Source organism: Kitasatospora sp. NPDC058162 (assembly GCF_042884005.1).
In the GTDB taxonomy this organism is placed as follows: domain Bacteria; phylum Actinomycetota; class Actinomycetes; order Streptomycetales; family Streptomycetaceae; genus Kitasatospora.
On the sequence record NZ_JBHVUS010000009.1, the window covers coordinates 114,924 to 172,594 of the forward strand.

Sequence of the window (57,671 nt, forward strand, 5' to 3'; positions counted from 1 at the left end):
GTACCGCCTCTTCGGCCACGGCCTGCGGCACACCTCGGCCCAGACCGCCACCACCCTGACCCTCGCCGAACCGGCCGTCGCCGCCGTCCTCGGTGTGGCCGCCCTGGACGAGCGCCTCCCGGCGGCATCCTGGTGCGGCCTCGCAGTCCTGGCCGCCGGCCTGGCGGTCCTCACCCTGCCCCGCAGGCGGTAGCCGCCCCGCTGCGCGGGAAGTCGGCCCGGCCGACTTCCCGTGCAGCGGGTGAACAGGGCCGCCGTCAGGGGATGAACACGCTGGAGCCGAACTCCTGGGTCGTGCGGCCACCGGGAGGAACGGTTGCGATGACGTCTCCGCTGCAGTTCGGGCCGGAGTACACGAGGGCGTACTCGTTGGTTCTGTTCTCCAGGATGAGCGGAAAGATCGGTGCGTTGTAGCAGCCGCTCGGGTTGGTGATGACCTTGCCAGGGGCGAAGATCAGCTCTCCACGGGCCGCGAAGGCGGTGTTGGGCAGGGCGAGGGCCATGACCCCTGCGGTGGCGAGGGTGCCGAGCACGGTCGCGAGACGTCGCACGATGACTCCTTGGGTGTCGGATGGTCGAGCAAGGGGCGGGGCCGCCCCGGGCTCAAGCTCTCCTCCCGCCGGAGCATCCGCAATCCCCGCGTGCCGAGCGGGTGACTCGTATACGTACGAAGGAGCCGGAAGTCGGCCCGGCCGACTTCTGGTGCGCCAGGGGTGGGTAGGGTGGGGTGATCGAGTGATCCGGCGGGGGCCAAGTGGATTGCCGTGCAAGGGTCTTGGCTTCCCGCCCGTTGACGAAGGGGCCTGAAGCCATGCCGGAACCCACCACGCCCGGTCCGTCGGAGCTGCTCGTCCGGTACCGGCGGGCGATGCTCGATCTGGACGCGGACGCGCTGGCCGGGCTGTACGCCGAGGACGGGGTGCACGCGTTCCCGTTCCTGTTCCCGGGGATGCCCGAGTGCTACCGGGGGCGGGAGGAGGTCCGGGCCGGGTACCGGGCCGCGTGGGGCGCGAGCGAGGCCCGGCCACGGGAGATCCGGGAGGTGGAGGGACAGGGCTGAGGCTCGATCAGATTCGGCAGAAGGTGATGTCGAGGAATTGGACGACGATCGGCCAGGCGCCTGTGTGGATCGGAGAATTTGATCAGGAAAATCCGCCGCGGCGGCGCTCCTTGCGATTCCGCGGGAGGTTTCTCCTTCCTGGGCCGCCGAAGCGCCACCCATTGGGGTCCAGGCGAGCGAGATCGTCGAGCATCCGTGCAGCTTGTGCGGTTTCGAAGTGGTTTGGACCGAGTGTTCGGCGGCGTGCCGTAAGGACCTTTCGCATCTCAGATCGAGCCACGTCTGGAAGTCCTCGGGTTGCCCAGCTGATTGCCCAGTTGTAGTGGGTTCTGAGTGTCGAGGGGTGGTCTGCCCCCAAGCGATCTTGTTCTACCTTGAGGATATTCAGCCAATCTTGGTGGGCTTCCGCATGCTGACCTCGTTGAGCCTTGATATGGACGATTTCATGTCGCGTTGAAAGGACGTCGGACGAGCGCTCCTGAAGGCCTTGGGCACGATATCCTTCATCGACTTCACGAAGAATAGCCTCGGCTTGATCGAGTTCCCCCATCTCTACCAGAATCTGGCCTACCTGATGTCGAGTTTGCAAGGTATTGTGGTGACCCTTGGATAGCAAGTCGACCTCGGTGAGGTAAATGTCCATGAAGTCGATGAGTGCGCGCATCAGTTTTCCTTGAATCCCAAGGATTGATGCGATGTCGTAGCGTGTGACCAGAACCGACGGGTGCCATGGGGGCAAAATTGATCGCTGCAGTCGCAGGACGTCACTGAGGAGATGAATAGCCTGATCCAAGTGTCCCCGATGCCATAGGATGACTCCGAGTTCATGGCGGATGATGGCCAGCGTAAAGGGAGGAATGTGTGATTCTTCGGCAAGTCGGATGGCTTTGCGAGAATTCTCTTCAGCTTCGGCGAGGCGGCCGGATTCTCTCAGGATGGTCGCCAAGTGGTGGTGCGCTTGCAGGCTTAGGTGTAGGAATTCTGGATCTTCAACTAGCTCGCGGCACAGCGCTCGTGCCATCTGCTCACCGGACTCCAAGAAGCCGAGTTCGGAATGAATTGCGATGGCCAGCTCGCGAGCCATCAGAGCCTGGAACCTGGCTGGTTCCCCCATGTTCTCTGCCAGGCGGCAGGCCTCTGTCGCCAGGGCGTGCGCCTCTTCGAGGTGTGACATGTGCCAGGCCCATTCTGCACAGTCGTACTCGATGAGGAAGCGAACCTTTTCATCGGGCTGGAATGCATCCATTCTGGCACGCAGGTGCAGGGCCGATGTGTACCCTGTTTCATACTGCCCTGACATTCTCAGATATCTGCTCAAATATCCTCGAATTTGGACGATTGTCTCGAACAAATCGATACAGGAGGCGGGGAGGCGATCTGCCAGGGATGTCAGGTGAGGAATTGCCAGCTGCCAGCGGGCTGCACCGCCCGTGTCCCACTGGCCTCGAAGCGCTCCGAGACATCGAGTCGCTGCTGCCCATGCTTTAGCCCGCTCGGGTGAGCGGTCCAAGTTTGCCGCATTGACTTCGGCGACAAGTGGATGCACAAGGACGCACCGCTGTTTCGGGCCACCGCTCGCCCAGTGATAGAACGTGTTCCCCTCGATCGGGGTGGTAGCGGCCCTATCGTCATTGATGTCGATCAGTCCAACGGAGTGGAGTGCTCCAAGTGCTCGCTCCACGGTGAGATCGTTCCAGGCTGCCTCCTCGCATCCGAAGGTCCGGCCAAGGATCTTTGGTGATAGAAGCACCGTGGGTACAGAACGGGCAGCCCAACACGAAAGAACCCGCATGATTGACCTCACATGTGGGATTCCTTGCTGTTCTAGGGAATCCAGCGAAACTTCCCAGGTCCGCATAACAAGTTCTCGGGCATCGGCCTCCGTGCATGGGCGAATCGAAGTGCTGGTAGCACGGTCGACCACATTTCCAAAATCCTGGTCCAAGGCTTCGTGGAATGATTTGAAGCTTCGCAAAGGGGAGGCTGGGTGAGAAATGGTGCGTCCGGCCAGGTATAAGGCGAGTGGAATGCCGCCCAGCCGCTGGGAGAGGACGTTGGCGGCGTCACGGTCGGCTGGCTGAGGATCCCGGATCCCGCTCAGATCGAGTAGCATCTCCGTGCCGGCCGTAGGGGTCAATGGGTTGATCTTCACTGTCTTAGCGGCGGGTGGCCACAGATCAGCACTCCCGTGACGAGTGGTGATCAGAACGGCTCCTGAATCCGATGCCTCCAGCCAGCCCGCTCCGAGTTCCTGCTCGATTTTGCTTGGATCATCGGCGCTATCGAAGACCAGAAGCCACGGTTTCTCGCTTGCGTGGAGCGCCTCCCAGGCGAGATCCACAACGTTCAGATGGCCTGCTCTCGCCTCGTGCGCCTGGGATTCGAGACAGCCAAGCTGTACGGCGATCTGATGCATGGCCGAGCGGATGCTGTCAGCCGCAGCTGCCTGGACCCAAAAGACACGCACTCCATTTCGGCGGACCGCCGAGGCAACGGTCAGGGCCAACGCAGTCTTTCCGATGCCGCCCATTCCATGCAGGATAGTGATTTCTCCCATGAGGTGCTGAATATTTTCAGCACCCGCCTCCTGCAATTCTGTGCTGCGGCCGTGAAGGAGGCGCGGGCGTAGGTTCGGTGGCGAGACTGAGACGGGGGAAAATCCGTGAGGCGGTTCCGCGCTTGTGTAGATATTGGCGACGCCGACCTCAACTACTACCTGATCTCCCACTGCCTGGTAGACGCGGCTGGAATCCGTGGCTTTCGCCCGCAGTCTGACGTGGTGGATGATGTCACTGTTGCGGGGCAGCAAATTGTGCTCCGATCTGCCATGGAGAGACCTGTCTGGGCCTGATGTATGAACGTCCAGTGCTGAATCGTGCTTCCGTGGCGTCGGCCTGTAATTCAGCCGTCGACGATGTGCTGATCCCGACCAGCCTGGAAAATGCGAGCATGACCTTGGCCCCGGGCCCGTAGTTGGATACGTCCGATCCGTGGAGCATCCTGACTGATCGGGTGGGAAGCCCCGTGGGCTAGGGCCTTGCGGAGCGTCTCGGCTGTGCTTGGGTCGGCGTCGAACAGCAAGGACAGGCGTTCCTGCCACCAGTTCGAGAGTTCCTGCGCACGGTCTTCGTTGCCATCCGTCTGCGCGTGCAGCAAGGCGGCTCGCGTCGCATCCATCTGCTCGCCGACCGCTTCGCTCTCACCGGGGCGAACACGGCGCCACATCCCGAGCACGCCATCTTTGGTGCGCTGGAAGGCATCGGTGGCCATTAGAGCGACTAGGGTGGTCCCCGCGGTCTGGACGAACAGGGCCAACTCATCTTCCATGCGGTCTCCTTGGCGGTGACGTCGGCGGGATGCTCACGCCCATTCTGCCCGCAGACGTTGGGGGGAACGAGCACTTCGGAGCACTCTAGACCTGAGGTCATCTCAGGAGGGGTGAGCGCGCGATCCTGACAGGCACCTCGTTGGTCGGTCCACGGCCGGAGGGGCCTTCAGTTGAGGAACGCCGCCAGAGGAGACCGCCAACTGGCTGCTGCGCAGTCTCAGATGCCGAAGTGGGTGGCGATGCCGTCGAGGACGCAGTCGAGGCCGGTTTCGAAGTGCCAGGCGGGGTCGTCCTTGCGGGTGGCCTGCCGGAGGTACTGCTGGTAGGCGGGGTAGCGGCCGGTGCCCATCAGGTAGGTCATCCGGGGGGCCAGGCCGGCGCGGGTCTCGTCGCCGTCGGACCAGTCGCGGTCGCGGCGCAGGACGGTCAGGGCGACCTCGGTGGCGACCGAGCCGTGGACGTAGCCGGCGATGGTGCGGAAGATCGCCATGGTGGTGTCGGCGTCCAGGCCATGTTCGGCGAGGGCGGCGAAGGACCGTTCCGGGACGGCGAGTTGGTTGGGGGTGAGGGCGAACGGGGTGGCCGCCCGGACCATCCAGGGGTGGGCGAGGTTCATCGCGCGCAGGTGGACGGCGAGTGAGCGCATGGCCGCGCGCCAGCCGTCGGCGGGGGCGTCCAGGGGGAGCTGGCCGTAGACGAAGTCGGCCATCAGTTCGATGAGTTCGTCCTTGCCGGAGACGTACCGGTAGGCGGCCATCGGGGCCACGCCGAGGGCGGTGGCGAGGCGGCGCATGGTGACGGCGTCCAGGCCCTCGGTGTCGGCGATGGCGACCGCGGCCTCGGCGATCCGGTGCGGGGTGAGGGTGGTGCGCGGTGCGGGGGCCGGGCGGTCGAGTCGCTCCCAGAGTGAGGCCTGGGGGCGGTCGCGGTCCTCGTCCCCGCAGGGTGCCTGCTGAGTGGACATGTGGGCGGGCTCCTTCCGGCTAGGAGGTCCCACCGTATCACTCGTGTGTACGACGTATCCGAGCAGTGGACGACGTACGCGCCAGTGTGTACGTTGTATCTAGTCGATACGGCGTACACAGCGCCGTCCCGTCCCGAAGGGGGACCCCCATGTCCACGAAGCAGGAGCTGCAGGTCGCCGTCGTCATCGGCAGCACCCGTACCGGCCGTTTCGGCCCGGTCGTGGCCGACTGGCTGCTCGGCCACCTCGACGCCCGCGACGACATGGTCGCCGACCTCGTCGACCTGGCCGCCACCCCGCTGCCCACCGTCATGCCCGGCTTCGGCGGCGAACTCCCGGCGGAGGAGATCGAGTTGCTCTCCGCCGTGACGCCCCGGCTGGCGGCCGCCGACGCCTTCCTGTTCGTCACGCCCGAGTACAACCACAGCTTCCCGGCCTCGCTGAAGAACGCCATCGACTGGCACAACCAGCAGTGGCACGGCAAGCCGATCGGCTTCGTCTCCTACGGCGGCCTCTCCGGCGGCCTCCGGGCCGTCGAGCAACTGCGCGTGGTGATGGCCGAGTTGAACACGGTCACGATCCGCAACACGGTCAGCTTCCACGGCGCCGCGGCGGCCTTCGACGCCGACGGCAAGCCGCGCGACCCGGCCGCGGACGCCGCCGCCAAGACCATGCTCGACCAACTGGTCTGGTGGGCCCAGGCGTTGCGGGACGCCCGGCAGGCGCGCCCGTTCACGGCCTGAGCCCGAACGGAACGGAAAAACGGAACGGAAAGGAGAACGGCCATGACCACCGCGCTGGTCGACGACCGCCCCAAGCCGCCGCTGCTCGGCGTGCTCGGACTGATGCTCGGCATCTTCCTCTCGGCCCTGGACGGGCAGATCATCGGCACTGCGCTGCCGACCATCGTCGGCGACCTCGGCGGACTGGAGCACCTCTCCTGGGCGGTCACCGCCTACCTGCTCACCTCCGCCGCCGCCACCCCGCTCTGGGGCCGGCTGGGTGACCTGTACGGGCGCAAGGGCGCCTACCAGTGGTCGGTGGCGGTCTTCCTGCTCGGCTCGGTGCTGTCCGGACTGGCCCAGGACATGAGCCAGTTGATCGCCTTCCGGGCGGTCCAGGGGGTCGGCGCGGGCGGGCTGATGGTCGGCGCGCTCTCGGTGATCGGGGTGCTGGTGCCCGCCTCCGACCGGGGCCGGGTGCAGTCGGTGATCGGCATCCTGATGCCGATCGCCTTCGTCGGCGGGCCGCTGCTCGGCGGCTTCCTCACCGACCGGCTCAGCTGGCGCTGGGCCTTCTACATCAACCTGCCGATCGGACTGTTCGCCCTGGCCGCGGTCGCGGTGGCGGTGCGGCTCCCCAAGGCCGAGCGGGTCCGCGCCCCCTTCGACTGGGCCGGGGTCGCCCTGCTGACCACCGGCATCCTCGGGCTCACGCTGGTCAGCAGCTGGGGCGGGACGATGTACTCCTGGACCTCGCCGCTGATCCTCGGCACGGGCGTGGTCTCGGTGGTCGCGCTGGCCGCCTTCGTCCTCACCGAACTGCGCGTCCCGGGGCCGTTGATCCCGCCCACGCTGTTCCGCAGCCGCAACTTCTCGGTGGCCCAGGTGCTGGGCTTCCTCACCGGCGCGGTCATGCTCGCCCTGATCGGCTACCTGCCGCAGTACCTGCAGTTCGTCCAGGGCGCGTCGCCCACCACCGGCGGGCTGCTCCTGCTGCCGCTGATGCTCGGCATGATGGGCACCCAGCTGATCACCGCCCGGCTGATGGGCCGGCCCGGCGGCGAACGCCGCTACCCGGTGCTCGGCGGGGTGCTGGCCCTGGCCGGGTCGGTGCTGCTGCTCTTCCTGGGGACGGACACGCCGGTGGCGCTGGCCTCCGGGCTCACGGCGGTCGCCGGGATCGGCATCGGGCTGCTGATGCAGAGCACCATGCTGACCTCGATGGGCGCGGTGCCGCGCGAGGACATGGGCGCGGCGATGGGCGTGGTGACCCTGCTGCGCAACTTCGGCGGCTCACTCGGGATGGCCGCCCTCGGCGCGGTCTACACGGCGCGGCTGACCGCCTCCCTGGAGGCGCGGCTGAGCCCGGCCGACGCCGCCCACCTGACCAGCGGCGGGGGGCTCACCCCGGCCTCGCTGGCCGGCCTGCCGCAGACCGTCCGGGACGCCGTCGGCACGGCGGTCAGCAGCGGGCTGCACGGCGCGGTGTTCGGCAGCATCGGCCTGGCGGCGGCGGCGACGGCGGTCGCCTTCCTGGCCCGGCCGAACCCCGCCCCGGCGCCCGGCCCCGCGCCGAGCGCGAGCAGCCCGGAGCCCCAGGCAGCAGCCAGCTCCTGAGGTCTCACGGGCACGAGCCCGCCAGGCAGAAGGTGGCGAGCTCCGAGCGCAGGAGATCGCCGAGCGGGCTCGGCCAGTCCTGGTCCGGGCCCGCCACCAGGACGGCCCAGGCGTTGCCGTCCGGCCCGACCAGGATGTGGTCGACGGCGTGCCGGACACCGGCGCCGGCCAGGTCGTACGAGTACTCCAGCTCGGCGCCGCCGTCCGCGGTCCGCTCCAGCCGGATCCGCCGGTAGCCCGGGTTGTTGACCAGGGTTTCCTCGGTGGCGAGGGCCTGCTGGTAGGGCGGGTCGGTGCCCATCGCGTAGACCTCGATCAGGCTGAGGCGGTCGGGGGAGTCGTAGAACACCACGGTGTCCCTGGTGCGCCGCTGCCAGCCGTCCGGGACGAGCAGGGTGAACCCGCCCGGGTCCGCCACCGGGACCAGGAGCGGCCCGGCGGGGGTGGTCGGGACGGGCGTCACGACGGTGGGTGTGGGTGTGGGCGTGGGCGTCGGCCGGGGCACGGGGGTCGGGATGACGGTGTCGGTGCTCCGGCTCGGCGGGGCCGTGACGCCGACCCCGGCCGCCGACCGCCCGCCCCCGTCGAACCGGCTCACCAGGTACCAGCCGCCGCCCGCCAGCGCGCCCACCAGCGCCCCGACGAGCGCCGCGAGCAGCACCCGGTGGACCGGCCGGCCCGCCGGAGGCGGCGGCGGCCCGTACGGCGGCCGGGCCCCGAGCGGCGGCGGCGCTCCCGGGGGCGGCTGTCCAGGGGGCGGCCCGTACGGCTGCTCCGCCGGTGGTCGGTACGGCTCCGGTGGTTGGAACGACATCCGCCTCCCCCTCGGGCGTGGGCCGGACTCGCGGCGATTATGGCGCCGCGGGCCCTCCGTCGACCAGAGGGCGGACGGAGTCCGGCCGGGGAGCGGCCAGGGAGATTTTGAAACGCGAGCGGCCCCCGGGTGGATCCGATCCACCCGGGGGCCGCTCGTCAGCGCGCCGCGATCAGCACTCGATGACGTTCACGGCGAGGCCGCCGCGCGAGGTCTCCTTGTACTTGATCTTCATGTCGGCCCCGGTCTCCTTCATCGTCTTGATCGCCTTGTCCAGCGAGACGTGGTGGCGCCCGTCACCGCGCAGCGCCATCCGGGCCGCGGTGACGGCCTTGACCGACGCCATGCCGTTGCGCTCGATGCAGGGGATCTGGACCAGGCCGCCGACCGGGTCGCAGGTGAGGCCGAGGTTGTGCTCGATGCCGATCTCGGCGGCGTTCTCGACCTGCTCGGGGCTGCCGCCGAGGACCTCGGCGAGGCCGCCCGCGGCCATCGAGCAGGCGGAGCCGACCTCGCCCTGGCAGCCGACCTCGGCGCCGGAGATGGAGGCGTTCTCCTTGAAGAGCATGCCGATGGCGCCGGCCGCGAGCAGGAAGCGGACGATGCCGTCCTCGTCCGCACCCGGGATGAAGTTCAGGTAGTAGTGCAGGACGGCCGGGATGATGCCCGCCGCGCCGTTGGTCGGGGCGGTGACCACCCGGCGACCGGAGGCGTTCTCCTCGTTGACCGCCATCGCGTAGAGGGTCACCCACTCCATCGCGTTGGCCGGACCGATCCCCTCGGCGCGCAGCGCCCGGGCGCCCGAGGCGGCCCGGCGGCGGACCTTCAGCCCGCCCGGCAGGATGCCCTCGCGGCTCATGCCGGCCCGCACGCACTCCTGCATCACGGACCAGATCTCCAGCAGCCCGGTGCGGATCTCCTCCTCGCTGCGCCAGGCCTTCTCGTTCTCCAGCATCAGGCCGGAGATCGACAGCCCGGTCTCCCGGCTGAGCCGGAGCAGCTCGTCGCCGGTGCGGAAGGGGTACTTCAGCGCGGTGTCGTCGGGCTTGACCCGGTCCGCGCCGAGCGCGTCCTCGTCCACGACGAAGCCGCCGCCGACCGAGTAGTAGGTCTTCTCCAGCAGCGTCGAGCCGTCCGCCGCGAACGCCCACAGGGTCATGCCGTTGGCGTGGTACGGCAGCGAGCGGCGCCGGTGCAGGATCACCTGGCTGTCGGGGTCGAAGTCGATGGGGTGCTCGCCGAGCAGGTTGATCCGCTTCTCGGCGGCGATCCGCTCGACGTCCTTGTCCGCCTGGTCGACGTCGACGGTGCGGGGCGAGTTGTTCTCCAGGCCCAGCAGGACGGCCTTCGGGGTGCCGTGGCCGTGGCCGGTGGCGCCCAGCGAGCCGTACAGCTCGGCGCGCACGCCGGTCACCTGCTCCAGCAGGCCTTCGGAGCGCAGGCGGCGGGCGAACATCCGGGCGGCGCGCATCGGGCCGACGGTGTGGGAGCTCGACGGGCCGATGCCGATGGAGAAGAGGTCGAAGACGCTGAGGGCCACGGGGGACGTCCTTGTCTGGTCTCGTGGAAGGACAGGGCGGTGCACGGAACGGGGCACCGCGCGCACTGTCCAGTGTGCGCGGTGCCCCGGAGTGACAGGTGGCCGGCCGGAGTGAGGCCGGTCACCCGTGGCCGAACTAGAGGTTCGGGTAGAGCGGGTACTTCTCGGCCAGGGCGGTGACCCGGGCCTTGAGCGCGGCGGCGACGGTCTCGTCGAAGGCGGGCTTGAGCGCCTCGGCGATGACGTCGGCGACCTCGCGGAAGTCCTCGGCCTGGAAGCCGCGGGTGGCCAGGGCCGGGGTGCCGATCCGCAGGCCCGAGGTGACCATCGGCGGGCGGGGGTCGTTCGGGATCGCGTTGCGGTTCACCGTGATGCCGACCTCGTGCAGCCGGTCCTCGGCCTGCTGGCCGTCGAGCTGGCTGTTGCGCAGGTCGACCAGGACCAGGTGGACGTCGGTGCCGCCGGACAGCACCGAGGCGCCGGCCTCGGCGACGTCGGCCTGCAGCAGGCGGTCGGCGAGGATCTTGGCGCCCTCCAGGGTGCGCTGCTGGCGCTCCTTGAAGTCCTCCGAGGCCGCGACCTTGAAGGCGACGGCCTTGCCCGCGATCACGTGCTCCAGCGGACCGCCCTGCTGGCCCGGGAAGACCGCGGAGTTGATCTTCTTGGCCCACTCGGCCTTGGACAGGATGACGCCGCCGCGCGGGCCGCCCAGGGTCTTGTGGGTCGTGGTGGTGACCACGTCCGCGTACGGCACCGGGTTCGGGTGCAGGCCCGCGGCCACCAGGCCGGCGAAGTGCGCCATGTCCACCATGAGCAGCGCGCCGACCTCGTCGGCGACCCGGCGGAACGCGGCGAAGTCCAGCTGGCGCGGGTAGGCGGACCAGCCGGCGATGATCAGCTTCGGCTGGTGCTCCTTGGCGAGGCGCTCGACCTCGGCCATGTCGACCTGGCCGGTCTTCTCGTCGACGTGGTACGCGGCCACGTTGTAGAGCTTGCCGGAGAAGTTGATCTTCATGCCGTGGGTCAGGTGACCGCCGTGGGCCAGGCTCAGGCCCAGGATGGTGTCGCCCGGCTGGATCAGCGCGAACATCGCGGCGGCGTTGGCCTGCGCGCCCGAGTGCGGCTGGACGTTGGCGTGCTCGGCGCCGAACAGGGCCTTGACCCGGTCGATCGCGATCTGCTCCACCACGTCGACGTGCTCGCAGCCGCCGTAGTACCGGCGGCCGGGGTAACCCTCGGCGTACTTGTTGGTGAGCACCGAACCCTGGGCCTCCATGACCGCCACCGGGGCGAAGTTCTCGGAGGCGATCATCTCCAGCGTGGTCTGCTGGCGGTGCAGCTCGGCGTCGACCGCGGCGGCGATCTCCGGGTCGAGGGCGTGCAGGGACTGGTTGAGAACCGTCATGGTGTGGTCTTCCCGGGGAGGAGAGCGGAGGGACGGTGGGGGTGGGACGGACCGCGGTGCGGCGGTCCGCCCCGGGGGTGGCTCAGCCCTCGGCGTGGGTGAGCGCGTCGTACTCGGCGGCGCTGAGCAGCGTGTCGGTGGCCTCCACGCGGACCTTGAACAGCCAGCCGCCCTCGAACGGGGCGCTGTTGACCAGGCTGTTGTCGTCCAGGACGTCCTGGTTGACCTCGGTGACCTCGCCGGTCACCGGGGAGTACAGGTCGCTGACCGACTTGGTCGACTCCAGCTCGCCACAGGTCTCGCCGGCGGTCACCGTGTCGCCGACCTCGGGGAGCTGCACGTAGACGATGTCACCGAGCGCGTCGGCGGCGTGCTTGGTGATGCCGACCGTCGAGACACCGGCCTCGGCGGCGGTCAGCCACTCGTGCTCCTTGGTGTACTGCAGGTGCTGGGGGTTGCTCATGGCGTCATTCTCCAGGATGGGAAGCGGGTACGACGCAGCGGGCCGCCGCACGGACGGCTCCGACGTGCGCGGACGGGAAAACGAGGGGGCGTTACGGCCTCGGACGAGGGGGCCGCTACGGCCTCAGCGGGCGCGCTTGTAGAACGGCAGCGCGACGACCTGGACCGGCTCGTGCTTGCCGCGGACGTCCACCGCGACGGTGGAGCCGGGGGTGGCGTGGGCGGCGTCGACGTAGGCCATCGCGATCGGCTTGCCCAGCGTCGGGGACGGCGCGCCCGAGGTGATCCGGCCGATCGGGGCGCCCTCGGTGGAGACCACCGTGTACTCGGCGCGCGGCACCCGCTTGCCCTCGGACACCAGGCCGACCAGCACCTTCGGCGGGTTGGACTCGGCCGCGGCGGCGGCCTGCTCCAGCGCCTTGCGGCCGATGAACGCGCCCTCGTTGGTGGTCTTGTCGAAGCGCACGACCCGGCCCAGACCGGCGTCGAACGGGGTCAGGTCGGTGGACAGCTCGTGCCCGTACAGCGGCATGCCCGCCTCCAGGCGCAGCGTGTCACGGCAGGACAGGCCGCACGGGACCAGGCCGCGGCCCTCGCCGGCGGCGGTCAGCGCCTGCCAGACCGGCTCGGCGTCGGCCGGGGCGCAGAAGATCTCGAAGCCGTCCTCGCCGGTGTAGCCGGTGCGGGCCAGCAGGACGGACCTGCCGGCGACGGTGGCCGGGAGGATCGCGTAGTACTTGAGGCCGGGCAGGTCGGCGTCGGTGGTCCCGGCCAGGATGCCGGTGGCCTCCGGGCCCTGGACGGCGATCAGCGCGTAGGTGTCGCGGTCGTCGGTGACGACGGCGTCGAAGCCCTTGGCCCGGGCGATCAGCTCGTCCAGGACCAGCTGGGCGTTGGAGGCGTTGGCGACGACCAGGAAGGCGTCCTCGCGCAGCCGGTAGACGATCAGGTCGTCCAGGATGCCGCCGTCCTCGGCGCAGATCATGGTGTAGCGGGCGCGCAGCTTGCCGAGCGCGGAGACGAAGCCGACCAGCGCGTGGTCCAGCATCTTGCCGGCCTGCGGGCCGGTGACGGTGATCTCGCCCATGTGCGAGAGGTCGAACAGGCCGGCCTTGGTGCGGACGGCGAGGTGCTCCTCGCGCTCGCTGCCGTAGCGCAGCGGCATGTCCCAGCCGGCGAAGTCGGTCATGGTCGCGCCGAGGGCGCGGTGCAGCGCGTCGAGCGCGGTCAGGCGGAGGGACGACATGGCCAGGAACTCCTCGGTCGGGGCACTCAGGGGTGCGCGCGCCGGACCGGACCCGCTCGGGGACCGACCCCGCGCGCGGGCATGCGGCGGCGTGGGTCTCCCCATCTGTCGTCGAACCTGAGAGCTTCACCGCCCACCTGCCCGCAGCCGGCACCAGCGTCGGCTGGTTCCAGCATCGGGGACAGGACGGCGGCTTGCACCGTGGGTGGGCGCGCGACCGGGTCGTGCGCCGCTTTCCAGATGTGCCTAACCCGCGCGGTAGGGGGGCCTGAGAGATTCCGGGGAGGACTTGCTCCTTCGGCGCCGGCTGTGCCTCCTGAGGGGCACTCCGGGCTCTCCCGCGCGGGTTCGAGCGGCCGGTGTGGAGTTGTGGGGGCCCGCGGCGCATGCCGTCGGACGCGCACATCATGGCACGTCCGCGCGGAGGAGGGGAGAGGGGACCCGGTCACACCACGACCGGGCGAACACGAGCCCTAAACTCTCCCCGTCGGCGCAGCAGTGGGCGGCCGACCCGGCAGGAGGCCGGATCGGCGGCGCATGGAGTACCCGGTGGAGCAGCAGCAGGGGTGGGACGGGCCGCAGGCGGTGCCGTCGGGCGGCGCGTGGCCGGCGAACGAGCTGGAGCAGGTGCTGACGGCCGCGCTGGGCGACCCGGGGGCGACCCCGCGGGTGATCGAGGTGCTGGCCCGCAGCCAGGTGTGGATCCCGCTGCCCGCAGGGGGCGACCCGGCCGGGCAGTCGCTGGACCTGCCGACCGTGGAGCTGGCCGGGGCCCCGTACGTGCCGGTGTTCTCCTCGCAGGAGGTGTTCCTCCAGCAGGCGCCGGGGATGGCCTTCGCGGTCGCGCCGGCCTGGGAGTTCGCCCGCGGGCTGCCGCTGGGCGTGGGCATCGCGGTCAACCCCGAGGCGGCGGTGGGCATCCCGGTGCCGCCGCAGGGCGTGGCGGAGCTGCGCCGGGGCCCGCGCGAGGACCGCTGGGAGCAGCAGCCGGAGGCGCCGACGGGCGGCCGGGTGGCCCTGCGCGAGCCGGTGCCGGGCGAGGACCCGGAGCACTTCCTGGCCGCCTGCCGGGCGGAACTGTCGGCCCTGCCGGGGGTGTTGACCGCGCGCCGGGCGCTGGCCAGCATCGAGGGCGAGCCGACCGTGATGTTCGTGGGCGTGCAGCTGGACCCGGCGGCCCCGGCCGACCCGGGCGCGGTGAACGAGGCGCTCGGCCGGGCGCTGGGAACCGCGCCGCTGCCGGGCGGCGTCCACCTCGTGCTGCTCGACCTCGCCGACGACCCGGTGGTCGAGTGGCTGTTGACCCGGGTCATGCCCTTCTACTCGCGGGTGTGAGCGGGGATCCTTCACAGGCACGTCGCCGTGGCGGTGGCCGGTGCCGCGCCATAGGGTGCGTGCAGGCGGCTGACGGGCCGGCGGGTTCAGGAAAGAGGCGCGGCGAGGTGGGCGCATGAGTGCGGGAACAGGAGCGGGCGGGTTGGAGCAGGCCCTGCGCGAGGTCGCGCCGGAGCGCTTCGACGCGTACGAGCGGCTGCTGCACGCGCTGGCCGACGGCCAGGTCTGGATGCTGCTCTGGCACGGCACGCCGGGCAGCCCGGAGGCCCAGTACGGGAACATGGAGATCAGCGGCCACGGCTACGCGCCGGCCGTCACCTCGCCCGAGCAGCTGACCGCCTCCGGCTGGGCCCGGGCCCACGAGGTCATCTCGGGGCGGGAGATCGCCGCTTCGCTGTACCGCACCCGCTGGGGCCTGTGGCTGAACCCGCACGCCCCGGGCGGCGGGGTCGGGGTGCCGTGGGCGGACCTGCGGCGGGTCGCCGCGGGCCTGGACCGGCTGCCGGCCGGTCCGTTGAAGCTGAGCGAGCCGCAGGTGAACGCCCAGCAGTTCTTCGCGCTGCTGGAGCGGCAGGCCGGCGAGGTGCGCGCGGTACGGGCGCTGCGCCGGGCCTGGGTGCAGCCGGCGGTGGGGGAGCCGTACCTGGCGATCGGCCTGGACCTGTACGAGAGCTCGCCGCCGGCCGTGGAGGCGGTGCGGGCGCTGATGCAGCGGGCGATCGCGGTGGCCCCGGAGGGGCTCGCGGTGTCCACGGTGGCGATGTCGGACGAGTTCGACCCGGTGGCGCTGTGGATGCGCGCCAACGCGCGGCCGTTCTTCGACCGGGAGGCCGGGCGCCCGCCGACCGGCCCGTACCCGACGGCGGCGCCGCCGTACCCGGGGCAGTCGATGCCCGGCCGGCCGGTGCCGGGGCAGCCGATGCCCGGGCAGTCGATGCCGGGCTACGCGTACGGCACCCAGCCGCCCGCGCCGGGCTGGGGCCAGCAGCCCCAGCGGCAGTGGCCCGGCTACCCAGGGCGCTGATTGGCAAACGCAGGAATTGCCAAAATCTTTCCGACGAAGCCGACTTGATTCGCCATCAGGTCGGCTTCGGTCGTTTCCGGACGAATTTCCCCACACTCCGCAGACGTAGCTTGACATGCCTGTTACACCCGTGTGAAGAGGTATATGCCGAAGACCGGAGGGGTGCATGCAGGCAGATCACAGTTGGGCATCTCTCGGTTGTCAGGGCTGGCGCAAGCCAGTTCGGATAGCAGAGAGTTCTGCGCAACGCATCGCGCGTCTGGAAACCCCACGAAGGTGAACGCGCACGCCGACCGCTCGATCCACGCGACGCCCATCCCGCGTGGAGGCAGTGCCCGTGCACGACGCACTGCCGCGACCACCTGCTCCTAGCACCTCCGCACGTCCGCAGCCGTACCGCCGAAGCCGGCGCCCGGCACCCGTGGGCCGGCCACCGTCGGCGAGGGGACCAACTGACCATGACCGCACCCATCACTACCGCCGGGAACGAACCCGAGGCGCCCGCCTCCCCGAGCCCGGCCAAGACGATCGAGGGCCGCTCCCTCGGTCGGATCGCCTGGACCCGCTTCAAGCGGGACAAGGCCGCCGTCGCCGGCGGCGTCGTGGTGATCCTGCTGATCCTCCTGGCCGTGCTGTCCGGGCCGCTCGAGGCCCTGTTCGGGCTCGACCCCGACACGCCGAACCCGGACCTGCTGGACGCCAACCTCGGTGGACTCCCGCTCGGTGACTGGGGCGGGATGAGCGGCGACCACCTGCTCGGCATCGACCCGCTGCAGGGTCGCGACCTGCTCTCCCGCGTGGTCGACGGCTCCTGGGTCTCCCTGCTGGTCGCGTTCGGCGCGACCCTGCTGTCCAACACCATCGGCACCGTGCTCGGCGTGATGGCCGGCTACTACGGCGGCTGGGTGGACACCCTGATCAGCCGGCTGATGGACGTCTTCCTGGCGTTCCCGCTGCTGCTGTTCGCCATCGCGATCTCCGCCTCGCTCCAGGGAGGCGCGTTCGGCCTGCACGGCCTCCCGCTGCACATCCTGGTGCTGATCTTCGTGATCGGCTTCTTCAACTGGCCCTACATGGGCCGGATCGTGCGCGGGCAGACCCTCTCGCTGCGCGAGCGGGAGTTCGTCCACGCGGCCCGCAGCCTCGGTGCGCGCGGCCCGTTCATCCTGTTCAAGGAGCTCCTGCCCAACCTGGTCGGCCCGATCCTGGTCTACTCGACCCTGCTGATCCCGACCAACATCCTCTTCGAGGCCGGACTGAGCTTCCTCGGCGTCGGCATCCAGCCCCCGCAGTCCTCCTGGGGCGGCATGCTCGCCGACGCGAAGAACTACTACCAGGTCGACCCCCAGTACATGGTGGTCCCCGGTGTGGCGATCTTCATCACCGTGCTCGCGTTCAACCTGCTCGGCGACGGGCTGCGTGACGCCCTCGATCCCAAGAGCAACTGACCCTTCGTCAGGACCTTCCTCCTCCACATCCTCAAGGGGTTGATCTCACCCATGCGCAGGTCCCGTACCGTCGCCTTGACCGCCCTGGCCGCCTCAGCGGTCCTGGTCGTCACCGGCTGCACCTCCAGCACCAAGGGCAGCGGCAGCAGCTCCACCTCGGCCGACGCCGGCGGTGGCGCAGATGCCGCCACCAAGCAGATCGTCAACGTCTCGGACAAGAAGGGCGGGACGGTCACCTACGAGATGAAGGGCACCCCGGACTCCCTCGACCCGGGCAACACCTACTACGCGTACATCTACAACTTCTCGCGCCTGTACGCGCGTCCGCTGACCACCTTCAACCCGGCCGCCGGCGCGGACGGCAACAAGCTGGTCCCGGACCTCGCCGAGTCGATGGGCAAGCCCAGCGCGGACGGCCTGACCTGGACGTACAAGCTGCGCGCGGGCCTCAAGTACGACGACGGCACCCCGATCAGCTCCAAGGACGTCAAGTACGCCGTGGAGCGCTCGAACTTCGCGCCCGAGGTGAACTCCAACGGCCCGACGTACTTCCACGACCTGCTGGTCGACAACCCGACGCCGTACCAGGGTCCGTACAAGGACAAGACCGGCGACCTCAAGTCGATCGAGACGCCGGACGACACCACGATCGTCTTCCACCTGCAGCACCCCTTCGCGGACTTCGACTACCTGGTCAGCGCCCCGCAGACCGCGCCGGTCCCGCAGGCCAAGGACACCGGTGCCGACTACGTGAAGCACATCGCGTCCTCGGGCACCTACAAGTTCGAGAGCTACGAGGACGGCAAGCAGGCCGTCCTGGTCCCGAACACCAACTGGGACAAGAGCACCGACCCGATCCGGAAGCAGCTGCCGGACAAGATCGTGCTCAAGATGAACATCGACCAGGCCACCATCGACAAGGACCTGCTGGCCGGCAACGCCCAGGCCGACCTGGTGGGCGGCGGTGTCGACCCGCAGACCCAGGCGCAGATCCTGCGCGACCCGAAGCTCAAGGCGAAGACCGACAACGCCTACGGCGGCCGCCTGGTCTACATGGCGATCAACACCAAGGTCGCGCCGTTCGACAACATCGACTGCCGCAAGGCCGTCCAGTACGCGCTCGACAAGGTCGCGGTGCAGACCGCGCTCGGCGGCCCGATCCGCGGCCAGGTGGCCAGCACCGTCCTCCCGCCGGACATCCCGGGCCACCAGGACTTCAACCTGTACGAGACCAAGGACAACAAGGGTGACCAGGCCAAGGCCAAGGACTCCCTGAAGGCCTGTGGCAAGGACGGCGGCTTCAGCACCGTGCTGTCGGCCCGCACCGAGCGCGCGACCGAGGTCGCCGCGGCCACCTCGATCCAGGCGCAGCTGAAGAACATCGGCATCAACGTCGAGATCCAGCAGTTCCCGCAGGGCAAGTACCTGACCGACTCGGCCGGTGCGCCGCAGTACACCCAGGACCACAACATCGGTCTGATGATGATGCAGTGGGGCGCCGACTGGCCGACCGGCTACGGCTTCCTGCAGCAGATCGTCGACGGCCGCGCGATCAAGGCCTCCGGCAACAGCAACCTGGCCCAGCTGAACGACCCGGCCGTCAACAAGATGCTCGACGACGCCGCGATCAGCCCGGACCAGGCCGCCCGCGAGAAGATCTACGGCGACATCGACAAGAAGGTCATGGAGTCCGCGGTGTACGTCCCGCTGACCGACTTCAAGGTCTTCCTGTACCGCCCGGACAGCGCCACCAACGTCGCCTCCACCTCGGCCTTCTCGGGTGAGTACGACTACCTGAACATCGGCACCACCAAGTAAAGAGCCTGGCTCCGCAATCCCTGAAGGCAGGTGAAGGCAGCGGCGCCCGTCGCCGTCCGGCAGATCCCGGACGGCGGCGGGCCGCCGGAGCCGCCCAACTGTGTTTGCCTACATCATCCGCAGGATCCTCGCGGCTGCGGCGCTGCTGGTCGTCGTCAGCGCGGTCACCTTCGCGATCTTCTTCCTGCTCCCGCGCATCGCCGGCGAGACCACCGACCAGCTGGCCGCGCAGTACATCGGGAAGAACCCCTCGCCCGACGCGATCCAGGCGGTCAAACAGAACCTCGGCTTCGACCAGCCGCTGTACACCCAGTACTGGAACTTCCTCAAGGCACTGGTCAGCGGCGCCGAGTACAAGTTCGGCCCGGAACCGGCCACCTGCCACGTGCCCTGCTTCGGCTACTCCTTCAAGAACCACCTGGAGGTCTGGCCGGAGATGACCAGCCGGATCCCGGTCACCATCTCGCTCGCCATCGGCGCGGCGGTGCTCTGGCTGGTCTCCGGCGTCACCACCGGCGTGATCTCCGCCCTCAAGCCGCGCTCGATCTTCGACCGGCTCTCCATGGGCATCGCGCTGGCCGGCGTCTCGCTGCCGGTCTTCTTCACCGGCGCCCTGCTGCTGTCGCTGTTCAGCTACGAGTGGCCGATCCTGGACAACCTGGAGTACGTCGACTTCACCGCCGACCCGCTGATGTGGGCCCGCAACCTGATCCTCCCGTGGATCTCGCTGGCCTTCCTCTACTCCGCCCTCTACGCCCGGCTCACCCGCGCCGGGATGCTGGAGACGATGAGCGAGGACTACATCCGCACCGCCCGGGCCAAGGGCCTGGCCGAGCGCAAGGTCGTGGTCAGGCACGGGCTGCGCTCCGCGCTCACCCCGATCGTCACCATCTTCGGCATGGACCTCGGCCTGCTGCTCGGCGGTGCGCTGATCACCGAGCAGGTCTTCTCGCTCAAGGGCATCGGCCAGTTCGCCGTCCAGGCGATCTCCGACAACGACCTGCCCAAGATCCTCGGCGTCACCCTGCTCGCCGCCTTCTTCATCGTCGTCTGCAACCTCGTGGTCGACCTCCTGTACGCCCTTGTCGACCCCCGCGTGAGGCTCTCGTGACCGACCTCCAGAAGACCCAGGCGGACGCCGCGCCCACCTCCCCGGGCGACGACCCCTTCCTGTCCGTCCGCGACCTGCGGATCCACTTCGACACCGACGACGGCCTGGTCCGCTCGGTGGACGGGGTCAGCTTCGACCTGCACAAGGGCCGCACCCTCGGCATCGTCGGCGAGTCCGGCTCCGGGAAGTCCGTCACCTCGCTCGGCATCATGGGCCTGCACCGCTCCAAGCGGGCCCGGATCAGCGGCGAGATCCGGCTGGCCGGCGAGGACCTGATCGCGGCCGGAGCGGACCGGGTGCGCCAACTGCGCGGCCGCGAGATGGCGATGATCTTCCAGGACCCGCTGACCGCGATGCACCCCTACTACACCGTCGGCGCGCAGATCGTCGAGGCGTACCGGGTGCACCACCCGCAGGCCACCAAGAAGCAGGCCCGGGCCCGCGCGATCGAGATGCTCGACCGGGTCGGCATCCCGCAGCCGGACCGCCGGGTGGACGACTACCCGCACCAGTTCTCCGGCGGCATGCGCCAGCGCGCGATGATCGCCATGGCCCTGGTCAACGACCCCTCGCTGCTGATCGCCGACGAGCCCACCACCGCCCTGGACGTCACCGTCCAGGCGCAGATCCTGGACCTCATCCGGGACCTCCAGCAGGAGTTCGGCTCCGCCGTCATCATCATCACCCACGACCTCGGGGTGGTCGCCGAGCTGGCCGACGACATCCTGGTGATGTACGGCGGCAAGTGCGTCGAGCGCGGCCCCGCCGAGAGCCTCTTCGACGCGCCCGAACACCCCTACACCTGGGGCCTGCTGGGCTCGATGCCGCGCCTGGACCGGGAGCTGCAGGAGCGGCTCGTGCCGGTCAAGGGCACCCCGCCCAGCCTGATCAACGTGCCCTCCGGCTGCGCCTTCCACCCGCGCTGCCCGTACGCCGCCCTGACCGGCGGGCGCTCCGCGAGCGAGACCCCGGTGCTGGCCGAGGCCGCGCCCGGGCACTTCGCGGCCTGCCACCTGGCGGCCGACGAGCGGCACCGCATCTTCGCCGAAGAGATCGCGCCCCGGCTGTGAGCCCGGCCTCGTACCACCTTTCTGGAGACCACCGATGACGGACACTCAGGGAGCTGTGATCCCCTCTCCGGCGCCCGCCCCCGACCGCGAGCCGCTGCTGAAGGTGACCGGCCTGACCCGGCACTTCCCGATCCGCGGCGGACTGCTGCGGCGCCAGACCGGCGCGGTGCGGGCGGTCGACGGCATCGACTTCACCGTCAACGCCGGTGAGACGCTCGGCGTCGTCGGCGAGTCCGGCTGCGGCAAGTCCACCATGGGTCGGCTGGTCACCCGGCTCGACGAACCCACCGGCGGGACCATCGAGTTCGAGGGCACCGACATCAGCCACCTGGGCGCCGGGGCGATGCGGCCGCTGCGCCGCGACATCCAGATGATCTTCCAGGACCCGTACTCCTCGCTGAACCCCCGGCACACCGTCGGCACCATCGTCAGCGCGCCGTTCAAGCTGCAGGGCGTCCAGCCCGAGGGCGGCGTCAAGAAGGCCGTCCAGGACCTGCTGGAGCTGTGCGGGCTCAGCCCCGAGCACTACAACCGGTACCCGCACGAGTTCTCCGGCGGCCAGCGCCAGCGCATCGGCATCGCCCGGGCGCTCGCGCTCAAGCCGAAGATGATCATCGCGGACGAGCCGGTCTCGGCCCTGGACGTGTCGATCCAGGCGCAGGTGGTCAACCTGCTGGACGACCTCCAGCAGGAGCTCGGCCTGACCTACCTGATCATCGCGCACGACCTCTCGGTGGTCCGGCACGTCTCCGACCGGGTGGCGGTGATGTACCTCGGCAAGATCGTCGAGATCGCCGACCGCGACTCGCTCTACCGCAGCCCGATGCACCCGTACACCAACGCCCTGATGTCGGCCGTCCCGGTGCCCGACCCGCGCCGGCGCCAGCAGGGCGGGCGCGAGCGGATCCTGCTCAAGGGCGACGTGCCCTCGCCGATCAACCCGCCCAGCGGCTGCCGGTTCCGGACCCGCTGCTGGAAGGCGCAGGACGTGTGCGCGAGCCAGGAGCCGCCGCTGGCGGTCCTGAAGACCGGGCACCAGGTGGCGTGCCACTTCCCGGAGAACGCGCCGGAGGGTGCCGCCTCCTGAGGTCGTAGGCGGAGGGGAGGGTTCCGCGCAGGTCATAGTTGTTCCCGTGACCTCGCAGATCTTCCCCTCCGACGTGCAGCAGTCGCTGGACCTCGTCGGCATCTTCGTCTTCGCGCTCTCCGGGGCGCTGCTCGCCGTCCGCAAGAACATGGACATCTTCGGGATCTGTGTGCTGGCCGAGGTCACGGCCCTCGGCGGCGGGGTGATGCGCGACCTGGTGATCGGCGCGACCCCGGTGGCCGCCTTCACCAACCTCGGCTACTTCCTCACCCCGCTCGCCGCCGGCCTGGTGGTGTTCTTCCTGCACCCCGAGGTCGAGCGGATCAACCGCGCGGTGCAGACCCTGGACGCCCTCGGCCTCGGCCTGTTCTGCGTCACCGGCACCGCCAAGGCGCACGACTACGGGCTCGGCGCGGTCGCCGCCGTCGCGCTCGGCATGGTGACCGCGGCCGGCGGCGGGGTGATCCGCGACGTGCTGGCCGGGGAGATCCCCTCGCTGCTGCGCTGGGACCGCGAGATCTACGCCGTCCCGGCCCTGGTCGGCGCCGCCCTGGTGGCCGTGCTGATCGGCGCCGACCGGCTCACCGGCGCCACCGGCACCGCCGCCGCGCTCACCGCCTTCGGACTGCGGATGCTCGCCCTGAAGTACGGCTGGCGTGCCCCGCGGGCCTGGCACCGCAACGGTTCTCGCACCAGCGAGGAGTAGGCGAGCCGCCGCACGCGAGCGAGATCGCCTCGGCCGTGCAGAGCAGCTCCGGCAGCATCCGGGCCAGCTCGGCGGGCGGCACCTGGCCGGCCGGGGCGCTCAGCGCGCAGGCCGCGACCGTCCGTCCGCCGCTGCCCGCGACCGGCGCGGCCACGCAGGTCACCGGCTCCCGGTGCTCGGCCGACTCGGCCGCCCAGCCCCGGCGGCGCACCGCCGCCAGCTCGGCCGGCAGCTCCTCCTCGCGCACGCCGTCCTCCGGCAGCCCGGCGAGCAGCACCCGCCCGACGGCCGTCCCGGTCACCGGGGCGCGCCGCCCGATCCGCGGCGGGCGGGCCGCCGACGGTGCGGCCACCTCGTCCAGGTAGAGCACCTCGCCGTCGTGCAGCACGGCCAGCTGCACGGTGTAGCCGCAGCGGGCGTTGAGCGCGGCCAGGTAGGGCGCGGCGACCTGCCGGACGTCGAAGTCCTCCAGCGCCCGGTGGGCCAGCGACAGCACCCGGCCGCCGACCCGGTAGCGCAGGTCGGGCTGGCGCCGGACGAACCCGTGCTCCTCCAGGGTGCGCAGCAGCCGCAGCGCGGTGGACTTGTGCACCCCGAGGCTGCTCGCGGCCTGCTCCAGCGAGAGCGGCCCGTCGCCGAGCGAGCCGAGCAGCGTCAGCGCGCGGTCGACCGACTGCGACATGACGCCCCCTGGAACGCTGGAACCCGATGGAGAAGTGGTCGTCAGGCTAACCGCTGGGCGGCGCAGTGGTACAAACCAGTGCCGGACGCCGCCCTCCCGGGGACGCGGCCGGTGGCTTGATCGGTGCGCACCCAGGTCCTGTTCGGACAGGACCTGGTGGGGCCCCGGGGCATGCCCTCTACAATCGGATGGTTATGCCATACCTGGACCATGCGGCGACCACGCCGATGCTGCCCGAGGCGATCGCCGCGATGACGGCGCACCTGGGGGTGGTCGGCAACGCCTCGTCCCTGCACGCGGCCGGCCGCCGAGCCCGCCGGGTGGTCGAGGAGTCCCGCGAGTCGCTGGCCGAATCCCTCGGCGCCCGCCCGAGCGAGATCGTGCTCACCGGCGGCGGCACCGAGTCGGACAACCTGGCGGTCAAGGGCCTCTACTGGGCCCGCCGGGACGCCGATCCGGCCCGCGTCCGGGTGCTGTGCAGCCCGGTCGAGCACCACGCGGTGCTGGACGCGGTGCACTGGCTCTCCGAACACGAGGGCGCGACGGTCGAGTACCTGCCGGTGGACGAACTGGGCCGGGTGCACCCCGAGGCGCTGCGCGCCTCGATCGAGCGCGACCCCGGCTCCGTCGCCCTGGTCACCGTGATGTGGGCCAACAACGAGGTCGGCACCGTCCAGCCGGTGCGCGAACTCGCCGCCGTGGCAGCCGAGTACGGCATCCCGATGCACGCCGACGCGGTGCAGGCGCTCGGTCAGGTCCCGGTCTCCTTCGCCGAGTCGGGCCTCACCGCACTCACCGTCACCGGGCACAAGATCGGCGGCCCGTTCGGCATCGGCGCGCTGCTGCTCTCCCGCGGCGCCGCGCCCGTCCCGCTGCTGCACGGCGGCGGCCAGGAGCGCGACGTGCGCTCCGGCACCCTGGACGCCCCCGCCGCCGCCGGCTTCGCGGCCGCCGCCTCGCTGGCCGTCGACCGGCGGGCGGAGCACGCGGTGACGCTCGGCGCGCTGCGCGACGAACTGGTGGCCGGGGTGGCCGCGGCCGTCCCGGACGCGGTGCTCAACGGTGACCCGGCGGGGGAGGGCCGGCTGCCCGCCAACGCCCACTTCTCCTTCCCCGGCTGCGAGGGCGACGCGCTGCTGATGCTGCTGGACGCCCAGGGCATCGAGTGCTCCACCGGCTCGGCCTGCTCGGCCGGGGTGCCGCAGCCCAGCCACGTGCTGCTCGCGATGGGCGTCGACCCGCTGCTGGCCCGCGCCTCGCTGCGGTTCTCGCTCGGGCACACCTCGGTCCGCGAGGACGTCACGGCGCTGGTGGCGGCCATCGGCCCGGCGGTGCAGCGGGCCCGCAACGCGGGCCTGGCCTCCGTACGCAGGTAACGCCTAGGGGGCCCGGGGCATGTCCGGGCGCCCCGTAGGCTTGTACTCACCATGACTGACTTCCCGGGTGCCCCGACCACTCCGTCCACCGGCCGCCTGCGCGTGCTCGCGGCGATGTCCGGCGGGGTCGACTCCGCCGTCGCCGCCGCCCGTGCCGTCGAAGCGGGGCACGAGGTGACCGGCGTGCACCTGGCCCTGTCCGCCAACCCGCAGTCCTTCCGGACCGGCGCGCGCGGCTGCTGCACCATCGAGGACTCCCGGGACGCCTGGCGCGCCGCCGACGTGATCGGCATCCCCTTCTACGTCTGGGACCTTGCCGAGCGCTTCCGCGAGGACGTGATCGACGACTTCGTCGCCGAGTACGCGGCCGGGCGGACCCCGAACCCCTGCCTGCGCTGCAACGAGAAGATCAAGTTCGCCGCGCTGCTGGACAAGGCGATCGCGCTCGGCTTCGACGCCGTCTGCACCGGCCACTACGCCCGCATCGTCGACCTGCCCTCCGGGGAGCGCGAGCTGCACCGCGCCGTCGACGCGGCCAAGGACCAGTCCTACGTCCTCGGAGTGCTCGACGCCGACCAGCTCGCCCACTCGCTCTTCCCGCTCGGCGACACCACCAAGGACGCCATCCGGGCCGAGGCCGAGCAGCGCGGCCTGGCCGTCGCCAAGAAGCCCGACAGCCACGACATCTGCTTCATCGCCGACGGCGACACCCAGGGCTTCCTGGCGCAGTACCTCGGCACCGCCACCGGCGACATCCTCGACGTGGACGGCACCAAGCTCGGCGAGCACGACGGCGCCTACGGCTTCACCATCGGCCAGCGCAAGGGCCTGCGGATCGGCCGCCCGGCCGCCGACGGCAAGCCGCGCTACGTGCTCGACATCTCGCCGGTGAACAACACCGTCACGGTCGGCCCGGTCGAGGGCCTCGACGTCACCGCCCTGACCGCCATCCGCCCCCGCTGGTGCGGCACCGAGGCCCTGGTCGAGGGCCGCTACACCGCCCAGCTGCGCGCCCACGGCGAGGAGGTGCCGGTCACCGCCTCGGTCGTCGACGACACCCTCCACGTCCGCCTCGACACCCCGGCCCGCGGCATCGCCCCCGGCCAGGCCGTCGTCCTCTACGACGGCACCCGGGTCATCGGCTCCGCCACCATCGCCACCACCGAGCGCCCGGCGGTCCGGGCCTGAACGGGCCATGGCGCCGTCATCCGGAGGGATGACGGCGCTGGGTCGGGTGGATGACCGGGGCCGGAGAGGGCATCCGGGCGGCTGATTCGGGGGTCCGGGGCGCGAACCTAGCCTCTGGGACATGACCCGAATCCACCGCATCGCGGCCGTTGCAGCGCTCGTGCTCGCCCTTCCCCTCCCGCTGGCCGGGGCCGCGACGGCCTCGCCCGCGCCCGCGCCCGCCGTCGCCGCGCAGGCCCCCGCCGCCTTCCACGGCGAGCTGCCCCGTCCGACCGGGCGGTACGAGGCGGGCGAGGAGGTGCTGCGGCTGACCGACCACAGCCGCACCGACCCGTGGGTGCCCGCGGCGGGGCCCCGGCAGCTGGCGGTGTCGGTGTTCTACCCGGCCCGGCCGGGCAGCGGGGAGCCGGCGCCGTACATGACCCCCGGTGAGGCACAGGGCTTCCTGGCGACCCGGGTGCCGGCCGGCACCGGGCTCCAGCCGCAGGACCTCGTGAACCTGGACACCCACGCCTACACCGGCGCCAAGGCCGCGGGCGGGAAGTTCCCGCTGGTGGTCCTCTCGCCCGGCTTCGAGAACCCGCGCGCCACGCTGACCGGCCTGGCGACCGACCTGGCGAGCCACGGCTACGTGGTGGCCCTGGTCGGCCACACCTACGAGGACTCCGGCGAGACGCTCGCCGACGGCACCACCCCCGGCTGCGCGCTGTGCGACACCGGCGCACCGGACTCGCTCCCGGACAGCCGGGCGAAGGACGTGTCCTTCGTCCTGGACCAGCTGACCGGGCAGCACCCGGTCTGGCGGCTGTCCCACCTGATCGACCGCGACCGGATCGGGATGGCCGGGCACTCGATCGGCGGCGACGCGACGCTCAACGCGATGGCCGAGGACCGGCGGATCCAGGCCGGGGTGAACATGGACGGCACCTTCTGGGCGCCGATCCCGACCGACACGCTCCAGGGCCGCTCGTTCCTCCTGCTCGGGAAGGACAGCGACCACTCCGCGAACGGCGGGGACACCTCCTGGGCGAAGACCTGGGCGGGCTGGCAGGGCTACAAGCCCTGGCTGACCGTCGCGGGCACCAACCACGGCAGCTTCACCGACGTCCCCGTGCTGGCCGAGGAGGCCGGCATCCCCGCCCCCGCGGGGACGACCACCTCGGCGGAGCGCGGGATGCAGCTGACCCGGGAGTACGTCGGGGCCTTCTTCGACCGGACGCTCAAGGGCCGCCACGAGCCCCTGCTGGACGGCCCGTCGGCCGCCGACCCGGAGGTGGTCTTCCAGCACCCGTAGCGGCCCTCCAGGCCCGGCCGTGGCGCGCTCCACGGCAGGGCCCGGCGGCCCCGGGGGCGGCGCCCGTCGCGGCGCGGGGACTGCGGGTAAAGCCGGTGAGCGGCGGCGGGCGGGCGTGATAGACCAGACGGCATCATGAATATCTGCGTCTTCTGCTCCGCGTACTCGCTCGACGACCGCTACTCCGCCCCCGCCGCCGAATTCGCCCGGCTGCTCGGGGAGGGCGGGCACACCCTGGTCTGGGGCGGCTCCAACGCCGGCCTGATGGGCCTGCTCGCCGACGAGGTGAAGGCGGCCGGCGGCAAGCTCGTCGGCGTGCTGGTCGAGATGCTCAAGCACAAGGGCTACGTCGGGGCCGACGAGCTGGTGATGACCGCCGATCTGGCCGAGCGCAAGCGGGAGTTGGCCGCCCGGGCGGACGCCGTCGTGGTGCTGGTCGGCGGGCTGGGCACGATGGACGAGGTCACCGAGGTGCTGGAGCTCAAGAAGCACGGGATCTTCGACAAGCCGGTCATCCTCCTGGACACCGAGGGCTTCTACGCGGGCCTGCGCACCCAGCTGGAGCGGATGGACGCCGAGGGCTTCCTGCCGCGGCCGCTGGCCGAGCTGGTCGGCTTCGCCGACACCCCCGCCGAGGTCTTCGCCCAGCTCAAGGCCTGAGAGGATCGGGCCCATGGCTGCACATCTGATCACCGGCGCCGGCTCCGGCATCGGCGCCGTCCTGACCGAGAAGCTCGCCGAACGCGGGGACGAGCTCTGGCTGCTCGCCCGGGACGCCCGGCGGGCCGCCGAGCTGCGGGACCGCTTCCCCGGCGCCCGCACCCTGGTCGGCGACCTGGGCGACCCCGGCAAGCTCTCCTGGGCCTTCGGGCACCAGGCCCTGCCCGTCGAGCTGGACTCCGTCCTGCACGTGGCCGGCATGGTGGAGCTGGGCACCGTGGGCGACCTGCCGGTGAAGGCCTGGCAGGACACCCTGAACGTCAACCTGGTCGCCCCGGCCGAGCTGACCCGGCTGCTGCTGCCCTCGCTGCGCCTGGCCAAGGGACACGTGGTGTTCGTCAACTCCGGCGCCGGGCTCACCGCGCACGCCGAGTGGTCGGCGTACGCGGCCAGCAAGCACGGCCTGAAGGCGCTCGCCGACGCGCTGCGCCAGGAGGAGCACGCGAACGGCGTCCGGGTCACCTCGGTCTACCCGGGCCGCACCGCCACGGCGATGCAGGCCAAGGTGCACCAGCAGGAGGGCAAGGAGTACGACGCCGGGCGCTGGATCGACCCGGAGTCCGTCGCCAAGGCCGTCCTCGCCGCCCTGGACGCCTCCCGGGACGCCGAGATCACCGACCTCACCGTCCGCCCCGGCCGCTGACCGTCGGCGCCGACCCGGACACCGGCGAACGTCGGAGGCGCCGCGCACTAGGCTCGGACGGGTGAGCACACCCTTCCCCGACCTGCGCGGCGCCGCCACCGGCGTCGGTTCGCTTCCCGGCACCGACGCCCGGGAGGCCGCCAAGACCTCCACCGGGGCGCTGGAGCAGCTGCCGTTCCTGCCGGAGCTGCCCGCCCGCGGCCCGGGCGCCGACATGATCGGCCGCAGCGCCGGCCTGCTGGTCGAACTCTTCGCGCAGACCGAGCCCAGCGGCTGGCGCTTCGCCGACCGCCCCGGCCGGGACACCCGCCGCGCCCACTCCTGGCTCGGCGAGGACCTGGACGCCCTGGAGGAGTTCACCCAGGGGTACCAGGGCGCGCTCAAGGTCCAGGCCGTCGGCCCGTGGACGCTGGCCGCCGCCATCGAGCTCAGGCACGGCGAGAAGGCGCTCGCCGACCCCGGCGCCTGCCGGGACATCGCCGGCTCGCTCACCGAGGGCCTGCGCCGCCACCTGGCCGAGGTCCGCAAGCGGGTGCCGGGCGCCGAGCTGGTGCTCCAGCTGGACGAGCCCTCGCTGCCCGCCGTGCTGGCCGGGTCGGTGAAGACCGCCAGCGGCTTCCAGCGGCTGCGCGCCGTCGACCGGCAGGTCGCCGAGGAGGTGCTGCGCGAGCTGATCCGCGGCCTGGACGCTCCGGTCGTGGTGCACTCCTGCGCGCCGGACGTCCCGATCCCGCTGCTGCGCCGGGCCGGTGTCGCCGGGATCTCGCTGGACTTCTCCCTCCTCACCGACCGCCAGGACGACGACCTGGGCGAGGCGGTGGAGGGCGGCACGGCGATCCTCGCCGGTGTCGTCCCCGCCGTTGACCAGGCGGTGTCCGACCCGGCCGGTAGTGTCCAGGGGGTCAGGACCTTGTGGCGCAGGCTCGGGTTCGCTCCGGAGCTGCTGGGCCGTCGCGTGCTGGTGACGCCGACCTGCGGGCTCGCCGGGGCCTCCCCGGCGTACGCGCGCAAGGCGCTGTCGCTCGCGGCGCGGGCGGCGCAGAGCCTGGTGGACAACCCGGAATGAGAACGTAGGAGGGCTTGCGGTGACGGCTGTCGAGGGCTGGGAGGACGTCCCGGCGGAGGTGCGCAGGCGGCACGCCGAGCTGGCGGCGGAGATCACCGACCACCGCGCCCGGTACTACGAGCAGGACGCGCCGGTCGTCAGCGACGCCGAGTTCGACGCGCTGATGCGCGAGCTGGAGGCGATCGAGGCCGAGCACCCGGGCCTGGTCACCCCGGACTCGCCCAGCCAGCGGGTCGGCGGCGCCGCCACCGGGCTGTTCGCCGCGGTCGAGCACCGCGAGCGCCTGCTCAGCCTGGACAACGCGATGGACGACGAGGAGCTGGCCGCCTGGGCCGAGCGCGTCGCCACCGAGCTGCACGGCATCGAGTACCACTACCTGTGCGAGCTCAAGGTGGACGGCCTGGCCGTCAACCTCACCTACGAGAACGGCCAGTTGGTGCAGGCGGCGACCCGCGGCGACGGCCGGGTCGGCGAGGACATCACCGCCAACGTCCGCACCATCAAGGAGATCCCGCACCAGCTCAAGGGCGAGAACATCCCCGAGCTGGTGGAGATCCGCGGCGAGGTCTACTTCCCGACCGAGGAGTTCGACGCGCTCAACGCCTCCTTCGCGGAGGAGAACGAGCGCCGCCGGCAGGAGAACGAGGAGCGCGCCAAGGAGGGCAAGCGGCCCCGGGCGATGATCCGGCTGTTCATGAACCCCCGCAACGCCGCCGCCGGTTCGCTGCGCCAGAAGGACCCGCACGTCACCGCCTCCCGCCCGCTGCACATGGTGGTGCACGGCATCGGCGCCCGGGTCGGCTTCGACATCGACAACCAGTCGCACGCCTACCGGCTGCTGCATGACTGGGGCCTGCCCACGGCCCGGCACAACGAGGTGGTCGGCACGCTCGCCGAGGTCCGGGCGTTCATCAAGCACTTCGGCGAGCAGCGGCACTCGGTCGAGCACGAGATCGACGGCGTCGTGGTCAAGGTGGACGAGATCGCCCTCCAGGGCCGGCTCGGCGCCACCTCCAAGTCCCCGCGCTGGGCGATCGCCTGGAAGTACCCGCCGGAGGAGGTCACCGGCAAGCTGGCGGAGATCCGGGTCGGGGTCGGGCGCACCGGCCGGGCCACCCCGTTCGCGGTGCTGGCCGAGCCGGTGAAGGTGGCCGGCTCGATGGTGCAGTACGCGACGCTGCACAACCAGGACGTGGTCAAGGCCAAGGACGTCCTGCTCGGCGACACCGTCGTGCTGCGCAAGGCCGGTGACGTGATCCCGGAGATCCTCGGCCCGGTCTACGACCTGCGGGACGGCACCGAGCAGGCCTTCGTGATGCCCTCGCACTGCCCGGAGTGCGACACCGAGCTGCGCCCGATGTCCGAGGGGGACATCGACCTGCGCTGCCCCAACGCCCAGCACTGCCCGGCCCAGATCCGGGAGCGGATCGCCTTCCTCGGCGGGCGGCAGTGCCTGGACGTCGAGGGCCTGGGCTACGTCGCGGCCACCGCGCTGACCCAGCCGCTGGAGCCGGCCGAGGCCCCGGTGCGCAACGAGGGCGACGTCTTCGGGCTGACGGCGGAGCAGCTGCTGCCGATCAAGGTGCTGGTGCGCGACCAGAAGACCGGCATGCCCAAGCTGGACGACCGGACGGGCAAGGAGAAGGAGGTCTTCTTCTTCGCGACCACCAAGGGCGAGCCGAAGAAGTCGCTGCAGACCCTGCTGGACAACCTGGAGGGGGCCAAGGACCGTCCGCTCTGGCGCTTCCTCAACGGCCTGTCGATCCGGCACGTGGGCCCGGTGGCGGCGCAGGAGCTGGCGCGGGAGTTCCGGGACCTCGACCGGGTCTTCTCGGCCACCGAGGAGGAGTTGGCGGCGGTCGAGGGCGTGGGCCCCACCATCGCCCGCTCGATCCGGGAGTGGTTCGAGGAGGAGTGGCACCGGGAGATCCTGGAGAAGTGGCGCGCCGCCGGCGTCCGCTTCGTCGAGGAGTTCGCGGACGAGGAGGAGGCGGAGCGTCCGCTGGAGGGCCTGACCGTCGTGGTCACCGGGACGCTGGCCGGCCACACCCGGGACGGTGCCAAGGAGGCGCTGACCTCGCGCGGAGCGAAGGTGACCGGTTCGGTTTCGAAGAAGACCGATTTTGTGGTCGCCGGTGACAACCCCGGGTCCAAGTTCGACAAGGCGGTGCAGCTCGGCCTGCCGGTCCTGGACGACGCGGGCTTCGCCGTCCTGCTCGCCGACGGACCGTCTGCCGCCCACGCCCACCTGGGACTTCCGGAGCCGGAGGCGCCCGAGGAGCCCGCCGCCGCACCGGTCGAGGGCTGATCGGGAGCGGACCCGAGCGCCCGGCGGCCGGATCCGTGTTGTTATCGTCCTGATGCAACGTCACCGGGTGCCGTCCAGTGAAAGCGGGCATTGTGTCACTGTGCGACACCCGGGCGCGGTGGCGCGTTTCCGGTTGTCCGAAAGTCTGCCCACCGGGTGGACCCCGGCATACCCTGGAGCGCAACAGAGTGTCAGCAGGGGTGGGGGCACCGGCTCAGCCGGTGCTCCTCGGGGTCGCTCCATGCCCGGCAGCTGTCGGTACCGGATCGGTGCCTCACCGTAAGGCGGCCTGACGGGGCGGGCCCGACGGAGGACAGGGCTTATGGATCGTACGACCGGCGGCGCGCCCACACGCCCGCCGCAGGGGGTGGCAGGTGCGGTCCTGCTGCTCGGCGTGCTGCTGGCCGGAGCCGCGCCGCTCATCCCGCTGGCCGTCCTGGTCTACCGGTACGAACCCGAACTGCTGCCGCTGTTCGCGGTGCCGCTGGCCGTCCTGGTGGCGGCCTGGCGGATCGCCCGGGACCGGGCCCGCGACCAGCTGACCGACCCCCTGACGGATCTGCCCAACCGTCAGGCCCTGCTGCTGGCCGCCCAGGAGGCGATCGTCGAGCGCGAGGAAGGCTACAGCGTCGGTCTCATCCTGCTCGACCTCGACCGCTTCCGGTCACTCAACGACACACTTGGTCATACGGCCGGTGACCGGTTGCTGGTTCACATCGCCCGCCGGCTCCACCGGGCGCTGCGCTCCGGCGGCCCGGCCGGCAGCGAGACCCGGGAGTCCATCGACGACGTCTTCGCCGGCCTGCCCCGGAACTACCGGCGCGGCCGCCCCATGGTGGCCCGGATGGGCGGCGACGAGTTCGCCGTCCTGCTCCCCGGCATCAACTGCCCCGACAGCCTGGAACGGGTCGCCAAGGCGCTGATCGTCGAACTCGCCGCGCCGATCCGGCTGGACGGGCTCCTGCTGGTGCTGGAGGCCAGCGCCGGCGTCTGCGTCTACCCGCAGGGCGCCCAGGACGCCGAGTCGCTGCTGCGCCGCGCCGACGTGGCGATGGGCCACGCCCAGCGCGAGTGCAGCGGGGTCGCCCAGTACGACGAGACCCAGGACGCCGACACCCCGTACCGGATCGGCCTGCTCGGGGACCTGCGCCGGGCTCTGGAGACCGGCGAGGTGCAGCTGCACTACCAGCCGAAGGTGGCCTTCGACGGCCGGGTGGTCGGCCTGGAGGCCCTGCTGCGCTGGGAGCGGCCCGGGCAGGGGAAGGTCTCCCCGGACGAGTTCGTCGGGCTCGCCGAGTCCAGCGGCCTGATGCCCCGGCTCACCGACTACGTGCTGGAGGCGGCGGTCGGCCAGCTCGCCTACTGGCGCGACCAGGGCCTCCAGGTGCAGGTCGCGGTCAACGTCTCGCCGCGCGACGTGCTCAACCCCGGCTTCGCCCAGCGCGTCGCCGGGCACCTGGTCCGCCACCAGGTGCCGGCCCACGCGCTCCAGCTGGAGATCACCGAACGGCTGCTGCTGGACGACTCCCGGCGCGCCGCCGACACCCTGGCCGAGCTGCGCGGCTACGGCGTCGGGATGTCCCTGGACGACTTCGGCACCGGCCACTCCTCGCTGGTGCGGCTGCGCAGCCTGCCGGTCGGCGAGCTCAAGATCGACCGCTCCTTCGTCTCCCGGATGGTCGCCGACGACCACGACGCGGCGGTGGTCCGCTGCTCGGTCGAGCTGGCCCACTCGCTCGGCCTGACCGTGGTCGCCGAGGGCGTCGAGGACGACGAGACCTGGGAGCGGCTGCACTGCATGGGCGTGGACGCCGTCCAGGGCTGGCTGGTGTCCGCGGCGCTGCCCGCCGAACAGGCCACCGCCTGGCTGCGGGTGCACCGCACCACCGGGGCCCCGACGGTGGAGCGGCTCGGCGCGCCGCCGCAGCTCCCGTCGATCATCAAGCCGGTCGAGCGGCCCGCCGCGGTCAAGCCGGTCGACCGGTCGGGCGCGCTGCCCCCGGTGCTGCCGCCGACCCTCCCGCCGGTGCTGCCGCCCGCCCTCCAGGCCGGGCAGCGGGGCCAGGCGCTGCCCGCCGCGCAGATCGGCTTCCAGGCGCCGGGCGCGCAGGGTTGGGCCCGCACCGGGCCCCAGTAGCCGTAGGGGTGACGGGGCGGTAACGGGGCCGCCGGTCCACTCGTTGGCCGGTGGCCGGGCCGGGCCCCATAGGATGGGGTCCAAAGACCACGAGGACGGAGCGCCGAACCCGGCTGCTCCTGCCCGGGCCCGGCACCGCCGAAGGCGTCGCCGGGTCTCACCAGAACTCACCCTGAGGATCGCTGCATGCCTGGCATCACGCGCGAGGAGGTCGCCCACCTCGCCCGGCTGTCGCGTCTTGAGCTGAAGCCCGAAGAGCTGGACCACTTCGCCGAGCAGCTCGACGTGATCATCGGCGCGGTCGCCCGCGTTTCCGAGGTCGCCGGACAGGACGTACCGCCGACCTCCCACCCGCTGCCGCTGACCAACGTCATGCGCGCGGACGAGGTACGGCCGTCGCTCACCCCGGAGCAGGCGCTGTCCGGCGCCCCCGCCGCCGAGGAGCAGCGTTTCCGTGTGCCGCAGATCCTCGGGGAGGACTGACCGAGATGACCGAGCTGATCAAGTACACCGCGGCCGAGACCGCGGGCGCCATCGCCAAGGGTGAGGTCTCCGCCGTCGAGGTCGCCCAGGCGCACCTGGACCGCATCGGGGCCGTCGACAAGAAGGTCAACGCCTTCCTGCACGTCGACACCGAGGGCGCGCTGGCCGCCGCCAAGGCCGTCGACGACAAGCGCGCCAAGGGCGAGGAGCTGGGCCCGCTGGCCGGCGTCCCGCTCGCGCTGAAGGACGTCTTCACCACCAAGGGCATCCCGACCACCTGTGGGTCCAAGATGCTCGAGGGCTGGATCCCGCCCTACGACGCCACCCTGACCACCCGTCTCAAGGACGCGGGCGTGGTCATCCTCGGCAAGACCAACATGGACGAGTTCGCGATGGGCTCCTCCACCGAGAACTCCGCCTACGGCCCGACCGGCAACCCGTGGGACCTCACCCGCATCCCCGGCGGCTCCGGCGGCGGTTCGGCCGCCGCGCTGGCCGCCTTCGAGGCCCCGCTGGCGATCGGCACCGACACCGGCGGCTCGATCCGCCAGCCCGGCGCCGTCACCGGCACCGTCGGCGTCAAGCCGACCTACGGCTCGGTGTCCCGCTACGGCCTGGTCGCGTTCTCCAGCAGCCTGGACCAGGGCGGTCCCTGCGCCCGTACGGTGCTGGACGCGGCCCTGCTGCACGAGGCCATCGCCGGCCACGACCCGCTGGACTCCACCTCGATCGACGCGCCCGTCCCGGCCGTGGTCGCGGCCGCGAAGATGCGCGACGTCCGCGGCATGCGGATCGGCGTCGTCAAGGAGTTCGCCGGCGAGGGCTACCAGGACGGCGTGATGCAGCGCTTCCAGGAGTCGGTGGAGCTGCTGCGCGAGCTGGGCGCCGAGGTCGTCGAGGTGTCCTGCCCGTCCTTCACCCTGGCGCTGCCGGCGTACTACCTGATCGCGCCGTCGGAGTGCTCCTCCAACCTGGCCCGGTTCGACGCCATGCGCTACGGCCTGCGGGTCGGCGACGACGGCTCGCGCTCGGCGGAGGAGGTCACCGCGCTGACCCGCGAGGCCGGCTTCGGCGACGAGGTCAAGCGCCGCATCATCCTGGGCACCTACGCCCTCTCCTCCGGCTACTACGACGCCTACTACGGCTCGGCCCAGAAGGTGCGCACGCTCATCTCGCGCGACTTCGACGCCGCCTTCGCCGGTGTGGACGTGCTGGTCTCGCCGACCACGCCGACCACCGCCTTCCCGATCGGCGAGCGCGCCGACGACCCGATGGCGATGTACCTGGCCGACCTGTGCACGATCCCGTCCAACCTGGCGGGCAACGCGGCCATGTCGCTGCCGGTCGGCCTGGCGCCGGAGGACAATCTCCCGGTCGGCCTGCAGATCATCGCTCCCGCGATGGCGGACGACCGCCTGTACCGCGTGGGCGGCGCCGTCGAGGCCGCACTCAACGACAAGTGGGGGCACACCCTGCTGGAGGAGGTACCGGCACTGTGAGCAAGACCGAGAAGGCCCCGAGCTCCGTCAAGGCCCCGAGCTCCCTCAAGGCCCAGAGCTCCATCAAGGGGTGGAAGCACAGCAAGCCCGGCCTGTGGCTGTCCATCGGCACCAGCGCGTTCGGTGCGATCTCCGTGGTCAAGGACGTCCGCAAGGCCCGCGAGGAGAGCGACACCCTCAAGCTGGTCAACGCCCTGGTCGGTGCCGCCGCGCTGATCACCGGCACGGCGCTGCTGGTGCGCGAGCTGCGTCAGCTCGCCTCCGACGACGTACTGCTGGGCTGACGCCCCGGCCCGGCCCCGCGCGCCGCGGGGCCGGGCCCGTACCTCCCAAGCTTCAAGTGAGAAGGGACGCTGTGAGCGTCATGAACCTGGTCTCCTACGAGGACGCTCTCGCGTCGTACGACCCGGTGATGGGCCTTGAGGTCCACGTCGAGCTGGGTACCAAGACCAAGATGTTCTGCGGTTGCTCGACCGAGCTGGGCGCCGAGCCGAACAGCCAGACCTGCCCGACCTGCCTGGGCCTGCCGGGTTCGCTCCCGGTGGTCAACGCGGTCGGCGTGGAGTCGGCCGTCAAGATCGGCCTGGCGCTGAACTGCGAGATCGCCGAGTGGTGCCGGTTCGCGCGGAAGAACTACTTCTACCCGGACATGCCCAAGAACTTCCAGACCTCGCAGTACGACGAGCCGATCGCCTTCAACGGCTACCTCGACGTGCAGCTGGAGGACGGCTCGACCTTCCGCGTGGAGATCGAGCGCGCCCACATGGAGGAGGACACCGGCAAGTCCAGCCACGTCGGCGGCGCCACCGGTCGCATCCACGGGGCCACCCACTCGCTGCTCGACTACAACCGGGCCGGCATCCCGCTGATCGAGATCGTCACCAAGCCGATCGAGGGAGCGGGCGAGCGCGCCCCCGAGGTCGCCAAGGCGTACGTGCGCGAGCTGCGCGAGCTGATCCTGGCGCTGGGCGTCTCCGAGGCCCGGATGGACAAGGGCCAGATGCGCTGCGACGTCAACCTGTCGCTGCGCCCGAACGGCACCCAGACCTTCGGCACCCGCTCGGAGACCAAGAACGTCAACTCCCTGCGCAGCGTGGAGCGGGCCGCCCGGTTCGAGATCCAGCGGCACGCCACCGTGCTGACCGACGGCGGCACCATCGTCCAGGAGACCCGTCACTTCCACGAGGAGGACGGCAGCACCACCTCGGGCCGGATCAAGGACAACGCCGAGGACTACCGCTACTTCCCCGAGCCGGACCTGGTGCCGGTGGCCCCCGCCCGGGCGTGGGTCGAGGAGCTGCGGGCCGGGCTGCCGGAGCTGCCGCGGGTGCGTCGCGCCCGGCTGCAGGCCGAGTGGGGCCTGACCGACAAGGACATGCAGTCGGTGCTCAACGCCGGTGCGGTCGAGCCGATCCTGGAGACCATCGCGGCCGGCGCCCCCGCCGACCAGGCCCGCAAGTGGTGGATGGGCGAGCTGGCCCGCCGCGCCAACGAGACCGGCACCGAGCTGAGCGAGCAGCCGATCACCCCGGCGCAGGTCGCCCGGGTGACCGCGCTGGTCGCCGAGGGCAAGCTGAACGACAAGCTGGCCCGTCAGGTCATCGAGGCCGTGCTGGCCGGCGAGGGCGAGCCGGACGAGGTCGTCGAGAAGCGCGGCCTGGCCGTGGTCTCGGACGACTCCGCGCTGGGTGCCGCCGTGGACCAGGCCATCGCCGAGAACGAGGCGGTCGCCGCCAAGATCCGCGACGGCAAGGTCGCCGCCGTGGGCGCGCTGGTCGGCGCGGTCATGAAGGCCACCCGTGGCCAGGCGGACGCGGCCCGGGTCAAGGACCTCATCCTGGAGCGGCTTGCCGCGGAAGGCCAGTAAGCACAGCCTGGAGAAGCTCGGCGTCTCCGCCTGAGCCATCCATGGGTTCCTAGGCTGCCAGGCCCGCCTTCCTAAGGCGTCTAAGGCATCTAAGGCCCTCTAAGTAAGGCCTAAGGCCCCGTCTCACCTACGTATCTAGGTGAGGCGGGGCCTTAAACCTTTTTCTGCGCCGGATCTAAGGCACTCGGCCTTCGGAAGATGGGGCACGCGCCCGATGTAGCACCCCCCACTGGGGGAGGAAGCTCTTACATGTCAGGGAAACGCAGTGAAACCCAAAAGGGGAACCCGAAGTGATCGAGTACCAGCTCATCCAGCAGCACGCCCACGAGCTCGAAGCCCGCGCCGAGCACGAGCGACTGGTCCGCGAGGCCAAGCAGGCCGCCCGTCTGCGCCGCCGTCCGGTGGCCGCCCGCTTCCAGCGGCGCCCCGTGCGTCAGTCGGAGTGCTGATGACCCGGCACCAGGACGGTGCCGATGCAGTTCCGGAGGGGGAGGCGCCGCGAGTGAGCGCCTCCCCCTCCGGGCGTTCGCCCCGCGAGATAACCCCTCTCACCAGTGGCTCCGGCTATGGCATGCTCGCCTCCATGCAGCAGATATCGGTCAGTCCCGTCTTCGTCGGCCGCGGCAGCGAGATCACCGAACTGACCGACGCGCTGCGCCGGGCGGGCAGTGGCAGCCCGCAGGCCGTGCTGATCGGCGGCGAGGCCGGCATCGGCAAGACCCGGCTGCTGGAGGAGTTCCTGCAGCGCGCCGCCGACGGGGGAGCGGTCACCACGCTCGGCAGCTGTCTGGAGGTCGGCGCCGAGGGCCTGCCCTACGCACCGCTGGCCGCCGCGCTGCGCCGGCTGCACCGCTCGCTGGGGGCCGAGTTCGAGGCGGCGGCGGCCGGCAGCGAGAGCCATCTCGCCCGACTGCTCTCCGAGTTCGGTGAAGGGGACGGCGAACCCAACGACGAGTACGGCCGGGCCCGACTGTTCGAGCACACTGCGAGACTGTTCGAACGGTTCGGCGCGGAACGTACCCTCGTGCTCGCCGTCGAGGACCTGCACTGGTCCGACCGCTCCACCCGCGAACTGCTCGCCTTCCTGGTGCGCACCCTGCACCGCTCCCGGGTGCTGCTGGTCGCCACCTACCGCACCGACGACCTGCACCGCCGCCACCCGCTGCGCCCCTTCCTGGCCGAGCTGGAACGGCTGCGCACCGTGCAGCGCCTGGAGCTGGCCCGGTTCAGCCACCGCGAGGTCGCGGCCCAGCTGGCCGGCATCCTCGGCACCGGCGCCCCCGACCGCCAGCTGGTGGACCGGATCCTGCGCCGCTCGGAGGGCAACCCGTTCTTCGTCGAGGAGCTGGCCACCGCCTTCGAGGACGGCTGCGGCGCCGGGCTGACCGACTCGCTGCGGGACATCCTGCTGGTCCGGGTCGAGGGGCTGGACGAGGAGGCCCAGCGGGTGGTGCGGATCGCCGCCGAGGGCGGCTCGCACGTCGAACACGCCCTGTTGGCCGCCGTCCTGGCCGATGACGAGGAGGCGCTGATCGAGGCGCTGCGGGCGGCCGTCGGCGCCAACATCCTGCGCCCGGACAGCGAGGGCGAGGGCTACCGGTTCCGGCACGCGCTGGTCCGCGAGGCCGTCTCGGACGACCTGCTGCCCGGCGAACGGCACCGGATCAACCGCAAGTTCGCGCTCGCCGTGGAGGCCGCCCCGCAGCTCGTGCCCGCCGACGCGCTGCCCGCCCGGCTGGCGAACTACTGGTACCACGCCCACGACCCGGCGCGGGCCCTGCCGACCGCCCTGGACGCCGCCCGGGCGGCCCGCCGCCGTAATGCCTTCGCCGAGCAACTCGGCATGCTGGAACGGGCGTTGGAGCTGTGGGACCTGGTCTCCGAGGAGGTGCTGGCGCACACCCTGCGCCCGTACGACTGGGCCGAGACCTACCCGCCCGGCTCCTGCGACCACAGCCCGGCGGACGCGGACTGCGACCGGATCCAGCTGGTCGACGTGCTGGCCGAGGCGGTGGTCGCGGCCCGGCGCTGCGGTGACCGCGAGCGCGGCCTGAGCCTGGCCAAGCGCGGGATCCGGCTGGTCGACGAGGCGGAGCACCCGGTGCGCGCGGCCTGGTTCCGGATCAACCGGGCCCGGATGCTGGGCAACCTGCGCCGCTCCGGGGACGACGAGGAGATCACCCGCGCGCACCGGCTGGTGGAGCACCTGCCGCCGTCCGCGACCCAGGCCGAGGTGTTCGCGCTGGCCGCGGGCGTGGCGGTGGTCAGGGCGCCCCGCTTCGAGCACCTGGAGCTGGCCGAGCGGGCGATCCGGATCGCCCAGCAGGTCGGTGCCCACTCGGTCGAGGTGCACGCCCGGATGACCCTCGGCAGCCTGCGCTACGACCTGCTGGGCGACGCCGAGGGCGGCCTGGCCGAGCTGGCGGCCGCGGTCGAGCGGGCCCGGTCGCTCGGCATCCCCGACCTCCTGCTGCGCGGCATCAACAACCTGGCCAGCATGCAGCGCGGACTGGGCCGGGCCGAGGAGGCCGTCCGACTGGCCCGGGAGGGCCTGGAGTTCGCGGACGGCAACGGGCTGCAGCGCAACATCGGCAACATCCTGACCGGCAACCTGGTCGAGGCGCTCGCCGACCTCGGGCGGGTGGGGGAGGCCGCGGAGCTGCTCACCGCCAGCGAGCTGATCGGCCTGCCCGGCTCCCACGCCGAGTTCCTGGACCGGATGAGCGGCGAGCTCGCCGTGCTGCGCGGGGACGTCGCGACCGCGGCGACCATGCTGGCCCGGGCCCGGGCGGCCAACCGGGTCGGCCAGGCGCAGCACAGCGTGCCGATCAGCCGGCTGGCCGTGCGGATCGCCGGGTACAACGGGCGGCCGCTGGACGCCCGGGCCGAGCTGCTGGCGGTGCTCGCGGAGGGCGGGCGGCTGGGCTACGAGTCCGACGTCTACCCGCTGCTGGTGGAGGCCGCCGGGGTGGAGGCGGACAGCCTGGGCGTGCCGGAGACCGCCGCGGGCCGGCCCGCGGCGCTGGCCGCGATCGCCGCGGCCGCCGCCGAGCTGCGGCCGCACTCGCCGCTGCACCACGGCTGGGCGCGGCTGCTGGAGGCCGAGCTGGCCCGGGCCGCGGCCGCGGACACCCCCGCGCAGTGGGCGGAGGCGGTCACCGAGCTGCGGCCGACCGGCCTGCCGTACCCGCTGGCGCTCGCCCTGCTGCGGGGCGCCGAGGCGGAGGTCCGGGCGGGGCGGCGCGAGGCCGCGACCGAACTGCTGCGCGAGGCGGGCGAACTGGCGACCGCCCGGGCGGACCGGCCGCTCGGGGCGCAGGTCACCGCCCTGGCGGAGCGGGCCGGGCTGACCCTGGCCCCGGTCGAGCGCCCGGCCGCCACCGGAGTGCCGGCCCAGGCCGTCGGGGACTCCTTCGGGCTCACCCCCCGTGAGCGGGACGTGCTCCGGTTGCTCGCGCGGGGCTGGACCAACCGGCAGATCGCCGAGGAGCTGTACATCTCTCCGAAGACCGCAAGCGTGCACGTGTCCAACATCCTGGGCAAGTTGGAGGTCGGCGGCCGCGGCGAGGCCGCCGCGCTGGCCCATCGGCTGCGTCTGTTCCCCGACGACCCGGCCCCCTCGGGGCGGTGAACCCGCAGGTCGCCGACCGTGTCCGAACGGTCGGCGGCCGGTGCCGTCCGGGTGCGCGGGCGCCGTCGCGTGCTCCCGTGCGCGCCGCGTGAGCCCCTGCCCGCGCGCCGCCGCCAACCGGGCCGATCGGTCGGAACCGGCTACGTTTCCCCACCTCATCACCATTACTCTAAGTTGAGTGTGCGTGTCATTGAGTGACGGAATTGGTGTAGGGTCCCGAACGGGAGCATCGGTGCGGTGCGGCGGCCGGAAGGCCGCCCACCCCCTGGGCCACCGTCCTGACGGGGCACCAGGCCACCGCGTACGGCCGAGAGGTGCGCGGCCGGTGGTCCGTGGCCGGGGCGCCGGGCCCCGGGCCGGAGGGGGAGAGGCCGAGTGAGCTCCACCGATACGGTGCTGCCCGGGGCCGGACGACCGGGCGTACCGCCCACCGACACGTCCGCGCCCGAGCCGCCGGGGCCGGTCGGACGCGGCCCCCGGCGTCGGCTCCGGGACAGCCGCACCCTGCCCGGCCTGGTCCTCGGCGGACTCTGCCTGACCTACGCGCTGGGCGCCGCCACCGGCTGGGGGTCACACCAACTCGCCGTCTTCATGGGCGACTTCGGACTCGCCGCAGCGGCCCTCGCGGCCTCGCTGTCCTGCCTGGTGTACGGCTGCACGGTCGGTGGCCACGCCCGCCCGGCCTGGCTGCTGTTCGGCCTCTCCTCGTTCATGGTCGCCTTCGGCAACGGCACCTGGGGCTGGTACGAGCTGGTCGTGCGCACCAAGCTGCCGCAGGACTCGCTCGCCCAGTACGCCTTCCTGCTGTTCGCCCCGCTCGCCATCACCGGCGTGCTGGTGCTCGCCCAGCACCCCCGGTCGGCGGCCGGCTGGCTGTGCCTGCTGCTCGACGGCTGGCTGATCGCCGGCTCGCTGTTCACCCTCAGCTGGAGCCTGGCGCTCGGCCGGATCGCGGCCGGCGAGAGCGGCTCCCCGCTGCGGCTGGCGCTCAACCTGGCCTACCCGGTGCTGGACATCCTGCTGGTCAGCCTGGTGGTGGGGCTGCGCTTCGGCGGCCGGGACGGCAACCGGGCGGCGGTGCACACGGCGATGCTCGCGCTCGCCGTCACGGTCACCTGCGACGCCCTGTTCACCTCCCCGGAGCTGCGCAGCAGCTACCACTCCGGCGAACTGCTGGACGCCGGCTGGTTCGCCGGCAGCCTGCTGCTCGCCTGGGCGCCGTGGTCGCCGCGCTGGCGCCGTCCGCTGCGCGAGCACCCCTCGGCCGGCGGCCTGCCGCGCCGCCGGGTGGCCACCACCTTCAGCGCGCTCACCCCGTACGCGGCCGCCGCGGTGTGCACCGCCGGAATCCTCTACAACGCCGTCGGCGGACGCCAGTTGGACCGCGTGGTGGCCGCGGCCGCGTGCACCGTCGGGCTGGCACTGATCCTCAGGCAAGGCGTCATGCTGCTCGACAACCTCTCGCTGGCCCAGGAGCTCGCCCACAAGGAGTCGCACTTCCGCTCCCTGGTGCAGGGGTCCAGCGACGTCATCATGATCGCCGGGGCCAACGGCGTGCTCTCGTACGTCTCCCCGGCGGCGCTCGGCGTCTACGGGCGGGACCCGGAGGAGCTGGTCGGCGGCAACCTGCTGGACCTGGTCCACCCCGAGGACGTGGACCGGGTGCTCGCCGAGGTCCGCCGCTACCTCGCGCGGGTGCGGCTCGCCGCCCACCGCACCCCGGGCACCGTCGAGCCCTCGGCCCGGGTGGAGTGCCGGATCAGCTCCGGCGTCGGCGAGTGGCTGCACGTCGAGTCGACCGTCAGCCGGCACCGCGACGGGCTGCTGCTGAACAGCCGGGACGTCACCGAACGCGTCATGCTCCAGGCCCAGTTGCAGCACAACGCCTTCCACGACCCGCTCACCGACCTGCCCAACCGGGCGCTGTTCGCCCAGCGGCTGCGCGGCGCCCTCGGCACCCGCGGCCAGCAGGGCGGGACGGGCGCCGGCATCGCGGTGCTCTTCCTCGACCTGGACGGCTTCAAGGCGGTCAACGACACCGCCGGCCACCAGGTCGGCGACGAGCTGCTGGTGCAGGCCGCCCGCCGGCTGCAGGGCGCCGTCCGCTGCGGGGACACCGTCGCCCGGTTCGGCGGCGACGAGTTCGCCGCGCTGGTCTGCGGCCCGCTCGGCAAGCTGCAGGTCCAGGAGCTGGCCGAGCGGCTGCGGGTCGCGCTCTCCGAGCCGTACTGGATCGGCGGCGTCGAACTCGGCGTCGCCGCCAGCATCGGCATCGCCTTCGGCACCCCCGAACGCGGCCCGGCCGCCGACCCCAGAGCCGCCGCCGACGAGCTGATGCGCAACGCCGACCTGGCGATGTACCGGGCCAAGTCCGAGGGCAAGGGCCGGGTGGTGCTCTACGCCCCCGCGATGCGGGCCGACCTGGAGCGCCGCACCGAGCTGGAGGAACGGCTGCGGCTGGCCGTCCGGGAGGGCGGGTTCACCCTGCTCCACCAGCCCGTGGTGGACCTCTCCAGCGGCGCGGTGACCGCCGTCGAGGCCCAGGCCCGCTGGCGCTCGGCGGGCGGGCTGCTGCTCACCCCGGCCGAGTTCCTGCGCTCGGCCGAGCACGGCGACGCGGCGACCCGGTTCTCCCGCTGGCTGGTCCACGAGGCGGTCGCGGCCGCCGCCGACCGGCGCGACCTCTGCGGCCGGCGCCCCGGCGCCCCGGCGCCCGTCCCGGTGGCGGTCCGGCTCTCCGTCGAGCGGCTCTGCTCGCCCGGCCTGTACGAGACGGTGGCCGCGGCGCTGCGCGACAGCGGGCTGCCGGCCGGCGAGCTGGTGATCGAGGTGGCCCGGATGGGCCCGGACCGGCTCGCGGACGAACTCGGCCGCCGGCTGGCCGCGCTGCGCAGACTCGGCGTCTCCACCTGGCTGGCCGGCTACGGCGCGGGCAGCGGCTCGCTGGGGGCGCTCGCCCGACTGCCGCTGGACGGGCTCAAGCTGGACCGCACGCTGGTCCAGGACCTGGGCGAGTCGGCGCTCAGCCGCACCCTGGCCGGGCACGCGCTGCGGCTCGGCCGGGACCTCGGGATGGCCACCGCCGCCGAGGGGGTGGACCTGCCCCGGCAGGTCGCCGCCCTCCAGGAGCTGGGCTGTCGGCTGGCCCAGGGCTCGGCCTTCGCCCCGCCGCTGGACGAGACCCGGCTGCGCCGGGCGCTGGCCCGCCGCGGCTACCCGCTGCCCAAGCCGCTCGGCCCGCTCTCCGCCCGCCGTGCCCACCTGGCCGCGGACACCCGGACGAGTGGCCGCACGGACGCCCCGGCGGGGCGGGTGCCACCGCACCACGGGGCCTCCGACCTGCCCGAACACCGGGCCGTGGCCGGTCCGGGAGCCGGTCCGCATGGCGAGACGGTCATCCCACCTGCTTGACACGCCACCCCGGACGGGAGGAAGGTCGTTGCCATGCGCACCCGAATTCTCGTACTTGGCGGGCGCGTCGGCTGAGTGGGCTCGCACGCCCTGCTCGTGACAGACCGACGCGCCACCCCTCGCATGCCCTTGGGCACGAGGGGTTTTTTGTTGCACTGACGCTGTTCCACCCGCAAGACCCCTGGCCCCGAGCGGCCCGAAGAGTCCGACTTGTCGGAATCGGCGGGACGATTGAGGCAGAGCCGGCGATCGGCCCGGACCGGGACCCCACCCTCGCAGTACGGGGCCCGCAGCACCGGGCCGGCAAAACCCGAGAAGAGACAGGCAGATGACCGAGCACGCCGCATCCCCCCGCCGCGGGGACAACCCGGCCGCCCACGCTCCCCAGCACGTCGCCGAGACCATGACCGGCGCCCAGTCGCTCATCCGCTCGCTCGAGGCCGTGGGCGCGGACACCGTCTTCGGCATCCCGGGCGGGGCCATCCTTCCCGCGTACGACCCGCTGATGGACTCGGTCAAGGTGCGCCACATCCTGGTCCGGCACGAGCAGGGCGCGGGCCACGCCGCCACCGGGTACGCCCAGGCGACCGGCAAGGTCGGGGTCTGCATGGCCACCTCGGGCCCCGGTGCCACCAACCTGGTCACCCCGATCGCCGACGCGTACATGGACTCCGTGCCGATCGTGGCGATCACCGGCCAGGTCGCCTCCAAGGCGATCGGCACCGACGCCTTCCAGGAGGCGGACATCTGCGGCATCACGATGCCGATCACCAAGCACAACTACCTGGTCACCGACCCGGCCGAGATCCCCCGGGTGATCGCCGAGGCCTTCCACATCGCCGCCACCGGCCGCCCCGGCCCGGTCCTGGTCGACATCGCCAAGGACGCCCTCCAGGCCACCACCACCTTCCGCTGGCCGGTCGAGACCGCGCTGCCCGGCTACCGCCCGGTCACCAAGCCGCACGCCAAGCAGATCCGCGAGGCCGCGAAGCTGCTGGTCGGCAGCAAGCGCCCGGTGCTCTACGTCGGCGGCGGTGTGATCAAGGCGAACGCCACCACCGAGCTGCGGATCCTCGCCGAGCTGACCGGCGCCCCGGTCGTCACCACCCTGATGGCGCTCGGCGCCTTCCCGGACAGCCACCCGCAGCACCTGGGCATGCCCGGCATGCACGGCTCCGTCCCGGCCGTCACCGCGCTGCAGAAGTCGGACCTGCTGTTCACCCTCGGCGCCCGCTTCGACGACCGGGTCACCGGCAAGCTGGACAGCTTCGCCCCGTACGCCAAGATCGTGCACGCGGACATCGACCCGGCCGAGATCGGCAAGAACCGCCCGGCGGACGTGCCGATCGTCGGCGACGCCCGCGAGGTGCTGGCCGACCTGATCGTCGCCGTCCAGGCCGAGTTCGACGCCGGCCACAAGGGCGACTACGCCGAGTGGTGGGAGAAGCTCGACGAGTGGAAGAAGACCTACCCGCTGGGCTTCGAGCCGGCCCCGAACGGCCAGCTCTCCCCACAGCAGGTGATCGAGCGGATCGGTCAACTGGTCGGCCCGGAGGCGATCTACGCGGCGGGCGTCGGGCAGCACCAGATGTGGAGCTCGCAGTACATCCGCTTCGAGAAGCCCGGCACCTGGCTCAACTCCGGCGGCGCCGGAACCATGGGCTACGCCGTCCCGGCGGCGATGGGCGCCAAGGCGGGCCGCCCGGAGTCGGTGGTCTGGGCCATCGACGGTGACGGCTGCTTCCAGATGACCAACCAGGAGCTGGTCACCTGCGCCCTGAACGACATCCCGATCAAGGTCGCGGTCATCAACAACGGCTCGCTGGGCATGGTCCGGCAGTGGCAGACGCTGTTCTACAACCAGCGCTACTCCAACACCGTGCTGCACTCCGGCCCCGAGCACGACGGCATCGCGCCGCCGGCCCAGGGCACCCGGATCCCCGACTTCGTCCTGCTGTCCGAGGCGATGGGCTGCGTCGGCCTGCGCTGCGAGCGCCCCGAGGACCTGGACGCGGTCATCAAGCAGGCGATGGAGATCAACGACCGCCCGGTGGTCATCGACTTCATCGTCCACCAGGACGCGATGGTCTGGCCGATGGTCGCGGCCGGCACCAGCAACGACGAGATCCAGTTCGCCAAGGGCGTCCGGCCCGACTTCGGCGACGACCTCGACTGACTGTCCCTGACACCCCAGAACGACTGAGGAACCACATGTCCAAGCACACCCTCTCCGTCCTGGTCGAGAACAAGCCCGGCGTGCTCGCCCGCATCGCCGCGCTGTTCTCCCGTCGGGGCTTCAACATCGACTCCCTCGCCGTCGGCCCGACCGAGCACCCGGACGTGTCCCGGATGACGATCGTGGTCAACGTCGAGGACCTCCCGCTGGAACAGGTCACCAAGCAGCTCAACAAGCTCGTGAACGTGATAAAGATCGTCGAACTCGACCAGGCCGCTGCGATCCAGCGGGAACTGGTCCTGGTGAAGGTCCGCGCCGACAACGAGACCCGGTCGCAGATCGTCGAGATCGTCCAGCTGTTCCGTGCCAAGACCGTCGACGTGTCGCCGGAAGCGGTGACCATCGAGGCCACCGGCAGCTCGGACAAGCTGGAGGCCATGCTCCGGATGCTGGAGCCTTACGGCATCAAGGAGTTGGTCCAGTCCGGCCTGGTCGCCATCGGCCGCGGCGCGCGTTCCATCACGGACCGCTCGCTGCGCGCCCTCGACCGCAGCGCGTAACCGTCTCACCCCTCAAGCAACGATCCGCACTCCCGCCGGGCCGACCTAGGCTAGGAACCCCCGGCACCCATCACGCAAGGAGATGTGCCCCCGTGGCCGAGCTGTTCTACGAAGACGACGCCGACCTGTCCATCATCCAGGGCCGCAAGGTCGCGGTCATCGGCTACGGCAGCCAGGGCCACGCCCACGCGCTGTCCCTGCGCGACTCGGGCGCCGACGTCCGGGTCGGCCTGAAGCCGGAGTCCAAGTCCCGCGCCAAGGCCGAGGAGGCCGGCCTGCGCGTGGTCACCCCGGCAGAGGCCGCGGCCGAGGCCGACGTCATCATGATCCTGGTGCCGGACCCGATCCAGGCCGACGTCTACGAGGCCGACATCGCCCCGCACCTGAAGGCCGGCGACGCCCTGTTCTTCGGCCACGGCCTGAACATCCGCTTCGGCTTCATCAAGCCCCCGGCGGACGTCGACGTCTGCATGGTCGCCCCGAAGGGCCCGGGCCACCTGGTCCGCCGCCAGTACGAGGAGGGCCGCGGCGTCCCCGCGATCGTCGCGGTCGAGCAGGACGCCACCGGCAAGGCCTTCGACCTGGCGCTGTCCTACGCCAAGGGCCTGGGCGCCACCAAGGCCGGCGTCATCAAGACCACCTTCACCGAGGAGACCGAGACCGACCTGTTCGGTGAGCAGGCCGTCCTCTGCGGTGGCACCGCCGCCCTGGTGAAGGCCGGTTTCGAGACCCTGGTCGAGGCCGGCTACCAGCCGGAGATCGCCTACTTCGAGTGCCTGCACGAGCTCAAGCTGATCGTCGACCTGATGTACGAGGGCGGCCTGGAGAAGATGCGCTGGTCGGTCTCCGAGACCGCCGAGTGGGGCGACTACGTCACCGGCCCGCGCATCATCACCGCCGACACCAAGGCCGAGATGAAGAAGGTCCTGGCCGAGATCCAGGACGGCACCTTCGCCAACACCTGGATCGCCGAGTACAAGGCCGGTCTGCCCAAGTACAACGAGTACAAGAAGGCCGACGAGGACCACCTGCTGGAGACCACCGGCAAGAAGCTGCGCTCGCTGATGAGCTGGGTCAACGAGAAGGCCTGAGCCTTTTCGTCCCGTAATTTCGTAACTCCCTTGTACAAGTAGGCTGCTCTCGTCCGGGTGATTTCGCCGGACGGGAGCAGCCTGGTACCCAGCCCGTCGATACACTCCCGAGTGCGCGTCAGGCCCACAGCGTCGTGCGTCTACCTACGCGGCCATGCCACCTTCCCCGCCCTCGCACGCCACCTTCGTGCCCCGGGGAACCGGACAGTTAAGGACAACACTGTCGTGAGCACTGTGACCTCCAAGAGCGCCGTCGTACTGATCGCCGAAGAGCTGTCGCCCGCCACCGTCGACGCCCTCGGCCCCGACTTCGAGATCCGCCACTGCAACGGCGCCGACCGCACCGAGCTGCTCAGTGCGATCGCCGATGTGGACGCGATCCTGATCCGCTCCGCCACCAAGGTGGACGCCGAGGCGCTGGCCGTCGCGCGCAAGCTCAAGGTGGTCGCCCGGGCCGGCGTCGGCCTGGACAACGTGGACGTGGCCGCCGCCACCAAGGCCGGCGTGATGGTCGTGAACGCGCCGACCTCCAACATCGTCACCGCCGCCGAGCTTGCCTGCGGCCTGCTGATCTCCGTCGCCCGCAACATCGCCCCGGCCAACGCGGCGCTCAAGCAGGGCGAGTGGAAGCGCAACAAGTACACCGGCGTCGAGCTGAGCGAGAAGACCCTCGGCGTGGTCGGCCTCGGCCGGATCGGCGTCCTGGTCGCCCAGCGGATGTCCGCGTTCGGGATGAAGATCGTCGCGTACGACCCCTACATCCAGGCCGCCCGCGCCGCGCAGATGGGCGTCAAGCTCGTCACGCTGGAGGAGCTGCTGGAGGTCTCGGACTTCATCACCGTCCACCTCCCCAAGACCCCCGAGACGATCGGCCTGATCGGCGACGAGGCGCTGCACAAGGTCAAGCCGAGCGTGCGCATCGTCAACGCCGCCCGTGGCGGCATCGTGGACGAGGAGGCGCTCGCCGCCGCCCTGCGCGAGGGCCGGGTGGCCGGTGCGGGCCTGGACGTCTACGCCAAGGAGCCGTGCACCGACTCCCCGCTGTTCGCCTTCGACAACGTGGTCGCCACCCCGCACCTGGGCGCCTCCACCGACGAGGCGCAGGAGAAGGCCGGCATCGCGGTCGCCAAGTCGGTGCGCCTGGCGCTGGCCGGCGAGCTGGTGCCGGACGCCGTCAACGTCCAGGGCGGCGTGATCGCCGAGGACGTGCGCCCGGGCCTGCCGCTGGCCGAGAAGCTCGGCCGGATCTTCACCGCGCTGGCCGGCGAGGTGGCCGTCCGCCTGGACGTCGAGGTCCGCGGCGAGATCACCCAGCACGACGTGAAGGTGCTCGAACTGTCCGCGCTGAAGGGCGTGTTCGAGGACGTCGTGGCGGAGACGGTGTCCTACGTCAACGCCCCGCTGTTCGCCCAGGAGCGCGGCGTCGAGGTCCGCCTGACCACCTCCAGCGAGAGCGCCGAGCACCGCAACGTGATCACCGTGCGCGGCACCCTCGCCGACGGCGAGGAGATCGCCATCTCCGGCACGCTGGCCGGCCCCAAGCAGACCCAGAAGATCGTCGGCGTGGACACCTTCGACGTCGACGTGGCGCTCACCGACCACATGGCCTTCTTCAAGTACGAGGACCGCCCCGGCGTGGTCGGCGTGCTCGGCCGCCACCTCGGTGACGCGGGCATCAACATCGCGGGCATGCAGGTCGCCCGGGACGGCGGCAGCGCCCTCGCCTCCATCACCGTGGACAGCGAGATCCCGCAGGACGTGCTGACGGTGATCGCCGCCGAGATCGGCGCCCACTTCGCGCGCTCGGTCGACCTGGGCTGATCCCTCCCACTGTTCTGGCCAGGGCCCGGACCGCCGTGCGAACGGCGGTCCGGGCCCTGTTGCGTGCTCCCGGGTGAAGGCCGTCTCAGATACTAGGAAATCCAAGTATTCGTGCAGACACGGCCGGGGCGGGGTCGTACCGTGGAAGGGCCATACGGTGTGCCGCCCCCTTCAGCCAGGGCGCGCGGCCCGTGTGTGCGTGCGCCCCCACGGGCAGGCGATCCCTGCCCCGCGCGTACCTCTCCCCGTTCTTCCGCCGCGCTTCCACGCGCGCCGCTTCCAAGGAGCCCGGTATGCCCACCACCGCCGACCGCCACGCCACTTCCGCCCCCGCCGCCACCCCGGTCCGCGCCCCGCGCCGTCGCCGGGCGGCCGAGCGGAACCCCTTCGCCGCCGCCGCGCTGCAGCGCTCGCTGGACCGCCGGGACAACGGCGGCGTCACCGGTCACAGCTGACCGGCGCCGGGCCGGTGGCGTTCATCGGCCTACTGGGCCGACCGGGCTGACGCCGCGTCACTCCATCGGGTGCGACTGGGGTCCATCCGGGGGAAGTCGCTCGCCCCCGCCATCGCGATCATCCTAATTTGGGGCCCCCGGAAGGGTGATCGACGTCCGCGCGGGCGGGCGTCTGCGACACGGTGTGCGGATCAGTCCCCCTCCCGGGGGGAGAGGGCCCAGTGCGTCTGCCAACCGTCCGCCGACCGGTCGCCCGGATCGGCCTCACCCTGGTCCTGCTGGCCACCGGCGCGGCGTTCGCCGCCACCCCGGCCGCAGGCGGCCCGCCCAGCGCCGGACCGCCCAGCGCGGGACCGCCGGGCCGGACGGCCTCCGTCCTGCTCGAACTCGACACCGAGGCGGCCGGCCCCGCCTGGCGGCACGCCGCCGACAGCGCGCGGCGGGCCCGGCGCTCGCCGGACGCCGTCCGCCGGGAGGCCGCCCGGGCAGGGGCCGTCCAGCGCTCCCGGGCCGGGGACGCGCTCGACCGGCTCGCCGGGGCCGTGCACCGCTCGGCGCCCGCCGCCCGCGAGCTCTACCGCACCCACACCCTGTTCACCGGCCTGGCGGTCAGCGCCCCCGCCGACCGGCTGCCCGCACTGCGGGCGCTGCCCGGCGTCCGGGCCGTCCACCCGATCGTGAACAAGCAGCGCGACAACGCCTACTCCGTCCCGCTGACCGGCGCCCCGCAGGTCTGGTCCGGTGACGCGGCGGTGGCCGGGAACACCGGCCAGGGCGTGCGGATCGGCATCATCGACAGCGGCATCGACTACACCCACGCCGACTTCGGCGGCCCCGGCACCGAGGCGGCGTTCCGCTCCGTCGAGCGCGGCAAGCCCGCCCCGGCCGCGCTGTTCCCCACCGCCAAGGTGGTCGGCGGCAAGGACCTGGTCGGCGACGACTACGACCCGGATCCGTCCTCCCCGCACCACCAGCCGGTGCCGCACCCCAGCGACAACCCGCTGGACTGCGTGCGCAACGGGCACGGCACCCACGTCGCCGGGACGGCCGCCGGGTACGGCGTCACCGCCGACGGCCACCCGTACGCCGGCCCGTACCGGCCCGGGCTCGACCCGGCCTCGTTCCGGATCGGCCCCGGTGCCGCCCCCGGCGCGCAGCTGTACGCGATCAGGGTGTTCGGCTGCGACGGCTCCACCGACCGGCTCGCCCAGGCCCTCGACCTGGCCGCCGACCCGAACGGCGACGGCGACCTCGGCGACCGGCTCGACGTGGTCAACCTGTCGCTCGGCAGCCGCTTCGGCAGCCCCGACGACACCGACGCGCTGGCCGTCGACCGGCTCGCCGAACTCGGCACCGTGGTGGTCGCGGCGGCCGGCAACGAGGGCGACGTGTACGGCGTCGGCGGCAGCCCCGGCACCGCCGTGCGGGCGGTCACCGTCGCCGCCTCCGTGCACGGGCACGCCGACGTGGACGGCATCACCGTGCTCGCCCCCGCCGCCCAGGCCGGGGTCGTGCCCGGCCACTGGAGCGAGCGCTACCAGGGCTGGACCACCGCGGACGTGACCGGCGGGCTCGCCGTGCCCGCCGACCAGGCGGACGGCTGCACCGAGTTCAGCGAGGCCGACAAGCAGCGCCTCAAGGGGCGGATCGCGGTGCTCACCTGGAACACCCGCGACCCCGACCGGGCCTGCAACTCCGGTCCGCGGGCCGACCACGCCGCCGACGCCGGGGCGATCGGCGCGCTCTACGCCGCCGACACCGACCACCTCGCCGAGATCTCCGGCAACGACCGGATCCCGGCCGTCCTGCTCGGCCGGGCGGACGGCGAACGGCTGTTGAAGGCCGCCGCCGACGGCGACACCCGGGTCCGGCTCGCCGCGCCCGGCAACCCGCTGCACGGCTCGGTCGCGCAGAACCAGCCGGCCCGGGTCGACACCCTCACCGACTTCACCTCCCGGGGCGTCGGCGTGCCCGGCGTGGTCAAGCCCGACCTCGCCGCCCCCGGGGAGACCATCTGGTCCGCCCTGGTCGGCAGCGGCAGCGGCGGCCAGCGCGAGAACGGCACCTCGATGGCCAGCCCGCACGTCGCCGGACTGGCCGCGCTGGTCCGTGCCGCCCACCCGGACTGGCCGGTCGAGCAGGTCAAGGCCGCCCTGATGAACACCAGCACCGACACCTACCTCGGCGACGACCACAGCGGGCCGGTCTACGGGCCCGAGCGCACCGGCGCCGGGCGGGCCCGGGTCGACGGCGCGCTCCGCACTCCGGTGGTCGCCTACGCGGCGGGGGAGGGCGCCGCGGCGGGCGGCGTCGGGGTCTCCTACGGGCCGGTCGAGGTCGGCGGGCCGACCGCGCTCGTCCGGGAGATCGAGCTGGCCAACCACTCGTCGGCGCCGCTGAGTTACCGCACCGGCTACGCGGCCGCCACCGAACTGCCGGGCGCCGCCTTCGAGGTGAGCCCGGGCCGGGTGGACGTGCCGGCCGGCGGCACCGCGCGGGTGCGGGTCACGCTGTCCGTGCCGGGGCAGCTGGGGCGCGCGCCCGATCCGACCATCGACACCGTGCAGGGCGGCCGGGCCCGCAGCTACCGGGGCGAGCTGTCCGGGCGGGTGCTGTTCAGCCCGGTCACCGACCAGGGCCTGCCGCAGCTGCGGGTCCCGGTGTTCGCCGCCCCGCGACCCACCGGCGACCTCGGCGTCACCGCCTCCGTCCGGACCCCCGGGGACGGCACCTTCGTCACCCTCGGCGGCAGCGCCGCCCCCGGCGCCGTGCCCGGACTGGTCAGCGCCTTCGCGCTCGGCGGCGAGGGCACCCGCTGGCCGGACTGCCAGTCCGGCGCCGGCAAGGCCGTCGGCCCGGGCACGGGCATCCGGCCCGAGGGCGCCGGGGAGTCGGCCGAGCCGCCCCAGGAGCTCTGCGTCGAGCACCCCGGCGACCGGGTCGCCGACCTGCGGGCCGTCGGCGCGGCCGCCGACTCCGACCTGCTGTACGTGGGCGCCCGGCTCTGGGCCCCGGCGGCCACCCCGGTCGGGCTGTACGGCGTACGGGTGTCGCTGGACACCGACGGGGACGGCGTCACCGACGTGATCCTCAAGGCCGACCGGCTGAACGGCAGCGACGTCCTGGTCTCCCGGGCCCTCGACGCCCGCACCGGCGCCGAACTCGACGTCCAGCCGCTCAACGCCCGCTGGGGCGACACCGACACCGGGCTGCTGGACAGCGACGTGGTGGTCCTCCCGGTCCGGCTGAGCGCCCTGCCCGGCGTCACGCCCGGCCACAGCACCGTCCACTACGGCGTCTGGACCGGCGTGGCCGGCCCCGGCCGGCCCGACCCGGCCGACTCCTTCTCCTCGATCGGCCTGAGCGGCACCCGCCCGACCGTCCCGCTGGACGTCCTGCACCCGGCCGTCACCGTGCGGGCCGGCCTCACCGGCCCGGCCGCGATGCTCGCCCCGGCGGGCCCCGGCGCCGTCCTCGACGTGCACCGCACGCCGGGCGACGGCTCCCGGCTCCTGCTGCTGTACCACTTCAACCCGGCCGACCGCCGGGCCCAGGTGCTCGACCTGCCGTGAGGAACCGGGGCGGCCCGCCGGAACCCCCGGCGGGCCGCCCTGATTCACCGCTGCGCGGCCGCCCGGCGTTCGCGGCGCGGGGGGCGGGTGGGGCGGCGGGAGAGGCGGGCGAAGACCGCGGCCAGGGTGAGCACGGCGGCGGTGCCCGAGGCGACGGTGAGGCCCTCGGTGAGGCCGGGCGGGCGGAAGCCGCAGGAGACCCGGTCGGCGCCGCCGCCCAGCGGGACGCCGATCATGCCGAGGACCGGGGTGGGCGCGGCGCGGACGCCGCCGTCGGTGGCGCAGGTCCAGCCCTCGGTGGCGGGGACGGAGAGCAGTGCGGTGCCGGTGGAGCCCGGCGGCAGGGCGGCGGTGAGGCTGTGGCCGCCGGCCTCGACCCGGGTGGCGCCGGTGGCGGTGAGCCGGGTGACGGCGGCCGCCAGGGCGTCGGCCCGCAGGCAGCCGATCGGGCGGGCGGGGACCTGGCTGACCACGTCCGACCGCAGGGTCACCGAGACCGTCCCGTCGGCCGGGACGGTCCCCAGCCGGTGGACGGCCACCGCCGTGGTGGGCTGCTCGCCCTCGCTGCGGTAGCTGGTGCCCAGGCTGCTGACCGTGCCGCGGTACCAGACCCCGTGGAAGTACGCCGTCGAGCCCGGGGTGCACGCGGCGGTGAACACCGTGCCCTCGGCGCCGCCCGGTACCGACCAGCCGCTGGTGCCGTGCAGGGTCGGTGCCGGGCCGCCGGCCGGGACGGGCAGCGGGGCGTCGTACACCTGGCTGCCGAGCAGCGACTCCTGGCGGGACCAGACCGAGGAGGTGGCCGTCCGGAAGCCCGGCGGCAGCACGGTGACCAGGGGCGGCGCGGGCGCCCGGACGGGGGTGAAGCCGGGCGGCGACGGCCCGTCGTCCAGGTGGGCGCCGACCCCGAACAGCGCCTGGCCGACCGGGTCGGTGACGCCCCCGGTCTGCCGCCCGCCGGCCGTCCAGCCGGCGCCGAGGTCGTGCAGCAGCAGGACGGCGACGGTCGGCAGGTAGCCGCTGGAGTAGCCGCCGCCCTGGCCGTTCAGCAGCAGCGGGTCGTTGGGGGTGAAGGCGTGCGGGCCCGGGTCGCTGCGCCGCTCCGGCCAGTCGGCGCCGGTCCGGACGGCGGCGTGCCCGGCCCGCACGGCGGCGGGGGAGACGCCGTCGTCGGGGGGCGCGCCGAGCGCCGCGTAGCCGGACCAGACGGCGTTGCCGAGCACCGCGCCGCCGAGCACCCAGGTGGCCAGGGCGTTCGCCCGGCGGTCGGTGTGCCACCGGTCCAGCACCGCGAGCGCGGCGAGCAGGACGGCGCCGCCGACGCCCAGCAGCACCCAGGTGGAGGCGTGCACCGAGCCCCGGGCGGCCGCCAGCCCGGCGACCACCGCGGTCAGCGCGGCGCCGCCCAGCAGGGTCAGCCAGTCCGGCCGGTGGGCGAGCGACACCCAACCGGCCAGCACCAGCAGCCCGCTGAGCACGAAGGAGACCCGGTACGGCCCGCCGGCCGGGATCGCCAGGCCGTGCCAGACCAGGACGGTCGGGGTCCAGACGAAGCTGAGCACCACCAGCAGCAGCGCCGTGCACCAGGCCGCCCGCTCGCGGACCCGCACCCGGCGGTTGAACGGCAGCCCGCACACCAGCAGCAGCCCGAGCACCCCGATCGCCACGTCCGGCAGCGGCCGCCCGCCGGCGGTGGCGGGCAGCAGCTGGGCCAGGTGCCCGTCGAGCCCGGAGGGGCCGAGCGGCTGGAGCGGGGACTCCGGTTGGGCGCCGCGCGCGGCCCGGACGGCGACGAACAGCACGGGGGAGGCGAGCAGCACCCCGGCGGTGGTCAGGGTGACCGCCCGGCCGGTCGCCCGGACCCGGTGCCGGAAGGGGCGCGGGGTGGCGAACAGCCGTACGGCGAACAGGAGTCCGGCGATCAGGGTGGCCAACGCGGCGGTGTAGAGGTTGCCCGCCCAGGCGAGCGCGACGCACAGCGCGCCGAGCACCCAGCGGCGCTCGTGCAGGCACCAGTCCCCGACCAGGCCGAGCAGCGGCAGCGAGACCAGGCCCCACAGCCACATCGGCGCCCCGCCGCCGACGTCCAGCACCCAGGCGCAGAGCCCGTACCCGACGGCGGCGGACACCCGCAGCCACCGGGGGCCGGGGTGCAGCCGGCCGAGCAGGTGGGCCATCAGGGCGGTGCCGAGGCCGATGGTGGCCAGGGCGACCAGGAAGACGGCGAGCGGGCCCTGGTCGCGGGGGAGGAGCGCGGTCGGCCAGGAGAACGGGTTCATCAGGTAGGCGAAGAAGTCCGCCAGGAACGGGACGCCGTAGCCGCTGTTCCAGTTGAACAGCAGGTCCCCGGTGGCCTGTCCGTGCAGCAGGTCCCACAGGTGCGCGTGGTACGGCACGGCGACCGAGCCCGCCCCGGCCGGCCACCGCCCGCGCAGCCCCGCCGCCAGCGCGAACCCGCCCATCGCCAGCCCGGCCGCCGCCCCGCAGACCAGCACCTCCCGCCGCCGTTCGGCCTTCATCCACGCGCCCCGTTCTGCCAGGAATCCCGAACCCCGCCACCCTAAGCGCGCCCCCGGCGCACCACCGGTCGCATGCGCTCCGTCGAAGGGGTGATGTGGTGGCAGTGGTGTGGTCGGATCTGCGACGGTGCCTTCGTGGAATGGGACATCGATCTCGTGATGCCGGAGTGGCTGCGGCCACCGGCCGAGGGCTACACCGCAGAGGACCTGGACCGGCTCCTGGACCTTCCGCCTCACACCGAGTTGCTCTGCGGGAGCCTGGTCTTCTCCGCCCGTCAAACGCTGTTCCACTCCGAAATGGTCCGTCGGCTGGACCGGCAGCTCGGCGATCAGGTACCGGACATGTGGGAGGTCTGGTGCCGGATGGGGTTGAGGCTCGACACCCGGAACCGGCCGGAGCCGGACGTCATGGTGG

Annotated in this window: 45 protein-coding genes and 1 riboswitch (2 of these 46 cut by a window edge); of the genes, 34 read left to right on the forward strand and 11 right to left on the reverse strand. The window is 72.3% G+C overall.

Annotation, left to right across the window (positions count from 1 at the left end):
- Nucleotides 1-193 carry the 3' portion of a DMT family transporter gene (locus ACFVXG_RS19675; RefSeq protein ID WP_387929140.1) on the forward strand. Its footprint begins 746 nt before the window's first position, so the window shows 193 of its 939 coding nt (coding positions 747-939); its start codon lies beyond the left edge, outside the window; its stop codon occupies nt 191-193.
- A 64-nt stretch (nt 194-257) separates the two neighbouring features.
- On the opposite strand, the gene ACFVXG_RS19680 is transcribed toward ACFVXG_RS19675, so the two are convergent.
- Nucleotides 258-551: a hypothetical protein gene (locus tag ACFVXG_RS19680; protein WP_387929142.1), complete on the reverse strand. Its 294-nt coding sequence runs from the start codon at nt 549-551 to the stop codon at nt 258-260.
- Nucleotides 552-811: 260 nt separating this feature from the next.
- Here ACFVXG_RS19680 and ACFVXG_RS19685 point away from each other — a divergent pair, with 260 nt between their 5' ends.
- Complete coding sequence (locus ACFVXG_RS19685) at nt 812-1,060, forward strand: nuclear transport factor 2 family protein (RefSeq protein ID WP_387929143.1); 249 nt, start codon at nt 812-814, stop codon at nt 1,058-1,060.
- 82 nt (nt 1,061-1,142) lie between these two features.
- Here ACFVXG_RS19685 and ACFVXG_RS19690 read toward each other — a convergent pair whose 3' ends face one another.
- The 3 genes from ACFVXG_RS19690 to ACFVXG_RS19700 all read right to left on the reverse strand — a co-directional run bounded on the left by ACFVXG_RS19690 (nt 1,143) and on the right by ACFVXG_RS19700 (nt 5,352).
- A complete protein-coding gene (locus ACFVXG_RS19690; protein WP_387929145.1) occupies nt 1,143-3,869 on the reverse strand; it encodes a tetratricopeptide repeat protein in 2,727 nt (908 codons plus the stop codon).
- 92 nt (nt 3,870-3,961) lie between these two features.
- Complete coding sequence (locus ACFVXG_RS19695; protein ID WP_387929147.1) at nt 3,962-4,387, reverse strand: hypothetical protein; 426 nt, start codon at nt 4,385-4,387, stop codon at nt 3,962-3,964.
- A gap of 218 nt (nt 4,388-4,605) precedes the next feature.
- Nucleotides 4,606-5,352 (reverse strand): TetR/AcrR family transcriptional regulator, encoded by a 747-nt coding sequence (locus tag ACFVXG_RS19700; protein WP_387929148.1) that lies wholly within the window; start codon nt 5,350-5,352, stop codon nt 4,606-4,608.
- Between the two features lie 149 nt (nt 5,353-5,501).
- Between ACFVXG_RS19700 and ACFVXG_RS19705 the strand changes: the two genes are divergently transcribed.
- Nucleotides 5,502-6,095, forward strand: a complete 594-nt coding sequence (locus ACFVXG_RS19705; protein ID WP_387929150.1) for an NADPH-dependent FMN reductase — start codon at nt 5,502-5,504, stop codon at nt 6,093-6,095.
- Nucleotides 6,096-6,137: 42 nt separating this feature from the next.
- Nucleotides 6,138-7,691 carry an MDR family MFS transporter gene (locus ACFVXG_RS19710; protein WP_387929152.1) on the forward strand — a complete coding sequence of 518 codons (1,554 nt, stop codon included), beginning with the start codon at nt 6,138-6,140 and terminating at the stop codon, nt 7,689-7,691.
- Between the two features lie 4 nt (nt 7,692-7,695).
- Here ACFVXG_RS19710 and ACFVXG_RS19715 read toward each other — a convergent pair whose 3' ends face one another.
- From ACFVXG_RS19715 to gcvT, 5 genes are all read right to left on the reverse strand, one after another.
- A complete protein-coding gene (locus ACFVXG_RS19715; protein WP_387929153.1) occupies nt 7,696-8,505 on the reverse strand; it encodes a hypothetical protein in 810 nt (269 codons plus the stop codon).
- Between the two features lie 172 nt (nt 8,506-8,677).
- Nucleotides 8,678-10,045: an L-serine ammonia-lyase gene (locus ACFVXG_RS19720; RefSeq protein ID WP_387929155.1), complete on the reverse strand. Its 1,368-nt coding sequence runs from the start codon at nt 10,043-10,045 to the stop codon at nt 8,678-8,680.
- Between the two features lie 136 nt (nt 10,046-10,181).
- Complete coding sequence (glyA, locus tag ACFVXG_RS19725; protein WP_387929157.1) at nt 10,182-11,450, reverse strand: serine hydroxymethyltransferase; 1,269 nt, start codon at nt 11,448-11,450, stop codon at nt 10,182-10,184.
- 82 nt (nt 11,451-11,532) lie between these two features.
- Nucleotides 11,533-11,913, reverse strand: coding sequence for a glycine cleavage system protein GcvH (gene gcvH, locus ACFVXG_RS19730; RefSeq protein ID WP_387929159.1), 381 nt, complete (start codon nt 11,911-11,913; stop codon nt 11,533-11,535).
- A gap of 123 nt (nt 11,914-12,036) precedes the next feature.
- Nucleotides 12,037-13,158, reverse strand: coding sequence for a glycine cleavage system aminomethyltransferase GcvT (gcvT, locus tag ACFVXG_RS19735; protein ID WP_387929161.1), 1,122 nt, complete (start codon nt 13,156-13,158; stop codon nt 12,037-12,039).
- 246 nt (nt 13,159-13,404) lie between these two features.
- Nucleotides 13,405-13,509: riboswitch (glycine riboswitch) on the reverse strand.
- A 186-nt stretch (nt 13,510-13,695) separates the two neighbouring features.
- Between gcvT and ACFVXG_RS19740 the strand changes: the two genes are divergently transcribed.
- From ACFVXG_RS19740 to ACFVXG_RS19775, 8 genes are all read left to right on the forward strand, one after another.
- Nucleotides 13,696-14,493 carry an enhanced serine sensitivity protein SseB C-terminal domain-containing protein gene (locus ACFVXG_RS19740; protein WP_387929162.1) on the forward strand — a complete coding sequence of 266 codons (798 nt, stop codon included), beginning with the start codon at nt 13,696-13,698 and terminating at the stop codon, nt 14,491-14,493.
- Between the two features lie 115 nt (nt 14,494-14,608).
- Nucleotides 14,609-15,517: an enhanced serine sensitivity protein SseB C-terminal domain-containing protein gene (locus ACFVXG_RS19745; protein WP_387929164.1), complete on the forward strand. Its 909-nt coding sequence runs from the start codon at nt 14,609-14,611 to the stop codon at nt 15,515-15,517.
- Nucleotides 15,518-15,975: 458 nt separating this feature from the next.
- Nucleotides 15,976-16,965, forward strand: a complete 990-nt coding sequence (locus tag ACFVXG_RS19750; RefSeq protein WP_387929166.1) for an ABC transporter permease — start codon at nt 15,976-15,978, stop codon at nt 16,963-16,965.
- Nucleotides 16,966-17,016: 51 nt separating this feature from the next.
- Nucleotides 17,017-18,783: an ABC transporter substrate-binding protein gene (locus ACFVXG_RS19755; protein ID WP_387929168.1), complete on the forward strand. Its 1,767-nt coding sequence runs from the start codon at nt 17,017-17,019 to the stop codon at nt 18,781-18,783.
- 100 nt (nt 18,784-18,883) lie between these two features.
- Entirely contained in the window at nt 18,884-19,894 is a 1,011-nt protein-coding gene (locus tag ACFVXG_RS19760) for an ABC transporter permease (RefSeq protein ID WP_387929170.1), read from the forward strand.
- On the forward strand, nt 19,891-20,964 hold the full coding sequence (locus tag ACFVXG_RS19765) for an ABC transporter ATP-binding protein (RefSeq protein ID WP_387929172.1): 1,074 nt from the start codon (nt 19,891-19,893) through the stop codon (nt 20,962-20,964). The genes ACFVXG_RS19760 and ACFVXG_RS19765 overlap by 4 nt, the downstream gene beginning before the upstream one ends.
- Nucleotides 20,965-20,998: 34 nt before the next feature.
- Entirely contained in the window at nt 20,999-22,051 is a 1,053-nt protein-coding gene (locus ACFVXG_RS19770) for an ABC transporter ATP-binding protein (RefSeq protein ID WP_387929174.1), read from the forward strand.
- Nucleotides 22,052-22,097: 46 nt separating this feature from the next.
- Nucleotides 22,098-22,757, forward strand: a complete 660-nt coding sequence (locus ACFVXG_RS19775; protein WP_350504297.1) for a trimeric intracellular cation channel family protein — start codon at nt 22,098-22,100, stop codon at nt 22,755-22,757.
- Here the strand turns inward: ACFVXG_RS19775 and ACFVXG_RS19780 are convergent.
- On the reverse strand, nt 22,663-23,439 hold the full coding sequence (locus ACFVXG_RS19780; RefSeq protein WP_387929177.1) for an IclR family transcriptional regulator: 777 nt from the start codon (nt 23,437-23,439) through the stop codon (nt 22,663-22,665). The two genes, ACFVXG_RS19775 and ACFVXG_RS19780, sit on opposite strands and share 95 nt — an antisense overlap.
- Before the next feature lie 194 nt (nt 23,440-23,633).
- On the opposite strand from ACFVXG_RS19780, the gene ACFVXG_RS19785 reads away from it, so the two are divergent.
- The 21 genes from ACFVXG_RS19785 to ACFVXG_RS19885 all read left to right on the forward strand — a co-directional run bounded on the left by ACFVXG_RS19785 (nt 23,634) and on the right by ACFVXG_RS19885 (nt 54,737).
- Nucleotides 23,634-24,815, forward strand: coding sequence for a cysteine desulfurase family protein (locus tag ACFVXG_RS19785; protein ID WP_387929179.1), 1,182 nt, complete (start codon nt 23,634-23,636; stop codon nt 24,813-24,815).
- Nucleotides 24,816-24,866: 51 nt separating this feature from the next.
- Nucleotides 24,867-26,003 carry a tRNA 2-thiouridine(34) synthase MnmA gene (mnmA, locus tag ACFVXG_RS19790; RefSeq protein WP_387929180.1) on the forward strand — a complete coding sequence of 379 codons (1,137 nt, stop codon included), beginning with the start codon at nt 24,867-24,869 and terminating at the stop codon, nt 26,001-26,003.
- A 121-nt stretch (nt 26,004-26,124) separates the two neighbouring features.
- Nucleotides 26,125-27,297 (forward strand): alpha/beta hydrolase family protein, encoded by a 1,173-nt coding sequence (locus tag ACFVXG_RS19795; protein WP_387929182.1) that lies wholly within the window; start codon nt 26,125-26,127, stop codon nt 27,295-27,297.
- A gap of 135 nt (nt 27,298-27,432) precedes the next feature.
- The gene (locus ACFVXG_RS19800; RefSeq protein ID WP_387929184.1) at nt 27,433-27,957 is read left to right on the forward strand and encodes a TIGR00730 family Rossman fold protein; all 525 of its coding nucleotides are present in this window, start codon (nt 27,433-27,435) and stop codon (nt 27,955-27,957) included.
- A 13-nt stretch (nt 27,958-27,970) separates the two neighbouring features.
- Entirely contained in the window at nt 27,971-28,660 is a 690-nt protein-coding gene (locus ACFVXG_RS19805; RefSeq protein ID WP_387929185.1) for an SDR family oxidoreductase, read from the forward strand.
- Nucleotides 28,661-28,721: 61 nt separating this feature from the next.
- A complete protein-coding gene (locus tag ACFVXG_RS19810) occupies nt 28,722-29,726 on the forward strand; it encodes a methionine synthase (RefSeq protein WP_387929187.1) in 1,005 nt (334 codons plus the stop codon).
- A 19-nt stretch (nt 29,727-29,745) separates the two neighbouring features.
- Nucleotides 29,746-32,034, forward strand: a complete 2,289-nt coding sequence (gene ligA, locus ACFVXG_RS19815; protein ID WP_387929189.1) for an NAD-dependent DNA ligase LigA — start codon at nt 29,746-29,748, stop codon at nt 32,032-32,034.
- A gap of 322 nt (nt 32,035-32,356) precedes the next feature.
- Complete coding sequence (locus tag ACFVXG_RS19820) at nt 32,357-34,171, forward strand: putative bifunctional diguanylate cyclase/phosphodiesterase (RefSeq protein WP_387929191.1); 1,815 nt, start codon at nt 32,357-32,359, stop codon at nt 34,169-34,171.
- A gap of 186 nt (nt 34,172-34,357) precedes the next feature.
- Complete coding sequence (gene gatC, locus ACFVXG_RS19825) at nt 34,358-34,654, forward strand: Asp-tRNA(Asn)/Glu-tRNA(Gln) amidotransferase subunit GatC (RefSeq protein WP_030057414.1); 297 nt, start codon at nt 34,358-34,360, stop codon at nt 34,652-34,654.
- A 5-nt stretch (nt 34,655-34,659) separates the two neighbouring features.
- The gene (gene gatA / locus ACFVXG_RS19830; RefSeq protein WP_387929192.1) at nt 34,660-36,153 is read left to right on the forward strand and encodes an Asp-tRNA(Asn)/Glu-tRNA(Gln) amidotransferase subunit GatA; all 1,494 of its coding nucleotides are present in this window, start codon (nt 34,660-34,662) and stop codon (nt 36,151-36,153) included.
- Nucleotides 36,150-36,437 carry a hypothetical protein gene (locus ACFVXG_RS19835; RefSeq protein WP_387929194.1) on the forward strand — a complete coding sequence of 96 codons (288 nt, stop codon included), beginning with the start codon at nt 36,150-36,152 and terminating at the stop codon, nt 36,435-36,437. Before gatA ends, ACFVXG_RS19835 begins: the two co-directional genes overlap by 4 nt.
- A 71-nt stretch (nt 36,438-36,508) precedes the next feature.
- Nucleotides 36,509-38,020, forward strand: a complete 1,512-nt coding sequence (gene gatB, locus ACFVXG_RS19840; RefSeq protein ID WP_387929196.1) for an Asp-tRNA(Asn)/Glu-tRNA(Gln) amidotransferase subunit GatB — start codon at nt 36,509-36,511, stop codon at nt 38,018-38,020.
- A 290-nt stretch (nt 38,021-38,310) separates the two neighbouring features.
- Nucleotides 38,311-38,469: a hypothetical protein gene (locus tag ACFVXG_RS19845; protein ID WP_387929197.1), complete on the forward strand. Its 159-nt coding sequence runs from the start codon at nt 38,311-38,313 to the stop codon at nt 38,467-38,469.
- A 134-nt stretch (nt 38,470-38,603) separates the two neighbouring features.
- Nucleotides 38,604-41,651 carry a helix-turn-helix transcriptional regulator gene (locus ACFVXG_RS19850; protein WP_387929199.1) on the forward strand — a complete coding sequence of 1,016 codons (3,048 nt, stop codon included), beginning with the start codon at nt 38,604-38,606 and terminating at the stop codon, nt 41,649-41,651.
- Between the two features lie 504 nt (nt 41,652-42,155).
- Entirely contained in the window at nt 42,156-45,062 is a 2,907-nt protein-coding gene (locus tag ACFVXG_RS19855; protein WP_387929423.1) for a putative bifunctional diguanylate cyclase/phosphodiesterase, read from the forward strand.
- Nucleotides 45,063-45,390: 328 nt separating this feature from the next.
- Complete coding sequence (locus tag ACFVXG_RS19860) at nt 45,391-47,238, forward strand: acetolactate synthase large subunit (RefSeq protein WP_387929200.1); 1,848 nt, start codon at nt 45,391-45,393, stop codon at nt 47,236-47,238.
- A 35-nt stretch (nt 47,239-47,273) separates the two neighbouring features.
- Nucleotides 47,274-47,798, forward strand: coding sequence for an acetolactate synthase small subunit (ilvN, locus tag ACFVXG_RS19865; RefSeq protein ID WP_097236150.1), 525 nt, complete (start codon nt 47,274-47,276; stop codon nt 47,796-47,798).
- Between the two features lie 92 nt (nt 47,799-47,890).
- On the forward strand, nt 47,891-48,889 hold the full coding sequence (gene ilvC / locus ACFVXG_RS19870; RefSeq protein ID WP_350504275.1) for a ketol-acid reductoisomerase: 999 nt from the start codon (nt 47,891-47,893) through the stop codon (nt 48,887-48,889).
- 234 nt (nt 48,890-49,123) lie between these two features.
- The gene (gene serA / locus ACFVXG_RS19875; protein ID WP_387929425.1) at nt 49,124-50,710 is read left to right on the forward strand and encodes a phosphoglycerate dehydrogenase; all 1,587 of its coding nucleotides are present in this window, start codon (nt 49,124-49,126) and stop codon (nt 50,708-50,710) included.
- Between the two features lie 293 nt (nt 50,711-51,003).
- Nucleotides 51,004-51,165 carry a hypothetical protein gene (locus ACFVXG_RS19880; protein ID WP_387929202.1) on the forward strand — a complete coding sequence of 54 codons (162 nt, stop codon included), beginning with the start codon at nt 51,004-51,006 and terminating at the stop codon, nt 51,163-51,165.
- Nucleotides 51,166-51,386: 221 nt separating this feature from the next.
- A complete protein-coding gene (locus ACFVXG_RS19885) occupies nt 51,387-54,737 on the forward strand; it encodes a S8 family serine peptidase (protein WP_387929203.1) in 3,351 nt (1,116 codons plus the stop codon).
- A gap of 44 nt (nt 54,738-54,781) precedes the next feature.
- On the opposite strand, the gene ACFVXG_RS19890 is transcribed toward ACFVXG_RS19885, so the two are convergent.
- A complete protein-coding gene (locus ACFVXG_RS19890; RefSeq protein WP_387929204.1) occupies nt 54,782-57,256 on the reverse strand; it encodes a YfhO family protein in 2,475 nt (824 codons plus the stop codon).
- A gap of 72 nt (nt 57,257-57,328) precedes the next feature.
- On the opposite strand from ACFVXG_RS19890, the gene ACFVXG_RS19895 reads away from it, so the two are divergent.
- Nucleotides 57,329-57,671: the 5' portion of a Uma2 family endonuclease gene (locus ACFVXG_RS19895; RefSeq protein ID WP_387929206.1), read on the forward strand. It continues 338 nt past the right edge of the window; the window shows 343 of its 681 coding nt (coding positions 1-343); the start codon lies at nt 57,329-57,331; its stop codon lies beyond the right edge, outside the window.

Excerpts from the sequence above, each read along its gene's own strand:
- ACFVXG_RS19685 (WP_387929143.1), top strand. The coding sequence starts at position 812 with ATGCCGGAACCCACCACGCCCGGTCCGTCGGAGCTGCTCGTCCGGTAC.
- ACFVXG_RS19695 (WP_387929147.1), bottom strand. The coding sequence starts at position 4,387 with ATGGAAGATGAGTTGGCCCTGTTCGTCCAGACCGCGGGGACCACCCTA.
- ACFVXG_RS19700 (WP_387929148.1), bottom strand. The coding sequence starts at position 5,352 with ATGTCCACTCAGCAGGCACCCTGCGGGGACGAGGACCGCGACCGCCCC.
- ACFVXG_RS19705 (WP_387929150.1), top strand. The coding sequence starts at position 5,502 with ATGTCCACGAAGCAGGAGCTGCAGGTCGCCGTCGTCATCGGCAGCACC.
- ACFVXG_RS19710 (WP_387929152.1), top strand. The coding sequence starts at position 6,138 with ATGACCACCGCGCTGGTCGACGACCGCCCCAAGCCGCCGCTGCTCGGC.
- ACFVXG_RS19715 (WP_387929153.1), bottom strand. The coding sequence starts at position 8,505 with ATGTCGTTCCAACCACCGGAGCCGTACCGACCACCGGCGGAGCAGCCG.
- glyA (WP_387929157.1), bottom strand. The coding sequence starts at position 11,450 with ATGACGGTTCTCAACCAGTCCCTGCACGCCCTCGACCCGGAGATCGCC.
- gcvH (WP_387929159.1), bottom strand. The coding sequence starts at position 11,913 with ATGAGCAACCCCCAGCACCTGCAGTACACCAAGGAGCACGAGTGGCTG.
- gcvT (WP_387929161.1), bottom strand. The coding sequence starts at position 13,158 with ATGTCGTCCCTCCGCCTGACCGCGCTCGACGCGCTGCACCGCGCCCTC.
- ACFVXG_RS19740 (WP_387929162.1), top strand. The coding sequence starts at position 13,696 with ATGGAGTACCCGGTGGAGCAGCAGCAGGGGTGGGACGGGCCGCAGGCG.
- ACFVXG_RS19745 (WP_387929164.1), top strand. The coding sequence starts at position 14,609 with ATGAGTGCGGGAACAGGAGCGGGCGGGTTGGAGCAGGCCCTGCGCGAG.
- ACFVXG_RS19750 (WP_387929166.1), top strand. The coding sequence starts at position 15,976 with ATGACCGCACCCATCACTACCGCCGGGAACGAACCCGAGGCGCCCGCC.
- ACFVXG_RS19755 (WP_387929168.1), top strand. The coding sequence starts at position 17,017 with ATGCGCAGGTCCCGTACCGTCGCCTTGACCGCCCTGGCCGCCTCAGCG.
- ACFVXG_RS19770 (WP_387929174.1), top strand. The coding sequence starts at position 20,999 with ATGACGGACACTCAGGGAGCTGTGATCCCCTCTCCGGCGCCCGCCCCC.
- ACFVXG_RS19780 (WP_387929177.1), bottom strand. The coding sequence starts at position 23,439 with ATGTCGCAGTCGGTCGACCGCGCGCTGACGCTGCTCGGCTCGCTCGGC.
- ACFVXG_RS19785 (WP_387929179.1), top strand. The coding sequence starts at position 23,634 with ATGCCATACCTGGACCATGCGGCGACCACGCCGATGCTGCCCGAGGCG.
- mnmA (WP_387929180.1), top strand. The coding sequence starts at position 24,867 with ATGACTGACTTCCCGGGTGCCCCGACCACTCCGTCCACCGGCCGCCTG.
- ACFVXG_RS19795 (WP_387929182.1), top strand. The coding sequence starts at position 26,125 with ATGACCCGAATCCACCGCATCGCGGCCGTTGCAGCGCTCGTGCTCGCC.
- ACFVXG_RS19800 (WP_387929184.1), top strand. The coding sequence starts at position 27,433 with ATGAATATCTGCGTCTTCTGCTCCGCGTACTCGCTCGACGACCGCTAC.
- ACFVXG_RS19805 (WP_387929185.1), top strand. The coding sequence starts at position 27,971 with ATGGCTGCACATCTGATCACCGGCGCCGGCTCCGGCATCGGCGCCGTC.
- ACFVXG_RS19820 (WP_387929191.1), top strand. The coding sequence starts at position 32,357 with ATGGATCGTACGACCGGCGGCGCGCCCACACGCCCGCCGCAGGGGGTG.
- gatC (WP_030057414.1), top strand. The coding sequence starts at position 34,358 with ATGCCTGGCATCACGCGCGAGGAGGTCGCCCACCTCGCCCGGCTGTCG.
- gatA (WP_387929192.1), top strand. The coding sequence starts at position 34,660 with ATGACCGAGCTGATCAAGTACACCGCGGCCGAGACCGCGGGCGCCATC.
- ACFVXG_RS19850 (WP_387929199.1), top strand. The coding sequence starts at position 38,604 with ATGCAGCAGATATCGGTCAGTCCCGTCTTCGTCGGCCGCGGCAGCGAG.
- ACFVXG_RS19860 (WP_387929200.1), top strand. The coding sequence starts at position 45,391 with ATGACCGAGCACGCCGCATCCCCCCGCCGCGGGGACAACCCGGCCGCC.
- ilvN (WP_097236150.1), top strand. The coding sequence starts at position 47,274 with ATGTCCAAGCACACCCTCTCCGTCCTGGTCGAGAACAAGCCCGGCGTG.
- ACFVXG_RS19880 (WP_387929202.1), top strand. The coding sequence starts at position 51,004 with ATGCCCACCACCGCCGACCGCCACGCCACTTCCGCCCCCGCCGCCACC.
- ACFVXG_RS19890 (WP_387929204.1), bottom strand. The coding sequence starts at position 57,256 with ATGAAGGCCGAACGGCGGCGGGAGGTGCTGGTCTGCGGGGCGGCGGCC.